The sequence below is a fragment of the Cellulomonas sp. Root485 genome, from assembly GCF_001426705.1.
In the GTDB taxonomy this organism is placed as follows: domain Bacteria; phylum Actinomycetota; class Actinomycetes; order Actinomycetales; family Cellulomonadaceae; genus Cellulomonas.
This window is the reverse complement of record NZ_LMFC01000001.1, coordinates 503,412-560,913: the sequence shown is the minus strand read 5'-3', so window position 1 is coordinate 560,913 and position 57,502 is coordinate 503,412. Positions and strand designations below refer to the sequence as shown.

The window sequence follows — 57,502 nt, the reverse complement described above, 5'->3', positions numbered from 1 at the left end:
GCCTGCCTTGCGCGACGCGTGCATCACGTGGTTGGCCAGCGACACCACCTGCGGGGTGGAGCGGTAGTCCCGGACGAGCTCGACCGTCGTCGCGCGCGGGTACGTCCTGGTGAACGTCGTGAGGTGGTGGGCCGACGCGCCGGCGAACGAGTAGATGGTCTGGCTCGGGTCACCGACGACGCACAGCTCCTGCCGGCCGCCCAGCCACTGGTCGAGCAGATACTGCTGGAGCGGGCTGACGTCCTGGTACTCGTCGACCACGAAGTGCTGGTACTGCTCCCGCACCGAGTCGGCGACGTCGCGCCGCTCGGCCAGCATGGCCGCGAGCAGGAGCAGCACGTCCTCGAAGTCGATGACGCCCTGCTGGTCCTTGGCGGACTCGTAGGCGGCCATCAGGCGGGCCACCGACTGCGGGTCGGTGCCGCCGGGCCCGGGGCGGTCCGTCGCGGCGGCGGCCTTCGCGTAGTCGTCCGGGGTGACCAGGCTGACCTTGGCCCACTCGATCTCGGAGGCCAGGTCCCGCACGCTCTCCCGGTCCGTCTCCAGACCGACGAGCTGCGCCGCGTGCGCGACGAGCTTCACCTTCTGCTCGAGGATCCGGGGCGGCGGACCACCCACGACCTTGGGCCAGAAGAACCCGAGCTGCCGCAGCGCGGCCGCGTGGAACGTGCGGGCCTGGACACCGGGCGCGCCCAGCAGCCGCAGACGGGTGCGCATCTCCCCGGCGGCGCGGGCGGTGAAGGTCACGGCCAGCACGTTGGCCGGGCGGTAGGCGCCGACCTGGATGCCGTACGCGATGCGGTGCGTGATCGCCCGCGTCTTGCCCGTCCCCGCACCGGCGAGCACGCGCACGGGTCCCCGGAGCGTGGTGGCGACGGCACGCTGCTCGGGGTCGAGGGCGTCCAGGAGGGCTTCGGCGGACATCGGGCACAGTCTCTCAGCACCGGCCGACACCCCCGTCGCCACCCTGTGCACATCGGGTACCGTCACCCGTCCGCGCGACGCGGGAAGAAGCCGAGGGGTGTGAACGTTGCTGCCCTGGGCGACGATCTCGCCCGACCGCTTCCGACCACCGAGGGACCGATGACCACGCAGACCCTGCCCGACGCCGGCACCATCACGATGTACTCCACGACGTGGTGCGGCTACTGCCGCCGGCTGAAGACGCAGCTCGACTCCGAGGGGATCGGCTACACCGAGGTCAATATCGAGGAGCACCCCGACGCGGCGTCCCTGGTCGAGTCCCTCAACGACGGGAACCAGACGGTGCCCACTGTCGTGTTCCCCGACGGGTCCGCGGCGACGAACCCGTCGCTCGCGCAGGTCCGCGCCCGGCTCAGCTGAGCGTTCCCCCGAACCACTCCTCGACCAGCGCCCGCGCGATCGACGCGCGTCCCGGCGGGATCACGTCGCCCGACCGCACAGCCTCGGCGAGCTCGTCGCGGGAGAACCAGCGCGCCTCCGTGAGCTCGACGCCGTCCACCGTCACGTCCGTGGAGAGCGCGTGGGCGCGGAAGCCGATCATGAGCGACGCCGGGAACGGCCACGGCTGGCTCCCCCGGTAGGAGACCTCACCCACGAGCACCCCGGTCTCCTCGGCCACCTCGCGGCGCACGGCGTGCTCGAGCGACTCCCCCGCCTCCACGAAGCCCGCGAGCGTCGACCACCGCCCGGCCGGCCAGTGCGCCGCGTGCCCGAGCAGGATCCGGTCGTCGGCGTCCACGACCGCCATGATCACGGCGGGGTCGGTGCGCGGGTAGTGCTCCGATCCGTCGTCGACGCACACCCGGGTCCAGCCGGACTGGGCGACCCGGGTCCGCGCACCGCAGCGCGGGCACCGCGGGTGCCGGGCGTGCCAGGCGTCGAGCGCGACGGCGGTGGTGGCCAGTCCCGCCTCGTGCGCGGTCAGGTCCGCACCGATGTCCCGCAGCGGCGTCCACGTCAGCCCGTCGGGAAGCCCCGAGGCGGTCGGGGGTCCGACCTCGGTCGGTACCGCGTGGACCAGGACGTCGGACGCCTCCCCCACCCGGGGCGCCGGCCGGCGGTCCGGGACCCGCAGGGCGAGGTACGTCTCGCCATCCTCACCACGACCGAGCAGGAGCCAGCCGTCGTCGTCCGACGCGGGCACCCGGACCTCGGACGGCGGCAGCAGCGCCACCCGCGAGCCCGTCGTGGTGACGACCGCGCCGTCGCACACGAGCAGCACGCGGGTCGCGTCGTCGGTCAGCGCGGCGGCGACGAACCCGTCGTCGGTCCGCGAGAGAGCAGCACGGTCGACACCGGCACGGGACAGCGGCAGGTCATCCGGAACGATCACGCCGGTCACCGTACGCGGCGGCGGCGGAGCCTGCGCACGGGACCGCAATCAGGCGCGACGGGAGCAACCGGACGAAGACACGCCGAGCGGCTCGCCCAGGACCGCTCCGTGGCCCACCTATCCTGGGCGGGTGGTTCGATCCCCTCTCGCCCTCGCCGCGCTGGCGACCGTCGCCGTGCCGGGACTCGACGCCTACGACGTCCGGCGGCCCGCACAGCCCGGGTCCGACTTCGACACGGCGGTCGTGATCGACGCCCACCGCAACCGCTGGGTGGTCCGCGCACCGCAGCACGCAGCGGCCGGCGCCGCGCTCGAGGCCGAGGTCGTGCTCCTCAGCATGCTCGCCGCCGAGACCGACCGCGGGAAGCTCCCCTTCGCCGTCCCCGCACCCGTCGGGTTCGCGCACCTGCCCGAGGGCGGTCGAGCGGCCGTGCACACCGAGATCCCCGGCGAGCCGCTCCGTCTGGACCGCCTCCGCCCCGGGCCGGGCCTCGCCGCCGACCTGGGTCGCGCGATCGCCGCGGTGCACGAGCTCCCCACCAGCCTCGTCGAGAACGCCGGCCTGCCCGCCTACGACGCCGGCGGGTACCGCGACCGCCGCCAGGCCGAGGTCGACGAGGCAGCGCGCACCGGAAAGGTGCCGCCCGCGCTGCTGCGGCGCTGGGAGGACCGGCTCGAGGACGTCGCCCTCTGGCGCTTCCGGCCGACCGTCACCCACGGCGACCTCACCAGCGAGCGGGTCCTGGTGCACGGCGAGAAGGTCACCGGCATCCTGCACTGGGGCGACGCCTGCGTGGCGGACCCCGCCGACGACCTCGCCTGGCTCCTGGTGGCGGCGGACCCGGACACCACCGACTCGATCATGGAGGCGTACCAGCTGCGCCGGACCGAGCTCACCGACCCGCACCTGGCCGAGCGCGCACTCCTCGCCGGAGAGCTCGCGCTGGCCCGGTGGCTGCTCTACGGCGTGCGCACGCAGGACCCCGAGATCATCGACGACGCCGTCGCGATGCTGGAGGACCTCGACGCCCACACGCGCGAGGACCAGGGCGCCGAGGCCGAGTCCCTGCTCGCGTGACCGACCGTTCCGTCACCTGGGGCGGGCTGCACAACGCGCGCGACCTCGGAGGTCTGCCCGCCGGCACGACCGTCACGCGCTCGGGGCGCATCTTCCGCACCCCGCGCCTGGACGGACTCGACGAGCAGGGCTGGTCGGAGCTGGTCGACGCGGGGGTGCGGACGATCGTCGACCTGCGCAACCCGCACGAGATCGCGCCCCTGCCGCTGCCGACCGGCGTCACGCGGCACCACCGCCCCGTCGAGGTGTGGGAGGACCGCGAGTTCATGGCGCGCTGGGGCGAGGTGCTCGACTCGCCGGAGTACTACCGTGCGAACCTCGACGCCTGGCCGGAACTCATCGTCGCGGCCGTCCGCGCCGTCGCGAACGCCCCTGAGGGCGCGGTCGTCATCCACTGCTCGGCAGGTCGGGACCGGACCGGTCTGGTGACCGCGCTCCTGCTGTCGCTGGCCGGGGTGCCGCAGGAGACGATCGTCGAGGACTACACGCTCGCCGTCGCCGCGATGAACGACTACGCGCTGGCCGGGCACGGGGACGAGACGGGGCGCTCCGACGACGAGCTCGCGGCACGGCTGGCCGAGGTGACCGGGCACCTGCGCGCCTTCCTGTCCGACCTCGACGTCGCCGGATACCTGACGGAGCACGGGCTGTCCGCCGACGAGCTCGCACGCGTGAGGGCTCGACTGCTCGACTGAGCCGTGTGGGGGGGCATCCGGGTGCCGAGCCCCGTGATGACGGGGGCGACGTGCGAGGGAGTCGCGGGGGCCCGTGCCGCGCGGCCCTGGCAGCGAACCTGCTCAGTCGGCGTCGAAGAGCGTGGGGGCGGCCGGTTGTGACGTCCGGCGCGGCGGACGGGCCTTCGCGCCCTCCCACCCCGGGCGGCGGCCGGTAGGCGCGTTCGTCCTCGATCCCCGCCGGTTGGGCCTCGGTTCGACCGCGCCGACGGCCTGCGCGTCCTGGGCCTGCGTCGCGGTGCGCAGCAGGGCGGTGATCTCGGCCTCGTCGAGCAGCCGCTCCGGGTACACGGTCGCGCCCGCACCGACGTAGCAGAACGCCGCGCGCACCCGGTCGAGCGGGGTGCCGGTCCAGCGCGACCACGCGAGCCGGTAGACGGCGAGCTGGAGCTCGCGGGACGCCCGCGCGGCGTCGTCCTTCGGCGGGGCGCCGGTCTTCCAGTCGACGACGACCACGGCAGGCTGCTCGGCGCCGTCCGCGTCGGGGTCGGGGAAGACCGCGTCGATGCGGGAGCGCAGCACGTAGCCGTCGACCGAGATCTCGATGTCCACCTCGACCGCCACGGGCGACCGGTCCGCCCACTCGGTCGCCAGGAACGCGTCCCGGAGCGCCTGCTCGTCGACGTCGAGGGTCGCCGAGTCGTCGTCCGCGCCCGGCAGCGCGTCCACGTCCACCAGGGAGGCGCTGCCGTACCAGCCCTCGACCCACGCGTGGAAGCGGGTGCCCCGGCGAGCCTGCGGGGACGGTTCGGCCGGCACCGGTCGGCGCAGGTGCTGCGCGAACTCCCCCGGGTCGCTCTCCAGCCTGACCAGCGCCGATGCCGACAGGTGCGCCGGGAGCTCGACGTCGCCGGAGGGTCTGCGCACCCGCTCGCGCTCGGCGAGCAGCCGGTCGGCGAGCACGTCCCACGGGTGCGCGTCGGTCGGCTCGGTCGGGGACGAACCGTCGACGACGGTCGACTCGTCGTACGCCGCCATCGCCTCGCGGACGCGCGCGGCGGCCTCCTCGACGTGCGTGCGGCGGCTCGGCCCGACCTCGGCACCGAAGGGGTCCGCGGGCCAGGTCGCGCTGAGCACGAGCGAGGCGCGTGGGTTGGTGCCGTTCTCGTCGGGCACCTCGTCCCAGCCGCCCGACTCGACGAGCCCGGCCTCGGCGAGCTCGGTGAGGAACACGGAGACCTTGCGCACGCGGGTGCCGTCACCCCACCACGCCGCGGTGAGGAGCAGGTCGGAGCGGGCGCGGGTCAGCGCGACGTAGACGAGACGACGTTCCTCGGCGACCTGGTGGTCGCCGGCGTCGAGGACGAACTGCTTGCGTCGCTCCTCCAGCTCCTTGGGGTCCTCCGCACCGGCGTACGCGAAGACCGGCAGGTCGTGGCGGTCGCCGCGCAGCGGGTACGGCAACGAGCCGAGGCCGGTCAGCCACGCCGAGTCCTTCGGGCCGTCCTTGCCCTGGGTCGCCGTCGCCGGCAGACCGCCGTCGACCAGGCCCGCGACCGCGACGACGTCCCACTCGAGGCCCTTGGCCGCGTGCACGGTGATGAGCTGGACGGCGTCGGGATCCGGCTCGGATACCGGCATGTCGAGGCCGTTCTCCCGGGTGTCGGCCGCCTCCAGCCAGGCGAGGAAGCCGCCGAGGTTCGGGTGGTCGGCGGACCGGGCGAACTCGACGGCGACGTCCCGGAACGCGTCCAGCTGCGCGCGCGCCCGGCCCGGCGAGGTCCGTGCGCGCGCGGCGACCTCGATGTCGAGCCCCAGCAGCCGCTCCGCCTCACCGACCAGCTCGGGCACCGACAGGTAGCTGTGCGCGCGCAACGCCCGCAGCGTCAGGGCGAGGTCCGCCAGCCGCGCCCGGCCGACCGCACTGAGGGTCCGCCCGCCGCGGCTGGTCCAGCCCTCGGCGGGGAGCTCCGTGATCGCGTCGAGCGCGTCCACGATGCTGCGCTCGTCGACCGCGTCGGCCTCGACGACCACGTCGGCGGACGCGTCGGCACTGGCGGCGGAGAGGTCAGCGCCGGCGGACACGTCGACCTCCGGCCGGCGACCGCGGGTCCGCGTGCTGCCACCGTGCCGCGCGGCCAGCTCGCCGGACCAGGCCGCGAGCGCGTGCAGGTCGGACGCGCCGAGCCGCGTGCGGGCGCCGGTGAGCAGGCGCATGAGCGCGTCGCCGCGCGACGGGTCGTGCGCGGTCTGCAGGAGGGCCACCAGGTCGACCACCTCGGGCGCGGACAGCAGCCCGCCGAGGCCGACGACCTCGACCGGCAGCCCTGCGTCGCGCAGGGCCCGACGCAGGGTCTCGAACTGCGACCGCTTCCGGCAGAGCACGGCGGCGGTGACCCGGTCGCGGCCCGGCCCGGCCGGCTGCCAGCGGTCGCGGACGAACCGCGCGACGGCACGCGCCTCGTCCTCGACGGTCTCGGCGACGTGGGCGTGCACACGGCCCTCGCCGGCGCCGGGACGGGCGGCGAGCACCGGCACCGCCACGCGGGTCGCCGACGCGCGCAGGGGGGTGGCGACGTGGTTGGCCGCCGCGAGGATCAGACGGTCGTTGCGCCAGGACGTGGACAGCTGGTGCACGTCGGCCGGCGCGCGCGAGCCGTCGGCATGGACCTGCGGGAAGGACGTCGGGAAGCCCTCCAGGCCGCCCGCGCTCGCTCCACGCCACCCGTAGATCGACTGGTTCGGGTCTCCCACCGCCGTCACCGGGTGCCCGCCGCCGAACAGTGCGCCGAGCAGGGTCAGCTGCGCGTAGGACGTGTCCTGGTACTCGTCGAGCAGCACCACCCGGAACCGCTGCCGCTCTCCGGCGCCGACCTCGGGCACGTCGAGCGCGAGCCGGGCCGCGAGCGCCACCTGGTCCCCGAAGTCGATCGCGTCGGCGGCGCGCTTGCGGGCGCGGTACTCGGCGACGAGCTCGAGGACGCGCACGCGCTCCCCCAGCGACCGCAGCAGCTTCTTGACCTCCGCGTACGGCTCGCGCGGCGGCGTGCCCGGCGGCGTCGCGGCGAGCGCCTCGAGGATCGACTCGATCCCGGACCGGGCCTGGGCCGCGTCGAGCAGGTGCTCGTCCAGCGCACCTGACAGGACGAGCACCGCCTCGATCACCGTGGAGGTCGCGGCGTCGGTGTCGAGGTCGTCGCTCCATGCCTCGACCACCTCGGAGGCCAGCTGCCACTGCGCGGCCTCGCCGAGCAGCCGCGCAGACGGGTCGAGGCCGAGCCGCAGCGCGTGGTCGGACACGAGGGAGGCCGCGTAGGAGTTGTACGTGGAGATCGTCGGCCGCGCGAGGCCCGCCAGCCCGTCGGTCCGTGCCGCGTCGACCGTGCCCCCGAGCGTCACTCCCTCGGCCGCCGCCGCCCGGGCGAGCGTGCGCAGACGCTTGCGCACACGCTCCGCGAGCTCGCCGGCGGCCTTGCGGGTGAACGTCAGGCCGAGCACCTGGTCGGGCTCGACGATGCCGTTGGCCAGCAGCCAGACGACCCGCGCGGCCATCGTCTCCGTCTTGCCCGACCCGGCACCCGCCACGACGAGCGACGGTCCGAACGGCGCCTCGATCACGACGCGCTGCTCGGGGGTGGGCGGCGGCTGCCCGACCAGGGCAGCGATCTGTGCCGCGGACAGCGTCATGCGACCACCTGTCCGCCCTCGCCACGGACCGGGCACGAGCGCCGGACCGGGCAGCGGTCGCACAGGTCGTTCGCGGTCGCCTGGAACGTGGACGCGGCCATCTTGTCGGCCACCTGGTCGACCATGGTCCGCGCCCAGCTGGGTCCGTCGACCTCGGGGCCGAGCGGCTCCTGGGACCGGGTCACCGCGGTGGCGCCCGTGCCGAGGAACACGAGCTGCGCGCCGCCGCTCGTCGTCCCGTCGGGGAGCCCGTCGAACGCGCCCGCGTCGACCGCGAGCTGGTAGGCACCCAGCTGCGGGTTCTCGGCGGCCTTGCTGACGCTGGGCGGGCTGGCGCCGGTCTTGAGGTCGACGACCCGCACGACCGGCCCCGTCCCGCTGCCATCGTCGAGCAGCTCGATGCGGTCGACCGACCCGCGCAGCGACGCCCGGTCGGTGTCGACGGCGAACGCACCCTCGACCAGGAGCGGCTCGCCGGCGGTGCGCAGGTACACGGCGAGCCGGTGCACCATCGTGTCGGCCTTGCGCCGCGTGGCCAGGGCCGGCCAGCCGGTGCCGAGACCGAGCTCCGCCCACCTGCGGTCGAGCGCCGCCGACAGCTCGGCCTCGGTGCCCTGCGGATGCTCCTGCGCGATCGCGTGCAGCAGCGTGCCGAGGTTCTGGCCGCCGCTGGCGGTCGACGTGCCACCGGCGGCCTCCAGCGCCCAACGCAACGCGCAGCGCTGCGCGGTCTCGACCTTGGACGGGGAGACGGGCACGCGGGTGCCCGCGTCCCACAGGGGCGCGTCGCTGGACGGTGCGGCGAGGCCGTACCACTGCGCCGGGTCCGCACCGGGCACGTCGGCCGTCGCCAGTCGCGCGAGCGTGCGCGCCGCCGCCGGGTCGGGCTCGCGGCCGTCGACCACGGCCTGCTCGAGGTGCGCCCGCAGCTGCGAGACGAGGCCGCGCAGGTCCAGCGGCGCGGGCACGCTCGTGCGCCGGGTCTCGCCCTCGTCGTCGGACGGGTCCACGAGCTCGAGGAACGGGGACGGCTGCTGGTCGACGTCGTCCACGGCCGTCACCAGCAGCGAGCGGCGGGCGCGCGAGCACGCGACGGCGAACGACCGGAGCTCGTCGGCCAGGACCGCGTCCCGCGCGGCCGCCGCTGTCTCGGCGTCGTCGGCCGTGCCAGGCACCGCGCGGCCGGCCACGACGTCGACCAGCGCCTGCGCACCCAGGAGCGAGTCCCGCAGCCGCAGGTCCGGCCACGCACCCTCCTGCACCCCCGCGACGACGACGAGGTCCCACTCGCGGCCGGCGGCCCCCGCGGGCGTCAGCACCTGCACGGACTCGCGACGAGCACGGGCCGCCAGGGAGTCCGACGGGAGGTCCTGCGCCTGGAGCCAGTCGACGAACGCGCCCGGTGCCGAGCGGGGCATGCGGTCCACGAACGTCTCGGCGGCACGGAACAGCGCCAGCACTGCGTCCAGGTCACGGTCGGCCCGCTCCCCCGCCGCACCCCCGGCGAGCGCGGACCTGCGCCACGGCTCGGCCTGCTCGGCCGCGCTCCACAGCGCCCACAGGACGGTCTGCGCGTCGGCGCCCGCCACGGCGGCAGCCCGCCGACCCGCCTCGAGGACCCGGGCCAGACGGGCCACCGGACGCGCGCCCGGGACCTCGGTGACCTCGCCGGACCAGAGCGCCTCGACGAGCAGTGCGTCGCTGGTCCGACCGCCCCCCTGCGCCAGCTCCTGGGCGCGCAACGCCCGACGGACCCGGCGCAGACCGACCGTGTCGAGGCCACCGAGCGGCGAGCACGCCAGCCGCGCCGCGGTGGCGGCGTCGAGAGGCTCGGCGCCGACGCACACACGCATGGCGTCCAGCAGCGGCCGCGCCGCCGGCTCCTCGCGCAACGGCACGTCGCTGCCCAGCACGCTCACCGGAACCGACGCCCCCGTCAGGGCGCGCCGCAGCGCGGTCACCTGGGCGCCGGACCGCGCCACGACGGCCATCTGCGACCACGCCACCCCGCGCTCGACGTGCGCGCTGCGCAGCGCGTGCGCCACGAACGCCGCCTCCTGCGCCGTGCTGGGCAGCACGGCCACCCGGACGTCCCCGTCGCCGGGCCGGGCCGGGACCGCCCTCCGGTGCTGCACGGCGCCGACCGCACCGACGCGCTCCGCGACCCGACCGACCACCGCCCGCAGCCCGGCGTCGTGCCGCCACGCGGTGCGCAGCACGATCGTGCGCGCACCGAGCTCGCCGGGTCCCGGCCCCCGCACCCCTGCCCGTCCGACCAGCGACGGCGTCGCGCCGCGGAACGTCTGCACGGCCGCGTCCGGGTCCGCCAGCAGCAGCACCCGCGCGCCGTCGTCGGCGAGCACCCGCAGCAGGCGGGCCGTGGCCGAGGTGCTCTCCTGGTAGTCGTCGACGACGACCAGCCGCCAGCGCGGGCGCACCGCCCCGGAGACCTCGTCCTCCCAGGTCAGCAGCGCCTGCGCGGCCTCGTCGACGACGACCGCCGGATCCAGCCTGGCCCCCAGGTCGGGGGTGCCGGCGCGCAGCTGCACGACGTCGAGGTACTCCTCGTACAGCCGCGCCGCACTGGCCCAGGCGGGCCGGCGGTGCGCGTCGGCGAGAGCAGCGAGGTCCACCGGGGTCAGGCCACGCTCGGCCGCGCGCATGAGCAGGTCGCGCAGCTCGTCGCGGAAGGGGCGCAGGCCGAGCACGTCGGGCCGGACCTCGGGCGGCCACGCGAGCGGCACCCCCTCACCGGCGGCGTGGCCGGCGAGCAGGTCACCGAGCAGCAGGTCCTGCTCGGCGCCCGAGACCAGCGTCGGGGCCGGGTCGCCCAGGAGGGACGCGCGCGCCCGGAGCACCGAGAACGCCGCCGCGGCCGCGGTCTGCACGAGCGGCCGGCCCGACGTCCGGCGCAGCCGCGCGGACACCCGGTCCCGCAGGTCCGCCGCCGCACGCCGGCCCGACGAGAGGACCAGCACGTCCTCCGGGGACAGTCCCCCCTCGACCGCGGCGACGACCGTCTCGAGCGCGACCGTGGTCTTGCCGGTCCCCGGCGCACCGAGCACGAGCACCGCGGGATCGTTCGCGGCGACCGCCGCAGCCTGCTCGGGATCCAGCTCCACGAGGGCGCCGGCACCGTGACCGGGGACGTCCGCGAAGGCCGGTCGCACGAGGCGCAGGGCGTGCGGGGAGCCGGTCACGCGACGATCCCATCACGAGCCACCGACACCCTGGCGCACGACCCGCGCGCACCGGTGGACGTGTTACGGGAACGGCCAGGAGCTCGGCGTGCAGGGGGCCGCCTTGTAGCTCTGCTGCTGCATCAGCGGTGCGGGCTGGCCGGCCCCGGGGCACCGCTCGTGCCGGTGCCCGAGGAGGTGCCCGACCTCGTGGTTGACCAGGTACTGCCGGTAGCCCGACTTGTCGGCGCCGTACTCCTGCGTCGCCTGCACCCACCGGCGCAGGTTCAGGACGGCACGACCGTTGGTGCCGCACGACACCTCGCCGCCCGTGTCCAGGGGTGCGCACAGGTCGTCGACCGTCGCCGGGGAGGCCAGGATCACGCGGAGCTCCGCGTCGCCGTCCGTCCGCGCGAACGACACCGAGCCGTCGGCGCCCCAGCCGCGTGCGTCGTTGAGGGTCGCCATGACCGTCGCGGCGAAGGCCGGCCCGTCCACGAGGAGCCCGTCCTCCACCTCGACCCGCACCGTGCGCACCGCGCCGGTACCCGGGCCGGGGTCGGTGCCGGGGACCGCGCTGAACGTGCCCGCCGCGGACTCGACGACCTCGGGCGAGAGCAGTCCAGCGGCGACGTCCTGGGCCGTCAGGCCAGGGGGCAGGGCGACGATGCCGGGCGGCGGGTCCGTCGGCAGCATCCCGACGGGCGCGTCCACCGGTTGCGGCACGAGCAGGTCACGCCTGCTGGACGACCGGCTCTGCGAACCGACCCGGTCGACGGTCTCGGCGGGAGCCGCCGACGGCCCGATCGCTGCGTCCACCAGCGCCGCCGTCTGCGGGGCGTCCGCGGCCCAGAGCGCGCTGCCGGCGCCGAGCGTGAGCCCGACGGCCGCCACGACGGCCGGGAGGACGAGTCCGGCTGACCTGCGCTGACGCGGGCGGGGTCGACGACGACGGACCGACTGCCGCAGGGACGCGCGCGTCGGTCCCTGGCCCGTTCGGAGGGGATCCGGGGTCGTCACCCGATCATCGTCGCATCCTTGACACATCCCGTGGCTACCATCGCGGGATGACGGACGGGACAGACGACTCGACCCCGCGGGCGCGCAGCCCGCGGATGGCTCGCGACGAACGCCGCGCCCAGGTGCTGCGCATCGCCCAGGAGCTCTTCTCCTCCGAGGGCTTCCACCACGTCTCCATGGACGACATCGCCGAGCGTGCCGAGGTCAGCAAGCCCGTCCTGTACCGCCACTTCCCCTCCAAGCTCGACCTCTACCTCGCCGTCGTGGACCAGAACGGAGCCGATCTGCTGGTCGCGGTCGACGCCGCGGTGTCGGGGATCGAGCAGGGGCCGGTGCGCCGGGGCGACGGGCGCGACGTCATCGCCGCGATCGTCGAGGCGTACATCATGTTCGTCGAGGGCGCAGGAGAGTCGTCCGCGCTCCTCTTCGAGTCCGACGTCACGCACGACGCCGACGTGCGCGCGCGGGTCGAGCACGCGTCGTCCGAGGCGGCCCGTCGCATCTCGGTCGTCCTGTCGCAGGTCACAGCCCTGCCGCTCGACGACGCGAGCATGCTCGCCGTCTCGTTGATCTCCATGGCGCAGGGCGCTGCGACGTACCGGCTGCGCCAGCCGTCGGACGCCGGACCCGAGCGCACCGTCGAGCTGGTCACCCAGCTGGCCTGGGGCGGGGTGTCCGCGCTGATCCGGCCCGACTTCGAGTACGAGGACGCCTAGGATCGGACGACGTGCCACCGCCCACCGGCAGTGGCAGCCGGGAACGGCCCCCGAAATACCACAGCGTGGAGTGAGGACGTGAAGGAGATGACGGTGGAGATCACCATCGGCGTGCAGAACCTGCCTCGGGAGATCAGCCTCGAGTCCGACCAGACGCCGGACGAGGTCGCTGCCGCCGTGGCCGCCGCCCTGAGCGGCCGGCCCGCCCTGGAGCTGGTGGACGTGCGCGGCCGTCGGGTCATCGTGCCGACCGCGAGCCTGGGCTACGTCGAGATCGGCTCCGAGAGCAAGGGCCGCGTCGGCTTCGGCAACATCTGACGGGTGCACCACAGAGCCCCGCACGGAGCGATCCGTGCGGGGCTCTCTCGTGCGGTCAGGCCGTCAGGCCGAGGCGGCTCATGCGACGCGTGTGCTGGGCGGTGAGCTCGCCGAAGAGCTTGGTCGGAGGGTTCGCGGGGGCGGCGTCGGAGCCGACGGAGACGAGCCGCACGAGGGCCGGCCGCTGCACCAGGAGCCGCTGGACGACGCCGAGCGCCTCACCCACGAGCCGCCGACCCCACAGGGCGAGCCGGGCGGTGAGCACGCCGTCCGCGGACCCCGCGGCGTCCAGCTCCGCGACGGCCAGCTCTGCGTGGGAGGCGTCGTCGAGCACCTCGAGGACCACCGCGCGCGACCCGGCGTCGAGGCCCTCGGCGGCGAGGCGGCAGAAGTCGTCGGCCACGCCGTACCCGACGTAGGCCTTGAGCAGACGCTCCCACCACGAGCCGGGCGGCGTGCGGGCGTCGAAGTCGTCGAGCACGTCGTCGTACTGGCGCACGGCCGCGACGGGGTCGCCGCCGATCTCGGTGATGCGGGCCAGGACCCGGTCGCGACGCTCGACGGCGGCCGACGCGAACCGGCTGAGCTCGAGGCGCTGCTCGATCGTGGGGGCCAGCGCGGAGTCGGCGGCGAGGCGCGCGAAGGCCACGTGCTCGAGCTGCGCGACGAGGCCGAGGAGCTCGATGGCGTCGGAGTGCTCGAGGGAGCCGGCCTCGGGAATGGCCTCAGCACGCGTCGTCGTCATCCGAGGATCGTAGCCCCGGCGGGGCGGCGACCGGCCTGCCGGGGGCGTCGGATAGACTGGGCAGGTAATTCGGTTGCCCGGTCGTCTAGGAATCCCCGCTTTTCGACGATCAGACCCATTCTCGCGCAGCCCCGGACCCGTCCGGACGACGCGCGCGAGTCGACTTGCACGATCGGCTGCCGGCCAACCCGCGTGGTGAACTCCGCTGTCGCCCGGGACGCTCCGACACCCGTCGGCCCCGGCAGCGCGCGGAACACCACCCTTCGCAGTGAAGAGTCCTCGTGACCACCACCGACGAGACGCCGGAGCAGGTCTCTGCTCTGGCCGAGCCCATGACCCGCCCCCTGAAGAACACCTGGTCCTCCGTGCAGGCCGTCGAGGCCTCCTTCGCGGACTTCGACGTCCGCCCGGAGATCGTCCAGGCGCTGGCCGACGCCGGCATCACGCACCCGTTCCCGATCCAGGCGATGACGCTGCCGGTCGCGCTGTCCGGCCACGACATCATCGGCCAGGCCAAGACCGGCACCGGCAAGACCCTCGGCTTCGGCGTCCCGCTGCTGCACCGCGTGGTCGCCCCCGGCGAGGAGGGCTACGAGCAGCTGCCCCACGCCGGCAAGCCGCAGGCGCTCGTCGTGGTCCCCACCCGTGAGCTCGCCGTCCAGGTGGCCGGCGACCTGGCCACCGCCAGCTCGCGCCGCAAGGTCCGCGTGCTCCAGGTGTACGGCGGCCGCGCGTACGAGCCGCAGATCGCCGCGCTGAACAGCGGCGTCGACGTGGTCGTCGGCACCCCCGGACGCATGATCGACCTGCTCAAGCAGAAGCACCTCGACCTGTCGCACGTGAAGGCGGTCGTGCTCGACGAGGCCGACGAGATGCTCGACCTGGGCTTCCTGCCCGACGTCGAGACCCTGCTCGCCGCCACGCCGGCCAGCCGCCACACGATGCTGTTCTCGGCCACGATGCCGGGAGCCGTCGTCGCGATGGCCCGCCGCTACATGACGCAGCCGACGCACATCCGCGCCGCCGACCCGGACGACGACGGCCAGACCGTCAAGAACATCAAGCAGGTCGTCTACCGCGCGCACGCGCTCGACAAGGTCGAGATGCTGGCCCGCATCCTGCAGGCCCGCGGCCGTGGCCTGACCATCGTGTTCGCCCGCACCAAGCGCACCGCTGCCAAGGTGGCCGACGACCTGGTCGAGCGCGGCTTCGCGGCCGGCGCGCTGCACGGCGACCTCGGTCAGGGTGCCCGTGAGCAGGCGCTGCGCGCGTTCCGCCACGGCAAGGTCGACGTCCTGGTCGCCACCGACGTGGCCGCCCGCGGCATCGACGTCGAGGCCGTCACGCACGTCATCAACTACCAGTGCCCCGAGGACGAGAAGACCTACCTGCACCGCACCGGCCGCACCGGCCGCGCGGGCGCCAAGGGCACCGCCGTCACGTTCGTCGACTGGGACGACATCCCGCGCTGGGGCCTGATCGACAAGGCGCTCGGCCTGGGCATCCCCGAGCCGATCGAGTCGTACTCCTCCTCGGCGCACGTCTACGAGGACCTCGACATCCCCGAGGGCACCAAGGGCCGCCTGCCGAAGTCGCAGCAGACCCGTGAGGGTCTGGGCGCGGAGGTCCTCGAGGACCTGGGCGAGACCGGCAAGCGCGGCGGCGGGCGTCCCGGCGGGTCTCACTCCGACCAGATCCGGGGCAACCGCGGCGGTGACTCGCGGCGCGGCAGCGACTCCCGCTCCGGCGACTCGCGTCCCACCTCGGCGCCGCGCAGCTCGGGCCCGCAGGCCGAGCGCCCCGCCGACGAGGCGGGCGAGGCCCGCGAGGGCGGCAGCCGCCGCCGTCGTGGCGGTCGAGGCCGGGGTCGCGGCGAGGGCGGCAGCGACAACAGCAACCCTGCCCCGGAGTCGTCGTCCAACGGCGCCCCGGCGGAGGACGGCGTCGAGGGCGGCGGCACGAGCCGTCGCAGCCGCAACCGCCGTCGCACGCGCAGCGGCCAGGCGGCCGAGGGCGGCGGCGCCCCGCAGGCGTCGGCCACCGAGGGCTGACCGACACAGGCACACGAGAGGGTGCGTGCTCCGCCAGGGAGCGCGCACCCTCTCGCTATGCGGCCTTGATGAAGGCTTCCACCGCATCGGCCACCAGCTGCACCGCGATCGCGGCGAGCAGGAGCCCCGCGATCCGGGTGACCAGGATGGTGCCGGAGTCGCCCAGGATGCGGTGGATGACGTTGGCGAACCGCATCGCCAGGTAGAGGCTCACGTGGACCGCGACGACGCCGAGCGCGATGGCCACCCAGTCGGCGACGGTCTTGTCGGACTGCTGAACGAACACCATGGTCGCGACGATGGCACCGGGGCCGGCCAGCAGGGGCGTGCCCAGCGGCACCAGGGCCACGTTGACCTTGCCGTTCCCCGACGGCTGCGGTTCCTCCATCTTGCCGGTCAGCAGCTCCATGGCGATGAGCAGCAGGAGCAGCCCGCCGGACGCCTGCAGCGCGGGCAGGGTGATGTGCATGTAGTTGAGCAGCGACTGCCCGAACAGCGCGAACGCCACGATCACGCCGAGCGCCACGAGGACGGCCTGCCGCGCGGCCCGGTTGCGCTGCTGGCGGGTCATCGCGCCCGTGAGGCCCAGGAAGATCGGGACCACCCCGGGCGGGTCCATGATCACGAACAGCGTGATGAAGACCGACGCGAACAGGTACGCGTCGAACACGTTGCTCATGACCGCACCACGTCCGTCGTCCCCTGCTCCTCGATCGCCGCGAGCACCGCGGGCGCGGTCAGATTCTCCCCCAGCCGGTTGGCCTTCCCGGCACCGTGGTAGTCGCTCGACCCGGTCACCAGCAGCCCGAGCCGGTCGGCGATCGCGGTGAGCCGCTCGCGCTGCGCCGGTGAGTGGTCGCGGTGGTCCACCTCGATCCCGCCCAGGCCGGCCGCGGCGAGGCGGTCGAACACCCGGTCCGGCACGATCCGCCCGCGGGCGTCGGCGCCGGGGTGGGCGAACACGGGAACGCCGCCGGCCGCCCGGATCGCCCGCACGGCGTCGGGCCCGTCGGGGGCGTAGTGCGGCACGTGGTACGGACCGGACGCGGAGAGCAGGTCCAGGAACGCGGTGTCCCGGTCGGGCACGATGCCCAGTGCCACCAGGGCGTCGGCGATGTGCGGGCGGCCGACGACGACCGCGTCGCGGGAGTGCTCCAGCACGTCGTCCCAGGTGATCGGCACGTCGACGGAGAGCAGCTCGACGATCGCTCGCGCACGGTTGAGCCGCGCGTCACGGGTCTTGTCCAGCTCGACGGTGAGCGCCGGGTGCGTCGGGTCCTGCAGGTACGACAGCAGGTGGATGCTGATCCCGTGCGCACGAGCCGACACCTCGGTCCCGCGCACCAGCGCGATGCCGTGCGCGCGCGCCGCTGCGGCCGCCTCCGGCCACCCCGCAGTCGTGTCGTGGTCGGTCAGCGCCACGACGTCGAGCCCGGCGGCCGCCGCGTCCGCCACCACCTGCGCGGGCGCATCGGTCCCGTCCGACGCCGACGAGTGGGTGTGGAGGTCGATGCGCACGGCCTCACGGTAGCCGTGACGCGGATGGGAGGATGACGCCATGAGCGAGGACCTGACTCCCGAGACCACCACCGAGCAGCCGCTGGCCGACCGCGGGAGCAACCGCTCCCAGCGCCCCAGCTCGCCGGAGTTCGTCCGGTTCATCACCTCCGGCTGGGGCGAGCGTCCGTCGTCGACCCTCCAGCGCAGCCCCGCCGCCGATCACACGTCCGCACGGCGTTCCGCGCTCTCGGCGCAGTTCCCCGGCGAGCGGCTCGTCATCCCCGCCGGCACGTTCAAGCCCCGCTCCAACGACACCGACTACCGCTTCCGGCCGCACTCCGCGTTCGCGCACCTCACGGGCCTGGGGTCCGAGCAGGAGCCGGATGCGGTGCTCGTTCTGCACCCCGTCGAGGACGGCACGGGCGACGACGGCAGCAGCCACCACGCCGTCCTGTACATCCGCCCGCTGGCGGGCCGGGACACCGAGGAGTTCTTCTCCGACGCCCGCTACGGCGAGTTCTGGGTGGGCGCCCGCCCGACCCTGGAGGACCTCGAGACGCTCACCGGGGTCCGCACCGCGCACGTGGACGACCTGCGCGACGGTCTGGCCAAGGACGTCGGCGCGGACGGCGTGCAGGTGCGCGTGGTCCCCGACGTGGACGAGGCGATCGAGGCGCTGGTCGAGGAGATCCGCGCGACCGAGGCGGCCGGCGAGCGGGACGAGCGGCTGGCCGAGGCGCTCTCCGAGCTCCGCCTGGTCAAGGACGCGCACGAGATCGAGCAGATGCGCCTCGCGGTGGACACCACGATCGACGGGTTCGAGAAGATCGTCCGTGCGCTCCCCGAGGCCGTGGCGCACCGCCGCGGCGAGCGGGTGATCGAGGGGACGTTCATCGGGCACGCCCGGGTCGAGGGCAACGCGGTCGGCTACGAGACGATCGCCGCGTCCGGCGAGCACGCCACGACGCTGCACTGGACCGACAACGACGGCCAGGTGCGCGCGGGCGAGCTGGTGCTCGTCGACGCCGGGGTCGAGATCGACTCCCTCTACACCGCCGACGTCACGCGCACGCTGCCCGTCGACGGCACGTTCACCGAGGTCCAGCGCCGCATCTACCAGGCGGTCCTCGACGCGGCCGACGCGGCGTTCGTCGCGGCCGTGCCGGGCGCCAGGTTCCGGGACGTCCACGCGGCCGCCATGAAGGTCATCGCCGAGCGCCTCGCGGAGTGGGGGCTGCTGCCCGTCACCGCGGACGAGGCCCTGCTGCCCGAGAACCAGCACCACCGGCGGTGGATGGTGCACGGCACCAGCCACCACCTCGGCCTGGACGTGCACGACTGCGCCCAGGCACGTGCGGAGCTCTACCTCGACGGGATCCTCGAGCCCGGCATGGTGTTCACCATCGAGCCGGGCCTGTACTTCAAGTCGGACGACCTGCTGGTTCCCGAGGAGTACCGCGGCATCGGCGTGCGGATCGAGGACGACGTGCTGGTCACCGCGGACGGCAACGAGAACCTGTCGGCCGCGCTGCCCCGCGACCCCGACGCCGTCGAGGCGTGGATGGCGGGACTGCTCGACGGCTGAGGTGTCGATCGGGGCGACCCATCGACGTCACCACCTGTGAAAGGGACATCCCGACACAGGAGGCAGACATGGACCCGAACCTCGCACTGCTGTTCTCGCGGACCGCGACGATCCGCCTGGTGCACGGTGGCATGGCCGACGGACCGCAGGTCGAACCGGCACCCACGTTCCGCGAGCGCCTCAGGGCGCGGTCGGCGGCCCGGGCGGAGGCGCGGACGGCAGCCCGGGCTGCCCGGGTTGATCGGATGGCGGTCCGGGCGGCGGAGCAGGTGGTCCGGGCGGCGCGACCGGCGGCACGGTCGGCGACCCCCACGGCTGGGAGCCCGCAGCCGGTGGGTACGCACCCGACGGATCCGACGGGCTGGTGGTGGTGATCGGCGTCGGCGGCCGGGCGGGCCAGCCGGACTGGACGCCGCCGATCTCGCGCAGGAGCTCGCGCGCCTTGTGCGCCTGCTCCTGCCGGCACAGCACCGCGTAGGACGACGCGACGATCTGGCTGGTCGACGTGAAGTCCCGCTTCCCCCGGGAGAACGAGTACGTGAGGATCGCGAACAGCAGGCCGAAGGCACCGCCGATGAAGATCGCGGGGATCAGCGGGCTCTGCGCGCCGGGGGTGGTGAACAGGCTGAGCAGGAGCCCGACGAAGAGGCCGAACCAGGCCCCGGACAGGAACCCGCCCAGCGCCACCCGCGGGTAGGAGAGGCGTCCGGTGACGCGCTCGACCATCTTCAGGTCGGCGCCGACGATCGTCACCAGCTGCACGGGGAACGCCTTGTCCGCGAGGTGGTCGACGGCCTTCTGCGCCTCGAGGTAGGTGGAGTAGGCCGCGACCGTCTCGCCCTGCGGCGGCGTGGGGGTGCGCGGGGCACGGGCGTTACCGGAGAACGACATGCGGCGATCCTCCCCCAGCGCCGAACGGATCGCCAGGCCCGGACCACCGGCGGGGCGGCGGCCCAGCGGCGAGCGCCGGTCTAGGCTGACCGACGTGAGCAGCGTCGGGACCAGGGTTTTCGTCGCGCGCCTTGCCGGGACCAACGTGTTCGACCCCCTCGGTGACCAGGTGGGACGAGTGCGTGACGTCGTCGTGCTGGTGCGCCCCAAAGGGCTGCCCCGGGCCGTCGGGCTCGTGGTCGAGGTTGCCGCGCGGCGCCGCGTGTTCCTGCCGCTCACCCGCGTCACCGCGATCGACTCCGGGCAGGTCATCTCGACCGGCCTGGTGAACATGCGCCGGTTCGAGCAGCGGGCCTTCGAGACCCTCGCGGTGGGCGAGCTGTTGGACCGCACCGTCGAGTTCGTCGACGGCTCCGGGCAGGCGACCATCGAGGACGTCGCCATCGAGCTGCAGCGCAACGGCGACTGGGTCATCTCCAAGGTCTTCGTCCGTCGCATCCCGGCGGGACGCTCGGGCATCCTGCGCCGGCGCGGCGAGACGCTGCTGGTGTCCGTCGACGAGGTCACGGGCCTGGGTCAGGCGAGTGCGGCCCAGGGCGCCGAGCTGCTGCTCGCGCAGTACGAGGACCTCAAGCCGGCCGACCTCGCCGACGTGCTGCACGACCTGGGCCTGACCCGTCGGCTCGAGGTGGCCAGCGCGCTGGACAACGAGCGGCTGGCCGACGTGCTCGAGGAGCTGCCCGAGGACGACCAGGTGGGCATCCTGCAGGGGCTCGCCCTGACGCGCGCTGCCGACGTGCTGGAGGCGATGCAGCCCGACGACGCCGCCGACCTGCTGGGCGAGCTGCCCGACGACCAGGCGGCGGAGCTCCTCGAGCTCATGGAGCCCGACGAGGCCAAGGACGTGCGGCGCCTGCTCGCGTACGAGGACAACACCGCGGGTGGCCTGATGACCACCGAGCCCGTGATCCTCGGCCCGGAGACACCCATCGCCGCCGCGCTGGCCCACGTGCGCCGCCAGGACCTCACACCTGCGCTGGCGTCGATGGTGTTCGTCGCCCGGCCGCCGCTGGAGACGCCGACCGGCCGGTTCATCGGCGTCGTGCACCTGCAGCGGCTGCTGCGCGAGCCGCCGCACGAGGCGATCGGGTCCATCGTCGACACCGACATCGAGTCCATCACCGTGGACGCCCCGCTGCTGGCGGTGACCCGGAACCTGGCCACGTACAACCTGCTCGCCCTGCCCGTCGTCGACGCCGAGAAGCGCCTGCTCGGCGTGGTCTCCGTCGACGACGTCCTCGACCACCTGCTGCCCGAGGACTGGCGCGAGACCGACGACGAGGGCAACTTCCCGGACACGAGCGTCCTCGGCATCACACGCCCGGGGGTGAGCCGTGGCTGACCGCCTGGACACCCCGCTGGAGACGCGCCGCCGGTTCATCCGCCGCCCGCAGCTCGACGAGGACGCGTCGGGGAAGATCTCGGAGAGCATCGCGCGGTTCCTGGGGACCCCGCGGTTCATCATCTACCTGAGCGTGTTCTGCCTGCTCTGGATCGCGTGGAACGCGAACTGGGGGCCGGACCGGCCGCGGTTCGACGACCCCGCGCAGGGGTTCACGGCCCTGACGCTCATGCTCTCGCTGCAGGCGTCGTACGCCGCTCCGCTGATCCTGCTCGCGCAGAACCGGCAGACCGACCGCGACCGCGTGCAGGCCGAGCAGGACCGGCAGCGCTCGGAGCGCAACCTCGCGGACACCGAGTTCCTGGCCCGCGAGATGGCTGCGCTGCGCATCGCGCTGTCCGAGGTGGCCACCCGCGACTTCGTCCGCTCGGAGCTGCGCAACCTGCTCGAGGACCTTGCCGCGGAGCAGCGGGACGGGGACAAGGAGCAGGACGGCGACCGCCCGGAGAAGAAGGGTGACCGCTCCCGTGGCGCCGACCGGCAGGCACGCGGCTGACCCGGCCCGACCTACGATGGGCCCATGCCGGACCCCACCGACCCCCTGCTCGATGCCATCCGCGAGGCCCTGAGCCACGTCCTGGACCCGGAGATCAAGCGGCCGATCACGGACCTCGGCATGGTTCGCTCCGTCGACGTCACCGGCTCCCGGGCGACCGTCGGCATCGACCTGACCACCCCCGGCTGCCCGTTGAAGGACACGCTGACCCGCGACGTCAGCGCCGCGGCGGCCACCGTGGACGGCATCGACGACGTCTCCGTCGTGTTCGGGGTCATGTCGGCCGAGCAGCGCGCGGCCCTGCGGACCCTGCTGCGCGGCACGGACTCCGAGCCCGTCATCCCGTTCGCGCAGCCCGGCTCGCTGACCAAGGTGTACGCGATCGCGTCGGGCAAGGGCGGCGTCGGCAAGTCGTCCGTCACCGCCAACCTGGCGGTCGCGATGGCCGCCGACGGGCTCAAGGTCGGCATCGTCGACGCGGACATCTACGGCTTCTCGATCCCCCGGATGCTCGGCGTCACGCGGCAGCCGACGCGGGTCGACGACATGCTGCTGCCGCCCGAGGCGTTCGGCGTCCTCGTCGTGTCGATCGGCATGTTCGTCCCGCCCGGGCAGCCGGTCGTCTGGCGGGGTCCGATGCTGCACCGCGCGCTGCAGCAGTTCCTCGCGGACGTGTTCTGGGGCGACCTCGACGTGCTCCTGCTCGACCTGCCGCCCGGCACCGGTGACATCGCCATCTCCGTCGCGCAGCTGTTGCCGAGCTCCGAGATCGTCGTGGTCACCACGCCGCAGCTCGCCGCCGCGGAGGTCGCGGAGCGGGCGGGGTCCGTCGCGGTCCAGACGCGGCAGCACGTCGTCGGTGTCGTGGAGAACATGGCGTGGCTCGAGCAGCCCGACGGATCACGGCTCGACCTGTTCGGTTCCGGTGGCGGCCAGACCGTCGCCGACAACCTCTCGCGGATCACCGGCGGCGACGTCCCGCTGCTCGGGCAGGTGCCGCTGGACGTGCGCCTGCGCGAGGCCGGGGACGCCGGCACGCCCGTGGTCCTCAGCGCACCGGACTCCCCCGCCGCCCAGGCCCTCCAGGGCGTCGCGCGCTCGCTGGCCGCCCGCCGCCGCGGCCTGGCAGGCCGCTCCCTGGGCCTGACCCCGGCCGGCCGCTGACGCCGACGTCCGCACGATCGAGCGTCCGGACGACCGAACCTGCGGACGTCCGCGCATCACCACCCGCAACGTCCGCACGATCGAGCGCCCCAGCAACCGGATCCGCGGACGTTGGCGTGTTGAAGTTTGTTTGATTGCGTGCGAGAGTGTTCGGGTGCTCGCCTCTCAGCGCCAGGACCGGATTCTGGCTGTCGTGCGTGCCGACGGGGCCGCGCGTGTCGCCGACCTCGTCGAGAGCCTCGACGTCTCCGACATGACCGTCCGGCGGGACATCGCGGAGCTCGCCCGAGCAGGGCTGGTCCGTCGCGTGCACGGCGGTGCCGTGGCCCCGGACGCCCTGGGCCGGCCCACCGACGAGCCGGGCTTCGACGCGAAGCGCTCCTGGGCCGGCCCCGAGAAGGCAGCGATCGCCCGTGCCGCGCTGGCGACCGTCGAGCCCGGGCAGGCCGTCGCACTGTCCGCCGGGACGACGACGTACCTGCTAGCGGAGCTGCTCGCCGGCGCCGGCATCCCGGACCTCACCGTGGTGACCAACGGCCTGCGCATCGCCGACGCCCTGCACGGCACCGCCGGTGTCGAGGTCATCCTCACGGGAGGGGTGCGCACGCCGTCCGACGCGCTCGTCGGCCCCGTCGCGGACGCCACGCTCGCGAGCCTGCGCGTCGACCGCACCTACCTCGGCGTGCACGGGCTCGACGCCAGCGGCCTGACCACCCCCAACCTCGCGGAGGCCGCCACCGACCGCGCCCTCATGGCGTGCGCCGCCGCGACCACCGTCCTCGCCGACCACACCAAGTGGGGGGTCGTGGGCCTGGCCCGGATCGCCCCGCTCGACGACATCGACACGCTGCTGACCGACGACGCCCTGCCGGCCGACGCACGACGACACCTGACCGGCGCTGCCCTGCGCCTCGTCACCACCCCGGGAGCCCACTCGTGACCACCGACGTCCGCATGACCTCGACCACCCTCGCCGACGGGCGGGAGCTGATCTACTTCGACGACTCCGAGCCGTACGTCTCGGGAGGCGCGACGCGCACCCTGACCGACGCGCGCCCCCTGCCGGACCGGTTCGCTCCCGTGCTCGACGCGGACGGGGTGCCGCAGCCGGTGACCGGCCCCGAGCTGCGCCGCGACCCGCTCACGGGCGAGTGGATCCCCATGGCCGCCCACCGGATGAACCGCACGTTCCTGCCGCCGGCCGACGCCAACCCTCTGGCCCCGGCCAAGCCCGGCGCGGTCTACCAGGACGGCGAGATCCCCGCCGAGGACTATGACGTCGTCGTCTTCGAGAACCGCTTCCCGTCGCTGCTGGCGATCCCGGGGATCCCGGACGCACCCGTGCAGCGCGGCGGCGAACCTCTCTGGACCGTCCGACCCGCCGCCGGGCGCTGCGAGGTCATCTGCTTCTCGGCGGACTCCACCGCGTCGCTGAGCACGGTGACGCCGCGCCGGATGCGCACGATCGTGGAGGCCTGGACGCAGCGGACGGCGGCCCTCAGCGCGCTGCCGGGCATCGAGCAGGTGTTCGTGTTCGAGAACCGGGGCAAGGAGATCGGCGTCACGCTCCACCACCCGCACGGCCAGATCTACGCGTTCCCGTACGTCACGCCGAAGACGACCTTGATGCTGGCGGAGGCCCGCGCACACCAGGAGCGGACCGGGCGCCTGCTCGGGCGCGACGTGCTGGACGCCGAGCTGGCGCACGGCGAGCGGATCGTCCTGGAGTCGGAGCACTGGGTGGCCTACGTGCCGTTCGCGGCGCGCTGGCCCGTCGAGGTGCACCTGGCCCCCCGGCGCGACGTGCCCGACCTGCCGGCGCTCACCGACGCCGAGCGCGACGACCTGTCGACCGTGTACCTGGCGCTGCTGCAGCGGCTGGACCGGTTCTTCGTGGGCCCCGACGGCGAGCCCATCGCGCTGCCGTACATCTCCGGCTGGCACCAGGCGCCCACCCGTGAGGGTCGCGACGTCTCGCGCCTGCACCTGCAGCTGTTCTCTGTGCTGCGCGCCCCGGGCAAGCTCAAGTACCTGGCGGGCGTCGAGTCCGGCATGGGCGCCTGGATCAGTGACACCACCCCCGAGCGCATCGCGACCCGACTGCAGGAGCTGGCATGACCGCCGACGTGACGTGGCTGGACCTCTGGACCCCGCAGGAGGGCACCGACCGCGTGCGCGCCCTGTTCGCGGGCCGCTTCGAGGCCGAGCCGGAGGGCACCTGGTCCGCACCCGGCCGCGTGAACCTCATCGGCGAGCACACCGACTACAACGGCGGCCTGTGCCTGCCCATCGCGCTCCCCCACCGCACCTACTCGGCCCTGCGGCGTCGCGACGACGACACCGTGCGGCTCGTCAGCGCGCAGGAGCCGGCCGGGCTGCGGACCGTCGACCTCGCCGACGTGGCGCCGGGCACGGTCGACGGCTGGGTGGGGTACGTCGTGGGCGTGGCCTGGGCGCTGCGGCAGGCGGGTCACGCCGTCTCCGGGTTCGACGTCGCCATCGACTCGTGCGTGCCGTACGGAGCAGGGCTGTCGTCGTCGGCCGCGCTGGAGGCGTCCGTCGCGATCGCGCTCGACGCGGTGTTCGGGCTCGGCCTGGCGGCCTCCGACGAGGGGCGCGCCACGCTGGCCGCGCTCTGCGTGCGCGCCGAGAACGAGATCGCGGGCGCTCCCACCGGCGGGATGGACCAGGCGGCGGCGCTGCGGTCCCAGGACGGCCACGCGCTCCTGCTCGACTGCCTCGACGGCTCCGTCCGGCACGTCCCGTTCGACCTCGCCGCGCACGACCTGGCGCTGCTGGTGGTCGACACCCGCGCCGAGCACGCGCTGGTCGACGGGCAGTACGCCGCTCGCCGGGCCTCCTGCGAGGCGGCGGCCGCGCGGCTGGGCGTCGGGACGCTGCGCGAGGTCTCGGACGACCCCCGCGGGCTGGAGTGGGCCCTGGACAAGCTCGACGACGAGGTCCAGGTGCGTCGCGTCCGGCACGTCGTGAACGAGATCGACCGCGTCACCTGGTTCGTCGCGCTGCTCGACGCCGGGGAGGTCGGCCTGGTCGGGACGCTGATGAACGCGTCGCACGCGTCGCTGCGCGACGACTACGAGGTGTCGTGCAGGGAGCTGGACCTGGTGGTCGACACCGCCCGCGCGGCCGGTGCCGTGGGGGCACGGATGACCGGTGGCGGGTTCGGTGGTTCGGCGATCGCGCTGGTCGCCGCCGACGAGGTGGACCGGGTGGCGCAGGCCGTCGCGGACGCGTTCGCGGAGCAGGGTCTGCGGGCGCCGGCGTTCCTGGTGGCGACGGCAGCCGGTCCGGCGGTCTGACCGGGCTCGCCGGCGCCCTCACGACGACGGCGAGCCACCCGCGCAGTCCGTGGAGGGCGAGATCGCGGTGTCGCCGCGAGATCCCGGTCGAGCGCGTGCTCGGGGGGATCCAGGGCAGGCCCCCGTCCCGTTCAGCACCGCCCTGGTCGGGACAGCCGAGGCCGTGGCGGTGGACGCCGTGGCCGGGCTGATCGACGCGACGTCCGCCGTCCGTGTCAAGGTCATCGACGCGATCCGGTACCGACGTATGACACCCCGAAAAGGTTGTGCACCCTGCGGTGGATGTCCGCCCGGTGCCGCCTGCCTAGCCTCGGTACCTGTGACGACGCCGGGCGCCCGCGGAGGGCGGGCGCCCGGCGTCCGCCCCGGCGGACCAGGGATCACCCCGAGGGATGATCTTTGTCCCGTTCTCGACCGATATGGTCCTGGGCGACGCCAGTGAGAGCGACTGTGACTCCCCCCGCCGAAAGGGCTTTCCCGATGAGAATCACGCCGACCACGACCGCGATCGCCCTGGGGGCCGTCGCCCTGGCACTCCTCACGGGGTGCAGCTCCGGCGGCGGACCGTCGGACGACGCGACGCTGACCTACGAGGACAGCCCGCTGTCCGCGTACTGGGAGAAGCTGGGCGGCTCGCAGGACGAGGCGGAGATGAACGCCCAGGCGGCCCGCTCCGAGGAGATCGTGGCCGCCTGCATGCAGGACGAGGGCTTCGAGTACACGCCGCAGGACACCTCGGGCATGAGCAAGAGCGTCGACGACGCCGACGACGGCATGCCCGAGTGGGACTCGATCGAGTTCGCGGAGCAGTACGGGTACGGCGCGACGACGTCGCAGGACATGCCGATGAACCAGGGCGACGGCGAGGAGTGGGTGGACCCCAACGCCGACTACGTCGCCACGATGAGCGAGACCGAGCAGCAGGCGTTCTACGAGGCCCTCTACGGTGCGCAGACGATGTCGGAGGAGCCCATCGACGAGGAGACCGCCGAGGAGGACATCCCGGAGTACGACTGGACGACCGCCGGCTGCCAGGGCAAGGCCCAGCACGAGGTCTACGAGGCGGGCCAGATCTGGGACGACCCGGAGTTCAAGGACCTCACCGACGCGATGAACGAGCTGTGGCAGGACGCGCAGACCGACGAGCGGACCACCCAGGCCTACGCGAAGTGGGCGGAGTGCATGGCTGACGAGGGCTACGACTTCGCCAACCCGCAGGAGGCCCAGGACAGCATCTACGACCTCACCAACGAGATCCCGTACGACGAGGAGACCGGCACGCAGGACGAGGCCGCGCTGGCCGAGATCCGCGAGCAGGAGATCTCGACCGCCGTCGCCGACCGCACCTGCCAGGAGAGCACGGGGGCCGGTCGTGCGGCGCTCGAGGCGCAGTTCGCCATCGAGCAGGACTTCATCGACGCACACAAGGACGAGCTCGACGCGATGGTCGAGAAGGCGGCACAGGCGTCCGAGTGAGCCGTGCGGGTGCCGTCGACGACGGCCCGCGCCCCCGGCACGTCTGAGGTCCCAGAAGGAGAGCAATGAGCACGCAGGTCACCGGAGGGCGGCGCACGATCGTCGTGATGGCGGTCGTCGCCGTCGTCTGCCTCGCCGCGGGGGTACTCCTGAGCCGGCTGATCGTGTCGCCGGGCAAGGCCGCCGCCGATGCGGCACCCCCCACGGCCGGTCCCATCACCGTCCCGGTGGAGAGCCGGGTGATCGCGAACGAGCTCGTCATCCGCGGGGACATCGGGTACGACGACCCGGTCGCCCTGCGGGTCGAGACGGGGGACCTGGGCGGTCCGGCGGTCGTCACCGGCCAGGTCCCGGTGGTCGGCGCCGAGATCGGCCCGGCGTCGGTGGCGCTCGAGATCGTCGGCCGGCCCGTGATCGTGCTGCCGGGCGACCTGCCCACCTACCGGTCGCTGCGGGCCGGCGTGTCCGGGCCGGACGTCCGTCAGCTCAAGGCCGCGCTCGGAGCACTCGGCATCGACGCGGGCAACCCGGACAGCGACGCCTACGACGCGGCGACCGCCGCAGGGGTGCGGGCGCTCTACCAGCGGGTCGGGTACGAGCCGCCGTCCGCGGGCGAGGAGCTCCAGGACGCGGTCGCCGCGGCACGCGACGGCGTCCGGGCCGCGCAGGATGCCCTCAGCGCCGCCCAGCGGGAGCTGTCGGGGGCGGCCGTCGGCCCGTTGCAGTCGGTGCTGATCGGCCTGGACACGGCGGTCACGGTCGCCCAGGCCACCCTCGACCAGGAGCAGGGTCGCTGCGCGGCCCCCACCGAGGACGCTCCGTGCAGCCCGATCGCGGTGGTGGAGGCGCAGGGCACGCTCGCCCAGGCGCAGGCGGCACGGGCCGAGGCGGGCAACCCCGCAGACACGGGCGCGGAGCGCGCGGCCGTCGCCTCCGCGCAGTCGCAGCTCGCGGCGGCCCGCGAGGACCAGACCGAGGCGCAGGCCGCGACCCTGACGCCGCTCCCGGCCAGCGAGATCGTGTACGTCCCCTCGCTCCCCCGTCGCGTCGACGTCGTCGAGGCGACGCGCGGCGGGACGATCACCGGGGAGTTCATGAGCGTGTCCGGTGCCACCATCCAGATCACCGGCAGCGCCACCCGTGCCGACGCCGAGCTGCTCACGGTCGGCACCGTCGGGTCGATCACGCTCGACGACCAGGAGCTGCCCGTCACGGTCGCCGCCGTGAAGGACGCGACCGCGACTCCCGCGGCACCCGACGCGCAGGACGAGGGCGAGGAGCCCGACGAGCCGAACGAGCCGACGGGTGACCGCCGGACGGTGATCTTCACGCTGGGCAGCCTCACCCCGGAGCAGGTCCTCGCGCTGCAGAACACCAACGTCCGCGTCCGGGTGCCGGTGAGCTCGACGCAGGGCGAGGTGCTCGCGGTGCCGCTCGCGGCGCTCACCGCCGGACCGGGCGGGGAGTCACGGGTCGAGCTGGCCGGCAGCGGCGGGGAGGCCAGCTCGCTGGTGACGGTCACCACCGGGCTCGCCGCCGACGGGTACGTCGAGATCGCGGGGTCCGAGTCGCCGCTCGTGGCGGGCGACCTCGTCGTCGTCGGCGTGGCCGGCACCGACGATAAGGCCGCCGACGCCGAGGCGGACGACGAGTGACCGTCCTCGACCTGCTCGACGCCCCCGAGAGCCTCGAGCCGCCCGCTCCCGTGCTCGAGCTGCGGGGGGCCGCCCGGCAGTTCCCGGGCGACCCGCCGGTCCACGCGCTGCACCCGGCGGACCTCGTGGTGGGGGCGGGCGACTACCTCTCGGTCGTCGGGCCGTCGGGCTCCGGCAAGTCGACGCTGCTGAACCTGCTGGGTCTCCTGGACAAGCCGACCGACGGCGAGTACCTCCTCGACGGCATCCCCACGGCCACCGCCGGGGAGCGGGAACGCGCGGCCCTGCGCGCGGGTCACATCGGGTTCGTGTTCCAGGCGTTCCACCTGATGCCGCACCGGACCGTGCTGGAGAACGTGCTCCTCGCCACGCTGTACAGCGGCGTTCCGCGTGCGGAGCGGCGTGAGCGCGCGCTGGCTGCGCTGGACCGGGTCGGGCTGAGCCACCGCATCGACTTCGTCCCCACCGTGCTCTCGGGCGGTGAGCGCCAGCGGGCGGCGGTCGCGCGCGCGGTCGTCGCGCAGCCTCGGGTGCTCCTGGCCGACGAGCCGACGGGGAACCTCGACTCGGAGAGCTCGGCGAGCGTGCTCGACCTGTTCGACGAGCTGCACGCCGGCGGGCTGACCCTGCTGGTGATCACCCATGACGACGAGGTCTCCGCGCGTGCGCAGCGCAGGGTCCGGATCGCCGACGGGTACCTGCGGGAGATCGCGTGACCGCGGTGACGCAGCGCGTGGCGCGGTCCGACCGGTTCGGGCTGCGCGACCTGCTCGCCGAGGCCGCGGCGGGGATCGGCGCGAGGCCGGGACGGCTGCTGCTCACCATCCTGGGCACCGTGCTCGGTATCGCCTCGGTGGTGGTGACCGTCGGGCTGGCGCAGACCGCGTCGGGGCAGATCAACAAGCAGTTCGACGCCGTCGCGGCCACCCAGGCCGTGGCCAGGCCCGAGACCAGCAACGGCTGGGACGGTTCCCAGCGCGCCCTCGGGTCGCTCCCGTGGGACGCGTCGGCGCGCGCCGAGCGGCTCGCGGGCGTCCAGGCCGCCGGGACCTTCTCGACCGTGGACGTCGGCGACGCGGAGATCACCGCGGTCCCCGTGCACGACCCGTCGGCCGCCCGGACGGTCGCGCCGGACGTCGTCGCTACCTCGCCGGGAGCGCTCGAGGCGGTCCGCGGGCGGATCGTGCAGGGCCGCTACTTCGACGCCGGTCACGACGCCCGCGCGGACCGCGTCGTGGTGCTCGGCGTCGACGCCGCGGAGCGCCTCGGGGTCGTCCGGGTCGATCGGCAGCCGTCGATCTTCATCGGCGACCGCGCGTACCAGGTCATCGGCATCGTCGACGACGTGCAGCGGCGGACGGACGTGCTGGCCTCGGTGCTGATGCCCGAGGGGACCGCCCGGGCGGACTTCGCGCTCGCGTCCCCGGACGAGCTGCACCTGCACCTGGCGGTCGGCGCCGGGCCGGTGGTCGGCAGCCAGCTGGCGATCGCACTGAGCCCCAACGCCCCCGAGACGGTCGACGTGCAGACCCCGCCCGCCACGTCCGCGGTCCGGCAGGGCGTGCAGGCGGACGTCAACACGATCTTCCTGGCGCTCGGCGGCGTGGCGCTGCTGATCGGCGGCGTCGGGATCGCGAACGTGACCCTGCTGTCCGTGCTGGAGCGTGTCGGCGAGATCGGCCTGCGGCGGGCGCTCGGCGCGACGCGGCGGGACATCGGTGCGCAGTTCATGGTCGAGTCGGTCGTGGTCGGGCTGCTCGGCGGCATGCTGGGCGCCGCGCTCGGGGTCGCGGTGGTCGTCGGGGTCAGCGCCGCCCAGGAGTGGACGCCCATCCTCGACCTGCGGATGGTCGGTGTGGCCGCCCTGGCGGGCGGTGTGATCGGTCTGCTCGCGGGGCTCTACCCGTCGCTCAAGGCGGCGTCCATCGAGCCCATCGCGGCGCTGCGCGGAGGCGTCTGACGCGTCACGTCCTCGTGCAGCGCGAAGAACACGGAGTAGGGGGTGCCGTCCGGGGTCGGGGACCGGGCCGCGAAGTCGTCGAGCACCGCCCCGATGCGCGATGCGAGCTCCTCGAACCCGGACGCGTCGAGCCGCACACCGAGGCGCGTGGTGATGACGTCCTGCGGGTCGACCAGCGCGACCTCCTCGAGGAACGCGTCGATGAGGATGCGGCTCATGCCAGGCCCGCCGGGGGTGCGCCAGGACTTGCCCGTGGCGCGGTACGGCACCTCGCGTGACCCGCGGGCACCCCGCCGGGTGGGCTCGGCCGCGAGGAAGCCGCGGTCGACGAGCGTGCGGACGTGGTGCAGGACGGTGGCGGGGTTGCGGTCGAGGCGCTCGGCGATCTCGCGGTTGGTGAGGGCCTCGTCGAGGCACAGCCGCAGGATCCGGATGCGGACGGTGCTCGCGAGGGCGCGCGCGTCGGCGTCGATGTCGGCCGTGTCACGGCGGGCAGGCTCCGTCATGGGTCGATCCTCGCACAGTGATTGACATTTCCCAATCAGTTGTCGATGCTGGGCCGCGTGAGCACCCCCGACACCACGACCAGCCGGTCGCTGATCCACCACCCGGACTTCCGCCGGCTCTGGACGGGTGATGCCCTCGGGCAGCTGGGCGCGCAGCTGACGGCCCTCGTGCTGCCGATCTTCGCGGTCCAGCAGCTCGCCGCGACCGAGTGGGAGATGGGTGTCCTCAACGCCGCCGAGTACGCCGCGTTCCTACTCATCGGCCTCCCCGCGGGCGCCTGGGTGGACCGCATGCGCAAGCGTCGCGTCCTCATCGTCGCGGACCTGGTCCGGGCTGCCGTGCTCGCCACCGTCGTCGTGACCGCCTCGACCGGACACGCCACGGTCCCCCTGCTGATCGTCGCCGCTCTCGTGATCAGCGTGGCCACGGTGTTCTTCGACGTGTCGCACCAGAGCTACATCCCGGGCCTCGTCGGTCTCGACCACCTGGTCGAGGGCAACTCCAAGCTGCAGGCGACCGCGTCCGTCGCGCAGGTCGTGGGACCCGCGCTCGGCGGCCTGCTGCTGCGGGTGATCGCGGCACCCGCGCTCATCGCGGTCACCGTCGTCACCTATCTGGTCTCCGCCTTCGCCGTCGGCCGGATCCAGCAGCAGGAGACGCCCCCGCACCCGGACACGCGGCGCCCGCTGCGCGTCGAGATCGCCGAGGGGCTGCGGTTCGTCGTCCACGAGCCGTACCTGCGACGGATCGTCGTGTGCACGTCGCTGGCCAACTTCGCGGGCGCCGTCTCCGGCGCCGTGCTGGTCATCTACGTGCTGCGGACCCTTGGCCTCGGCACCGCGGCCTACGGCGCGATCCTGTCCGCGTCGGCGGTCGGCGGGCTGGTCGGGGCCGTGGTCGCGGGCCGCCTCGCGCAGTGGATCGGCGAGGGCCGGATCATCCCGCTCGCCGCTCTCGTGTCCGCCCCCGCGGCCGCGCTGACGCCGCTCGCCGCCACCAGCGCGATCCCGGCGGCGCCCCTGCTCATCACCGGTGGCGCGGCGTTCGGCTTCGCCGTCATCGTCTACAACGTGGCCCAGGTGAGCTTTCGGCAGCGCGTCTGCCCTCCCCCGCTGCTCGGCCGCATGAACGCCTCCGTGCGGTTCATCGTGTGGGGTTCGATGCCGATCGGTGGGCTGCTCGGCGGCTGGCTGGGCACCCACCTCGGCGTCCTGCCGACCCTCTGGGTCTCCGTCGGCCTGATGGCGCTCGCCGCGGTCCCCGTCGTGCTCTCGCCCCTGATCCGGATGCGCGACCTGCCGGGCGCGCCCGTGGTCGACGCCTGACACGTGCGGGGTCGACGTCCTACGCGCGGCGACGGCCGAGCAGCACCAGGCACCCGCCGACGAGCAGGAGCCCGACCCCGAGCAGGAGCGCGGGGAGCGGGTCCGCACCCGTGACGGCCAGCGCACCACCGCCACCAGGCGTCGGGATCGGCGTCGGCGTCGGGCCCGGGTCCGGTGGCGGCACCGCGGTCACCGTGACGGTCACGGTGGTCGTCGCGCACAGATCAGGCTCGAGGGTCGCGCAGATCGTGTACTCGAACGTGTCCGTCCCGACGAAGCCGGCCTCCGGCGCGTACCTGGCTGTCCCACCGGCGACCGTGACCGCGCCGCGAGCGGGTGCGGTGGTGACCGTGGCGGGTCCCACCAGCCCTCGGTCGTTGCTCGCGATGTCGATGTCGACCGGCGTGCCGGCGATCGTCGTCGCCGTGTCGGGCGCCGCGACGGGCAGGACCTCGACGAGCACCCGCCCCGTCGCGCACAGCACCGGGATGCCGTCGTCGCAGACGATCACCCCGTAGCTGTCCCGGCCGGCGAACCCTGCCCGTGGGGCGTACGTCGTCGACCCCGACGGCTCGACCGCCGCCGAGCCGCTGCGCGGCGGGATGCCACGGAACGTCGTGAGCGTGTCCGAGGGGTTCGGGTCCGAGGTGACGAGCACACCGGTGACGGGCACGTCGGTCGACGTGGTCAGCAGGAGGGAGTCGACGGCGGGTGGCAGGTTGGGCGCGACGACCAGGACGGTGACCTGCGCCGTGTCGCACAGTGACGGGACTGTCGGCGAGCAGATCCGGTACTCGAACGTGTCGAGCCCGGTGAAGCCGGCCGCAGGCGTGTAGGTCGCGCGCCGGGTGGCTGGATCCAGCGTGACGGTGCCGTTCGCGGGCACGGTCACGGGGGTCGCGTCCAGGGGTGCTCCGGCGCTGTCGTTGGACAGGATCGGGATGCTGACCGGCGTGTCCGCGAACGTCACGGCGATGTCGTTCGTCGCCCACGGCCGCACGACGACGGTGATGGTGGCCGTGTCGCACCCCGGCGTCGGTGACGCGTTGTCGCAGACCTGGTACTCGAAGGTCTCGATCCCGGCGAAGTCGCGGTCGGACACGTAGACGAGACCGCCCGCGGCGCTGAGGTACGCGAACCCGTTGGCCGGCCCCGTGACCAGGGTGAACGTGAGCTCCTGCCCGACGTCCGGGTCGGTGGCCGACACGCGACCCACCACCAGCCGTCGCGTCACCGTCTCGCGCTCCAGGTCGTCGGCCGTCGGCGGCACGTTGATCGGAGGCGGCACCGCCACGACCTCCGTGGACACCTGGCTCGACCCGTCCGAGCCGTCGTTGTTGGACGGCGCCGGGTCCGGGACGCTCGACGTCGACCGGACGACGTTGAGCAGCAGCGAGCCCGCCGGAGCCGTGGCGGTCCCCGAGAACGTCAGCGTGACCTCCTGGTCGACCGCGACCGTTCCCAGCACCCACGTCAGCGTGCTCCCGGAGAGCGTGCCCGTCGTGGACGCGGGATCGAGCGCGAACCCCGCGGGGAGCGAGTCGCTGACGACGACGTCGGCCGCATCCGACGGCCCGGCGTTGCGCACGGTGACGACGTAGGAGACGGTCCCGCCCTCGAGCACGCTGGCCGGGCCGGTCTTCGTCGTCTGGACGTCGGCGGACGAGGGAGCCGGCGGGCCGGCGCACTCCGGCACCGCGGGCACCTCGACGGTCGTGCGGAGCACGTTGGCGATCGTGCCGGTCTCCACGTCGAAGATCTGACCCGCGGGAGCGACGGTCTGCACGCGGATCGGCTCCGTCGACGAGTCACCGACGAAGCTCCCCTGCACGGAGGTCGTCCCCGTGAACCGGTAGCCGCCGAACCCCGAGACCGACCCGTCCTCCGTGAGCCCGACGGCGCTGGTCACCGCGGCCTGCGTCTGCTGCCACACCCCGTTGTTCACGAGATCGCCCGTGACGACGACCACGCCGCCGTTGCTCGCGTCCGGGCTGTCGTTGATCAGGTTCCCCACCGTGTCGATCGCGCAGGTGTTCTGCAGCGCACCCGACCCGTTGATGATGAGCCCACCGGAGAACGTCGCCAGTCCCGAGTTGGCCAGCAGCCCGTTCACCGTCGCGCCGCCGGCCACCGTCAGGACACCGGCGTTCTCGAGCACGACCGCGGTGTTGAGGTTCATCCCACCCTCGACCCGGAACGTCCCCTCGTTGGTGAAGGTCCCGGCGGACGGGTTGACGTCACCGCTGACGACAAGCTCGCCGCTGGGGGCGACGTGCACGTCGGCGGCGCCGTTCACGTTGAGCCCCGCGAAGGTGGCGACGCCCTCGATCTCCAGGGAGAACCCCGCCGACACGGCCACCTGGGGCATGCCCAGGGTGCCCCCGGCAGCGACGACGAGCGCTCCCGCGGCGTTGTTCATGTAGGTCGCGGTCAGGCTCCCACCCGGCGCGACGCACAGCGTGCCGCCTGCGGGAAGTGCGTCCACGCCGCCCTGGAACCCGATGTCGACCAGCACGGTCTCGCCCGCAGCGACGGCGATCGACGCGTCGGTCGCGGCAACGGTCCGGTCAGGCGCGGCGCACTGCGACGCGAAGTCCGCACGAGCCGCGGACGAGGGGACGAGGACGAGCCCGGCCATCACGACGAGGGCAGACGCGAGCGCGGCGACAGCTCGCCCCGCCCGACCCCGCGTCACGCCCGCTCCGTCCCGCCGAACCCCTGTGCCGCCACGTTAAAGGATTCGGTCGACGTCGGCGCGGCGTCGTGCCACCAGCACCACGGGCACGGTCTCGAGCTCGGGGCGCGACCTCGGCGGCCCCGTCAGCCCTGAGGGCGGTCGGAGGCCAGCAGCACCTCGAGCCGTGACCGGTACTCGGTCTCGTCGATCTCGCCTCGTGCATACCGCTCCGCCAGGACGGCGCGAGCGCTGCCGCCGTCCCGGGGGCCGTCCCAGCTTCCCCAGTAGCGGCGGCGACGGCGGCTCCCGATCGCGAAGAACAGCGCGATGAGCCCGAACCAGAACAGCGGCACGAGCAGGAACCAGGGTCCGGGACCCCATCCCCAGCCGTAGCCGACGGGGTGGGACACGAGGGTGGTGAGCATGATGGTCCTTCGGTTCTCGAGCCGGTCGACGCTCGACCGGACCATCACCGTCGCCCCGAGCAGGTGCCCGCGTCGTCGTCCGTGCGGAGCGTCCGGCGTGCTCCGCGCGGAGTCAGCCGGCCCAGCCGGGTCGCACCACCCCGGACTCGTAGGCGACGACCACCATCTGCGCGCGGTCGCGTGCACCGAGCTTGGTCGCCGCGCGCAGCACGTGGGTCTTCACGGTCAGCGGGCTGAGGAAGAGGCGCTCGCCGATCTCGTCGTTCGACAGGCCCTCGGCGACGAGCACGAGCATCTCGCGCTCCCGCGGCGTGAGGTCCGCGAGCGCCGGCGCCTCGGTGACCTCCCGCGTCGCGCGGGCGACGGTGGCCAGCAGACGCCGGGTGACGGTCGGCGACAGCAGCGCGTCACCGGCCGCGACGACGCGCACGGCACGCAGGAGGTCCGCGGGCTCGGTGTCCTTGACCAGGAACCCCGACGCTCCCCCGCGGATGGCCTCCGTGACGTACTCGTCGAGCTCGAACGTGGTCACCACCACGACGCGCACACCGGCGGCCCGCGGTTCGGCGACGATCCGTCGGGTCGCGGCCAGACCGTCCGTGCCGGGCATCCGGATGTCCATCAGCACGACGTCCGGCAGCAGGTCGAGGGCCAGCCGCACGGCCTCGTCGCCCGTCGACGCCTCCCCGACGACCGTCAGGTCGGGCTCGGCGTCCAGCAGCGCACGGAAGCCGCCGCGCACCAGCGCCTGGTCGTCGGCGAGCAGGACGCGGATCATCGCTCCACCCTCGGGAGCTCGAGCCGGACCCGGAACCCCGTCGGTCCGGGACCGGCGACGAGCGTCCCGCCGACGGACTCGGCGCGCTCGCGCATGCCGCGCAGACCGTAGCCCTCGACGATCTCGTCGGCGCCGGGGCCGTCGTCGACGACCTCGAGCACGATCGAGTCGCCCACCACGAGCCTGACCTGCACGGATGCTCCCGGCGCGTGCCGTCGCACGTTCGTCAGGGCCTCCTGCAGGGTGCGGTGGACGACGCCGGCGAGACTCTCGGGCACTCGCGTCGCCGCCTCGTCGACGCCCTCGTCATCGACGGTGAGGCCGTCGGCGCGCGCTCGGACCAGAAGCTCGCCGACGCTGCGCGGGCCGTGACCGGCGGTGGGTTCTCGCGGTGCCTCGCCGTCCGCGCGCAGCACACCCAGCACCTCGCGCACCTCGTCGAGAGCGTCGCGGCTCGCCTCGCGGATCTCGGTCAGCGCGCGCCGGGCCGCCTCGGGCTCGCGGTCCATGAGGTGCAGTCCCACCCCCGCCTGCACCGTGATGCCGGACAGCGAGTGGGCGAGGACGTCGTGGAGCTCCCGGGCGATGCGCAGGCGCTCGGCGGCGACCGCCGACTCCTGGCGGGACACCCGCGCCGCGCGCAACGCCTGCATGCGCTCGGCCCGGCCGCGCGCACCCTCCCCCAGCAGCATCGCGACGGCGAGGCCCGCGACCGTGACGGTCGCGTACACGAGTGTCGGGCTGCCGGGACCGATCGAGAGGACCGCCACGGCGATCGCTCCTGCCGTCCCCGCGGCGAGGGACAGAACCCGCTGACGGGTGACGCCGAGCGCGACGACGACGAAGCCGAGCGGCACGAACGCCGGCCCCGGCTCGTACCCGAGCGCGACGAACGTGGTGGGCCCGAGGACCGCGAGCACCGACCCCACGAGGGCAGCGCGACCACCCCGCACGACCAGCACGATCGCGGCCGGCGCAAGCAGGAGCAGGACCACCGCGACCGCGTCGAACGCCCGCGCCTGCGGGTGCCACCAGGCGGCCCCGGCGGCACCGAGGACGGTGACGAGCGCGAGGAACGAGGCGGGCACGGCCACCCAGCCCCACCGACCGCGCCCCCACGGCGGCCCGCTCCACGGGGCGGGGGCCGGAGTCATCCGACCACCGTAACGAGGCGCGGGGTGGCTGCGCGTCGTCCCAACGGAGCGGGACGACCGCTCCCGTCAGAGGTCGTACTCGACCACCACCGGGGCATGGTCGGAGAACCGCTCCGCGTAGGTGGCCGCCCGGTCCACCGTGGCGCTCACAGCCGCGTCGGCGAGGTCCGGCGTCGCCAGCTGGTAGTCGATGCGCCAGCCGGCGTCGTTGTCGAACGCCTTCCCGCGCCACGACCACCACGTGAACGGTCCGGGTCCCTCGCCGCCGAGCTCGCGGCCGAGGTCGTGCCAACCCAGGTCGTCGAACCAGCGGTCGAGGTAGGCGCGCTCGCGCGGGAGGAACCCGGCCGACTTCAGGTTGCCCTTCCAGTTCCTGATGTCCGCCTCGCGGTGCGCGATGTTCACGTCCCCGGCGACGGCGGCGTAGCCACCCTGCTCCGCGATGTCGGCCAACCGGCCGGTGACGTGGTCGAGGAACGCGTACTTCTCGTCCATCGACGGCGTCCCGAGCGTCCCCGAGTGCAGGTACGTGGACACCACGGTGATGCTCCGCGTCGGAGCGCCCTCGCGCGCGGGGAGCTCCAGGTCGGCCTCCACCCAACGCCCGGAGTCACCGGTCACGCCCGTCTTCAGCCCGATCCGGACGGCCGTCATCGGCAACCTGCTCGCGATCGCGACACCCGCCCGCCCCTTGGTCTCGCTCGCCTCGTGCGCGAGGTGCCACTCGCCGGGCGGCAGGTGGTCCGCCAGGATCTCGTCCGTCGCTCGGACCTCCTGCAGCAGGATCACGTCCGGCTTCCGGGCGTCCAACCAGGTGCCCATCCCCCGCTTGTAGGCGGCCCGGATCCCGTTGACGTTCACGCTCGCGATGGTCAGCACCGGCCCATCCAACCCGATCCCGCCGACACTTCTGTCACCCGCCCCGGTACGCCGCCTCGAGGCCCGCGATGTCGAGCTTGCCCATCGTCAGCATCGCCGCCATGGCGCGCGCGACCCCGTCGGCGTCAGGGCGCGACATCACGTCGTCGAGCTGCACGGGGACCACCTGCCAGGAGACGCCGAACTTGTCGACGAGCCAGCCGCACTGGCTGGGTCGGCCGCCGTCGGCGGTCAGGGTCTCCCAGTAGTGGTCGACCTCCGCCTGGTCCTGGCAGTCGAGGACGAACGAGAACGCCTCGTCGAGCGTGAACACGGGGCCGGCGTTGAGGAACGTGACCCGCATGCCGTCGATCGTCAGCTCGACGATGAACTCGGCGCCCTCGGCGACGCCCGGCGTGCCCGGTGGCGCGGTCGTGATCGAGTGGATGACCGTGTTCGGGATGACGTCGGCGTAGAACCGCGCGGCGGACGCGGCCTGGTCGTCGAACCAGAGGTGCGGACGGACGATGCCCATGACGGGCTCCTCTCCGACGACCGGGGCCGGCCGTCACAAGGACAGCCTGGCCCCGATCGAGGAGGTTCTCAGCCCAGCAGGCGCTCGGCGGTGTCCACCACGTTGCTCAGCAGCATCGCGCGGGTCATCGGCCCGACGCCGCCCGGGTTGGGCGACACCCACGAGGCGACCTCGCGCACGCCGGGGTCGACGTCACCGACGACGCGGCTCTTACCGGTGTCCGGGTCGGTGGACCGCGAGACGCCGACGTCGATGACGACGGCACCCGGCTTGATGATGTCGGCCGTGATGATCCCCGGCACGCCCGCGGCCGCGATGACCACGTCGGCGTTGCGGGTGTGCTCCGCGAGGTCCTCGGTGCCCGTGTGCGTGAGCGTCACGGTCGCGTTGATCTCGCGGCGGGTGAGCAGCAGGCCGATCGAGCGCCCCACGGTGACCCCACGGCCGACGATCACGACATCCGCACCGCGCAGGTCGATGTCGTGCCGCAGCAGCAGGTCGATGATGCCCCGCGGCGTGCACGGCAGCGGGGACGTGACCGGCTCGTTGACCCGCAGGACCAGGCGCCCGAGGTTGGTCGGGTGCAGCCCGTCGGCGTCCTTGTCGGGGTCGACCAGCTCGAGCACCCGGTTGGCGTCGATGCCCTTCGGCAGCGGCAGCTGCACGATGAACCCCGTGCACTCCGGGTCCTCGTTCAGCCGCTGCACGGCAGCCTCGATCTCGTCCTGCGTGGCCGTGGCCGGCAGGTCCTCACGGATCGAGGCGATGCCCACCTCGGCGCAGTCCTTGTGCTTGCCGGCGACGTACCAGCGCGAGCCGGGGTCGTCGCCGACGAGCAGCGTGCCGAGCCCGGGCCGGACGCCCCGGGCTGCGAGCGCCACGACCCGTTCGGTCAGCTCGGCCTTGATCCGGGCCGCGGTGGCGGTCCCGTCGAGGAGCTGAGCCGTCATCAGTACTGCTGGAGGTCGGAGTACAGCGGGAAGCCGTCGGTGAGCTTGAGCACCCGGGCCTTGAGCGCCGCGACGTCGGTGGCAGCACCGTTGATCAGCGCGGTCGCGATGATGTCCGCCACCTCGGTGAACTCGACGTCACCGAAGCCACGCGTGGCCAGCGCAGGCGTGCCGATGCGCAGGCCGGAGGTGACGCGCGGGGGGCGCGGGTCGAACGGCACCGCGTTGCGGTTCACGGTGATGCCGGCCGAGTGCAGGAGGTCCTCGGCCTGCTGGCCGTCCAGGTCGGAGTGCCGCAGGTCCACCAGGACCAGGTGCACGTCGGTGCCGCCCGTCAGGACGGAGACACCGGCCGCCGCGACGTCCGGCGCGGAGAGGCGCTCGGCGATGAGACGGGCGCCGTCGAGCGTGCGCTGCTGGCGGTCCTTGAACTCCTGCGTGGCGGCCACCTTGAACGCGACGGCCTTGGCGGCGATCACGTGCATGAGCGGGCCGCCCTGCTGGCCCGGGAAGACGGCCGAGTCGATCTTCTTGGCGTACTCCTCGCGGCTCAGGATGAAGCCCGAGCGCGGGCCGCCGATCGTCTTGTGCACGGTGGAGGACACGACGTCCGAGTGCGGCACGGGGCTCGGGTGCAGACCCGCGGCCACCAGGCCGGCGAAGTGCGCCATGTCGACCCAGAGCTTGGCACCGACCTCGTCGGCGATGGACCGGAAGGCCGCGAAGTCGAGCTGGCGCGGGTAGGCGGACCAGCCGCCGATGATGACGTCGGGACGCTGCTCGAGCGCCTTCTCGCGGACGACGTCCATGTCCACCAGGAACGTCTGCGGGTCCACGCCGTAGGCGCCGACCTCGTAGAGCTTGCCCGAGAAGTTGATCTTCATGCCGTGCGTGAGGTGGCCGCCGTGGGCCAGCTCGAGGCCGAGGATCTTGTCGCCCGCATTGATCAGGGCGTGCAGCACGGCCGCGTTGGCCGTCGCGCCCGAGTGCGGCTGGACGTTGGCGTGCTCGGCGCCGAACAGCTCCTTGGCGCGGGTGATCGCGATGGTCTCCGCGATGTCGACCTGCTCGCAGCCGCCGTAGTAGCGGCGGCCCGGGTAGCCCTCGGCGTACTTGTTGGTGAGCACGGAGCCCTGCGCCTGCAGGACCGCGCGGGGGACGAAGTTCTCGCTCGCGATCATCTCGAGCGTGCCCTGCTGGCGGGCGAGCTCACCGTCGAGGACGGCGGCGATCTCGGGGTCCAGCTGGGAGATGTTCTGGTCCATCAGAGGGATCTGGTCGGCGCTCATGAAGCACTCCTGTCGGCAGTCAGCGTGTACGCGCGCGTCCGGCACCCGCACACTCGTGTGTGGTGACCGGGGGCCCAGGCGTCCGACCCGTTGGTCTGCTGCTGCGTCGCTCCCCGGTGGTGACCCACCCGCTGCGCCAGTCGCGACCGGCACAGAGTAGCAAGCCGAACGCCGTGCGGGCACCGGTGGACGGTCGACGTCGAGAGCTTCGACCGGCGGGACGGGCCTGTGCACAACCGCGACGGGAGGAGGCCCGATCTCCGTAGCGTCCGGCCGGCGGCACCCGGCCGCTCACCCTTCGAGGAGGACGCATGACCGACCCCGCCGCGACTGTCACGGACCATCCCGCGCCGACCCCCGTCCGAGGTCCGGACCGCGATGGTGGTGGCTCGGGACAGGGCTGGCCGCCGCGGCCGTGCTGACCGTCGTCGTCATCATGGTCGGCTCCGGCGGACCAGCACCCGCCGACGACCGCGCGATCTCGTGCGTGGCCGTCGACGGCCTCGACCCGGTCCAGCTCGACGGCGAGATCGTGACGACTCCGTGCTTCAGCTATCGCGTGCCGGAAGACCTCACGCTCGATCCACGATCGGCCGGTTGCGCGACCGTGGTCGGCTTCGGCGACGACTACCTCACCCAGATCATGGTCGGCGCGCAGACGAGCGCCGGCGACGACCTCGACGAGGTCGTCGCCGAGATGCGCCGGGCGATGAGCGGCGCGGGCGACGTCGAGGTCGACCCCCTGACGGTCCGTGGGCGGGAGGCGGTCCGGATCCGCAACGTCGACGGCTGGGGTCTTCGCCGCACGTCGTACGTCGTCTCCTTGCCCGCCGGCCGGTTCACCCAGGAGGGCAAGAACCTCACGAGCATCCTGCTGACTGGCCCGGCCAGCCCGGAGTTCGACGACTGGATGGCGACAATCCTCGACTCCGTCGACATCCCCGGCGACTGAACCGGGGCCATTGCCGTCAGTCGGTCGGCTCGCCGTCGCCGAGGATCTTGCGCAGGTACGCGTACGTCAGGTCGCCGGCCGTCTGGTCGTGCTGGTGCTCGTAGCCGTGCTTGGCGTAGAGGGCCAGGTTGTGGACCGAGTCGCGGCCGGTGAACACCCAGACCTCCTCGATGCCCTCGGGCAGGTGCGGCAGGATCGCCATGAGCAGCTGCGTGCCGAACCCCTGGCCCTGCAGGTCGGGGGCGACGGCGAACCGGCCGAGCGTGGCCTTCGGGCCTTCGATGAGCATCCGGATCGAGCCGACGAGACGGTGCCCGTACCAGCCGCCGAGCGTGATGACACCCTCGCGCTGCAGGTCGTCCTGGAGCTCCTCGAGCGTCTGCGTGAGCGGCGGGATGTGCGGGTCGCCGTACTGCTGCGCCTCGGTGACGAACGCGGCGCGGCGCAGCGTCAGCAGCTCACCGGCGTCGTCGAGGGTCACCGAGCGGATGTCGAGGTCGGGCTGCGTCATGCGGCCCATCGTGTCAGCCGATCCGCGCGACCACTACTCTCGGACCTCGTGTCCTCGGTCTCGCTCGATCCCACCCACCTCGTCCTGACGCTGTCCTGCCCGGACCGCCCGGGAATCGTGCACGCGGTCGCGGGGCTGCTCGCCGAGCACGGGGGGAACATCACCGAGTCGCAGCAGTTCGGGGACCCGCTGTCGGGCCTGTTCTTCATGCGCGTGCAGGTCACGGCCGCCACACCGCGCGCCGAGCTGGAGGCGTCGTTCGCCCCGGTGGCGCGGCAGTTCGAGATGGAGTGGTCGCTCGACGTGGTGGGCCGGCCGGTCCGGACGCTCGTCATGGGCTCCACCGCGGCGCACTGCCTGAACGACCTCGCGTTCCGGCAGCGGTCCGAGAACCTGCCGATCGAGCTGGTCGCCGTCGTGTCCAACCACACCGCGCTGCGTCCGCTCGCCGAGTTCTACGACATCCCGTTCCACCACGTCCCGGTGACGTCCGCGACCAAGGCGCAGGCAGAGGCGCGGCTGCTGGAGCTGGTCGAGGAGCTGGACGTGGAGCTCGTCGTGCTGGCGCGCTACATGCAGATCCTGTCCGACGACCTGTGCCGCACGCTGGCCGGCCGGGTCATCAACATCCACCACTCGTTCCTGCCGTCGTTCAAGGGCGCTCGCCCCTACGCGCAGGCGCACGAGCGCGGGGTCAAGCTCATCGGCGCGACCGCGCACTACGTCACGGGCGACCTCGACGAGGGGCCGATCATCGAGCAGGACGTCGAGCGCGTCGACCACTCCCGGCACGTCGAGGACCTGGTCGCGCTCGGGCAGGACGTCGAGCGGCGCGCCCTGGCGCGGGCGGTGCGCTGGCACGCGGAGCACCGGGTCCTGCTCGACGGGCACCGCACGATCGTCTTCCGCTGAAACGCTTCGCTGACTGACCTGCGCAGACGCCCTCGGGCACGCTCCGAGGATGACATCGTCCCTGCGCCGCGCCGTCGCGGCCGCCACGACCCTCGCCCTCGGCATCGTCGGGCTCGCCGCCGCCGCGCTGACCACCGCACCCGCCGCGCAGGCCGCCTCCCTGGTCAGCGTCTCCAGCTTCGGGAGCAACCCCGGCCAGCTCGGCATGAGCCTGTTCGTGCCCGACTCCCTGCCGGCCAAGCCGGCCGTGCTCGTCGCCGTGCACTACTGCACGGGAACCGCGCAGGCGATGTACGACGGCTCGCAGTTCGACGAGCTGGCCACCAGGTACGGGTACATCGTCATCTACCCGCAGGCCAACCGGAGCGGGAGCTGCTTCGACGTGAGCTCGTCGGAGGCGCTGCGGCACGGCGGCGCGAGCGACCCGACGAGCATCGTGTCGATGGTCCGGTACGTGCAGCAGAGGTACACCACCGACACCAGCCGGGTGTTCGTCACCGGGGTGTCGTCCGGCGCGATGATGACCCAGGTCCTGCTGGCCACCTACCCGGACGTGTTCGCCGCCGGCTCGGCGTTCGCGGGCGTCCCGGCCACGTGCTTCGCGACGTCCTCTCCCCCGCCGGGCACCGGCTCGCAGGCGCCGTGGAACAGCGACTGCTCCGGCGGTCGCCTGGTGCGCACCGGGCAGCAGTGGGGTGACCTCGCGCGCGCCGCGTACCCCGGCTACACCGGGGCCCGGCCGCGCGTGCAGCTGTGGCACGGGTCGCAGGACACGACGCTGAGCTATGTGAACCACGGCGAGGCGATCAAGCAGTGGACCAACGTGCTGGGCGTCAGCGCGACGCCGGCGTCGACCGACTATCCCGCGAGCAACCAGGTCCGGACGCGGTACGGCGCCACGGGCGACCGGGCGCCCGTCGAGGCGATCACCTTCCAGAACGTCGGCCACAACCTGCCCGTCGACGCGGCCGCGGCGATCCACTTCTTGGGGCTGGACTCGACGACGACCCCGCAGCCGACGACCCCGCAGCCGACGACCCCGGCACCGACCACACCGGCGCCCACCACACCGGCACCGACGTCGAGCCCGACGCCCGCGATCGCGTGCAGCGTGGCGTACTCCGTGAACCAGTGGAACACCGGGTTCACGGCGAACATCACCGTGAAGTCCAACGTGTCGCTCAACGGCTGGACGCTGACCTGGACGTGGCCGTCGGGTCAGGTCGTGACGCAGGCGTGGAGCTCGGTCACCACGCAGACCGGGTCGTTCGTCTCGGCGAAGAACGCGGCGTGGAACAGCTCGATCCCCGCGGGCGGGTCGTTCCAGTTCGGCCTCAACGGCTCACACACGGGCACCAACACCGCCCCGACGAACTTCGTGCTGAACGGGGCCCCCTGCTCACGCGGCTGACCCCGGCATGAGCGTGAAGACTTCGTCCTGCCCAGCGGGACGAAGTCTTCACGCTGTCGGGCGCGTCGTGCCCAGGAGGTCAGGCCTCGCGCGCCCGGCGCTGGAGGGCGTCGATGGTGACGGCGACCGCCAGGACCAGGCCGGTGACGACCAGGCGGGCGGACTGGTCGAGGTTGAGCAGGGTGAGCCCGGTCGAGATGGACTGGACGACGAGGATGCCCACCAGCGCGGACCACGCCGATCCCCGCCCGCCGAACAGGCTGGTCCCGCCGATCACCGCGGCAGCGATCGCGGTGAGGTTGGTGTCGCCGGCCCCGCTGCCCTGGTTCGCCGCCGCGAGCCGGCCCACGGCCAGCACCCCGCCGAGCGCGGCGAGCGTCGAGCACGCGACGAACGCGGACACGAACACCCGGCGCACGGGCACCCCGGCCTTGCGCGCCGCCTCGGCGTCGCCTCCGACGGCCCGGACGAAGCGACCCCAGCGCGTCCGGCGCAGCATCAGGTCCGTGAGCGCCACGAGCCCGACGAACAGCGCGAAGACCGCACCGACGCCCCGGTTGGTGCCGAGGTAGGCGACCACGAGCGACAGCCCGGCTGCGAGCGCCACGACCCGGGCCACGACCTGCCACAACGGCGCGACGGGCAGCTCGGCGCGCAGGCGGCGCACCCGGTCGGTCATCCGGCCGGCGGCGTACCCGGCCACGACGAGCGCGACGATCACCCACGACGTCGCGGGTGCCAGGAACGCGGTCTGGCAGAACCGCACCAGCCACCACTCGAACGGCAGGTTCACGGAGCCGGTGGGGCCGAGCACACGCATCTGCAGCCCGGTGATCACCAGCAGGCCGGCCAGGGTGAACACGAAGCTGGGGACCGCCAGCCGCGTGTGCAGGGCCGCGTAGATCGACCCGACGAGCACACCGACCGCGAGCGCGGCCAGGACCGCGAGCACGAGCGGCCAGCCCAGCTGGACGGAGCCGACGGCGACGACGGCGGCGGCCAGGCCGGAGACGGCCCCGACGGACAGGTCGATCTGCCCGACGTGCAGCGTGAGGACCACGCCGAGGGCGATCACCCCGGTCGCGGCGGACTGCTGCGTGAGGTTGACCAGGTTGTCCGCGGACAGGAAGTGCGGGTTGAGCACCTGGAACACGAGCCCGATGAGCACGAGGACCACGGCGACGGGCAGGACGCCGAGGTCACCCGTGCGCAGGCGCTGCCAGGTGGATGCGGCCAGGCCGAGGTCGCTCATCGCTGGATCCCCGTCACCGCGGCGAGCAGCTCTTCGTAGCTGGTCTTGGCGGCGTCGAACTCCCCGTTGGTGCGGCCGAGCCGCAGGACCACGATGCGGTCCGCGACGGCCTGCACGTCGGCCAGCGAGTGGCTGGTCAGCAGGACGCCGTGCCCGCGCTCGCGCAGCCGCTCGACCAGCGTGAGGAACTCGGCCGTCTGCCGCAGCCCGAGCGCGGCGGTCGGCTCGTCGAGGACGATCACCCGGGGCTCGCCCAGCAGGGAGCGCGCGATCGCGACGGCCTGCCGCTGCCCGCCGGACAGCGCCGCGACCGGCACCCGGACCGACGGCACCCGGGCGGCGAGCTGGTTGAGCAGCTCCCACGCGTGCTTCTCCATCGTGACCTCGTCGAGCAGCAGCCCACGCTGGGCCTCGTGCCCGAGGTAGAGGTTCTCGACGACGTCGAGGTTGGCGCACAGCGCGAGGTCCTGGAACACCGCAGCGATCCCGAGGCCGCGCGCGACCGACGGGTCCGACAGGGTGACAGGGCTCCCGTCGACGAGCACCTCGCCCTCGTCAGGGACGAGCGCACCGGTCAGCGCGCCGACGAGGGTGGACTTGCCGGCGCCGTTGTCACCGATCACGGCGACGACCTCGTGGGCGTGCACCTGCAGGTCCACGTCGACGAGCGCGCGTGCGGCGCCGTAGCTCTTGGACACCCCGCGCAGCGCGAGGACGGGTCCGTTCACGACAGTCATGGTGACTCCCCGTCGAGCAGGCCTGCGGCGGTGCAGGCGTCGGTGTAGGGCTCCACGCAGATCTCCTCGGTGGTGTAGACGCCGCCGTCGACGATGACGCGGCGCACGTTGTCCACGGTCACGGGCACGGGGCTGAGCAGCAGCGCCGGCACGCCCTGCACGCGGGAGCTGGTGACCGGCACCTCTCCGTGCACCACGCGCACGGCGAGCTCGGCGGCGGTGCGCGCCTGCTCGCTGATCGCCTTGTACACGGTCATCGACTGGTCGCCGGTGACGATCCGCTGGATCGCGGCGAGCTCGGCGTCCTGCCCGGTGACCGGCGGGACCGGATCGAGCCCGGCGGCCTTCATCGCGGAGATCGACCCGCCTGCGGTGCCGTCGTTCGCGGCGTACACGGCGTCCACCTGTCCGGCGTACTGCGTGAGCTGGCCGGTCACCCACTCCTGCGCCTTGTCGGGGCTCCAGTCGGGGGTGTCGTAGGCGGCGAGCACCTCGATCGGGGCACCCGCGAACGCGTCCGCGACCCCGGCCTCGAGCGCCGCGGAGTTCGGGTCGGTGGGCGACCCGTTGACCAGGAGCACGCCCTGCGGCGGGTCGGCGGGCCCGGTCCGCCCGACGGCCAGCTCGCGGACCAGCGCCTCGCCCTGGAGCCGGCCGATCCGCCGGCTGTCGAACGAGACGTAGTAGTCGAGGTCGGCGTCGGCGATAAACCGGTCGTAGGCGATGACGGGCACCCCGCGGCGGTGCGCCTGCCCGACGATGCTCACGGCCGCCGCGGCGTCGACCGCGTCGAGCACGAGGACGCCGGCGCCCTGGGTGAGCGCCGACTCCGCCTGCTGCTGCTGCGCGGCCGCGTCCTGGTTGGCGTTGGCGTAGATGACCGTGCAGTCCGGGCAGCGGTCGGCGACGACCTTCTCGAACTGCGGGCGGTCCACGGCCTCGTAGCGGGCGGTCTTCGACTCCGGGAGCAGCAGCGCGATCACCTGGTCGGAGGGGGCGGCACTCTGCGGGGCCGCTGCGCACCCCGCCAGCGCGAGCAGCAGGGCGACGACGGCGAGGAGCGCGCGGGTCACACGACCACCGCCCCGGCACCGGCGATCGTGACCGTGTCGAGCGCCACCGCGAGCGCCCCGCGCACCTCGGCCGCGGCGCCGAGCTCCGCGCCGACCACGGGCACGGGTCCGGCGGTGCTGGGGATGGTGCGCTGGGTGAGCGCCGCGCGCAGGGGCTCCAGGAGCATCTCCCCCGCGTCCGCGAGCTCGCCGCCGACCACGAGGAGCTCCGGGTCGAACAGGTTGCACACGCCTGCGGCGGCCACGCCGAGGTGGTGCCCGGCGTCGGCGATGACACGTCGGCACCCCGCGTCCCCCGCTGCTGCCTGCGCGATGACGTCACGGATCGTGAGGTTGCCGTGGCTGGGACGCAGCATGTCGAGCAGGACCGGGGCCCCGACGTACATCTCCAGGCAGCCGCGGTTCCCGCACCGGCAGATGGGGCCCTGGTCGTCGATCGTGGTGTGGCCGATCTCGCCGGCGGCACCGACGCGGCCGTGGAAGACCTCACCGCCGAGCACCAGGCCCCCGCCGACGCCGTGGGAGGCCCGGACGTAGACGACGTGCTGCTTGCCGCGGGCGGCACCGAGGCGGACCTCCGCGAGCGCGCCGAGGTTGGCGTCGTTGTCGATGTACACGGGCAGGCCCAGCCGGTCGCCGAGCAGCTGGGGCACCGCGGCGCCGTCCCACCCCCGGAGCATGCCGAGGGAGGACAGCTGCCCGGTGCGGACGTCGACGGGCGCCGGCACCCCGACGCCGACCGCCAGCACCTCGGACAGCACGGCGTCGACGGAGTCCACCATCTCGGTCAGGAGCAGCGCCGCGCGCTCGAGCCCTTGATCCGCCCGGTGGTCGGGCGGGAGCGGCATGCGCTGCTCCGCGACGATCCGGTGCGCCACGTCGGACAGCGCCACCCGCAGCGAGCGCGTGCCGAAGTGCATGCCCGCGACGAGCCCGAGGTTGCGGGCGAGCGTCACCTGCTGCGCGCGGCGGCCGCTGCGCGAGGTGGGTGCGGTGTGCAGGACGCCGGCGGTCGTCAGCTCTTTGACGATGTTGGACACGGTGGCCGGGGACAGGCCGGTGACACCGGCCAGCTCGACCTGCGTGAGCGACCCACGCTGCTGGACGGCGCTGACGATCCGCGCCCGGTTGGCTTCACGCAGTGAAGTCTGGGAGCCAGGTGTACCCCGGTCATTGCCCACGCGCGAAGGATACACACGCTCAATCTCGCCCCCGTGGGGACTGCTCGGGACGCGCGGTGGATGCCGTCGACCCGCGTCGACGAGGCGGACCGGACAGCGCGGCGACCTGCGCAGATGCTGCCGGAATGCGCCTGTCGCGGCTTCTGTCGGCATCCGGGCGATCCCTCCGTCTCCACAGGGTGAACCTCAGATCACGATTCGGCTTCGCATGCGTTCACTTCTTGACTTCAATGATTCGAGGCCGATGAGATGTGACCCGGATCGGGCGAGGCGCACTGACGAGCCTCCGCCCGATCGGCCGGTCGGCGCTCCTGCACCGCCGGACGAGCACCCTCGGGCCGGGAAACCCCACCCGGCCAGCAGCAGCACCCAGATTCATCCACGGCAAAGAAGGCGTAGGAGTCACATGCGTACAGCACGCAAGTTCACCGCCATGGCCGCAGGTCTCGCCGTCGCCAGCCTCGCGCTGGCAGCGTGCAGCTCCGGCGACACGGGCGACGACACGGGCAGCGGGAAGAGCGAAGAGGTCGAGGTCTTCACCTGGTGGGCCAGCGGCTCCGAGAAGCTCGGCCTCGACGCCCTCGTGGGCGTGTTCGAGGTCCAGAACCCGGACGTCGAGTTCGTCAACGGCGCCGTCGCCGGCGGTGCCGGCTCCGCGGCCAAGGACCTGCTCCAGTCGCGCCTGCAGGCCAACGACCCCCCGGACACGTTCCAGGCCCACGCGGGCGCCGAGCTGACCGACTACATCAACGCCGGCCAGGTCGAGGACGTCTCGGCCCTGTACGACGAGTTCGGTCTGCGCGACGCGTTCCCGGCCGACCTGGTCGAGCGCCTCACCGTCGACGGCAAGATCTACTCGATCCCGTCGAACATCCACCGCGCGAACGTCGTCTGGGCCAACACCCAGCTCCTCACGGACTCGGGTCTCGACCCCGCCGCGACGTACGCCACGCTCGACGACTGGTTCGTCGCGCTCGACACCGTCCGGGAGAAGACGGGCCGCACGCCGCTGTCGCTGGCGACCACGTGGACCCAGGTCAACCTGTTCGAGACCATCCTCCTGTCCGACCTGGGCGCCGACGGCTACAACGGCCTCTGGGACGGGTCGACCGACTGGTCCAGCCCCGAGGTCACCGACGCGCTCGCCGACTTCGAGAAGCTCATCAGCTACACCAACGAGGACCGTGACGGCCTCGACTGGCCCGACGCGACCCAGCAGGTCATCGACGGCAACGCCGCGTTCAACGTCATGGGCGACTGGGCCGTCGCGGCGTTCGAGGAGGCCGGCAAGAAGTCTCCGGCCGACTACGTCTACATGCCGGTCCCCGGCACCGACGGCGTCTTCGACTTCCTGGCCGACTCGTTCACGCTGGCCGTGGGTGCCCCGCACCCCGTCGGCGCCAAGGCGTGGCTGAAGACGATCGGGTCGCTCGACGGGCAGGTCGCGTTCAACAAGGCGAAGGGCTCGATCCCCGCCCGCAACGACGCCAAGCCCGAGGACTTCTCGGCCTACCAGCAGTCCGCCATGGCGTCGTTCGGTCAGGACACCATCGTGTCCTCGCTGGCGCACGGTGCCGCGGCGCCGACCGCCTGGGCGAACGCGATCTCGGACGCCACCAGCAAGTTCACCACCGGTGGCGGCGACCTCGCCGGCTTCCAGGCGGACCTCGTGGCCGCCGCCGCGGCCAACGCGAGCTGATCCGGCTCACCGCGTGACCGGTCCCGTCCCGGCCCTGGGTGACACCAGGGCCGGGACGGGTCCGCGTCCCGCACCGCAGCACCGCACGCCCCGGGTCGGTCGCTCCGACCGCCCGACCCGTCCGCTCGTTCGTCACGACTCAGGAGGCACTCGTGCCCCGACAGATCCGCACGTGGGGCCCACCCCTCCTGCTCATCTCGCCGACCTTGATCCTGCTCGGCGTCTTCGTCTACGGACTCCTCACCATCAACGCGACGACGTCGATGAAGGACATCCACAACGCCGCCCAGGCGAACGGTCGTGAGCCCGTCAGCTTCGTGTGGTTCCAGAACTACATCGACCTGTTCGGCTCCGAGGAGTTCCAGCACTCGCTGAAGAACCTCGTGATCTACACCGTCGTCTTCCTCGCGGGGACGATTATCTTCGGGTTCCTCTGGGCGTGGCTGCTGGACCGCCCGGTGCGGTTCGAGGGCCTCTTCCGGTCCATCTACCTGTTCCCGATGGCCGTCTCGTTCGTCGCGTCCGGCGTCGTGTGGCGCTGGCTGCTGAACTCCAACCAGGGTGAGAACGCGTCCGGCCTCAACCGGCTGTTCCAGATGATCGGCCTGCCGTTCCTGCAGAACAACTGGTGGAACAACGTGGACGTCGGCATCGCGGCCATCGCGATCCCGGCCATCTGGCAGCTGTCCGGCTACGTGATGGCCCTCTTCCTGGCCGGCTTCCGCGGCGTCCCCGAGGAGCTGCGCGAGGCCGCCCGCGTGGACGGCTCCTCCACCTGGCAGATGTACCGCTACGTGATCTTCCCGCAGCTGAGCCCCGTCGCCCTGTCCGCCGTGATCATCGTCGGCCACATGTCGCTCAAGGCGTTCGACCTGATCATGTCGATCTCGAAGCCGGCGAACTACCAGACCAAGGTGCCCGCGATCGACATGTACGTCTTCAAGTCGAGCTTCGACTACTCCAACGCCGCCGCCGTCGGCGCGATCCTGCTCGTGATCGTCGCGGTGCTGATCGTCCCGTACCTGGTGCACCTCAACCGGACGGAGACGCACAAGTGACCGTCGTGACCCCCGCCGAGCTCACCGCCCCCCTCGGCGCACCGCAGACCATCGAGCCGCCGAAGACGACCGGCCGCTTCTCCAAGGGCAGGACCGCCAAGTACGCCCTGCTCATCTTCTTCACGCTGCTCGTCCTGATCCCCGTGTACGTGCTCGTCGTCACCAGCTTCAAGGGCCAGGGCGACGCCTCCCCCGCACGTGCGTGGAACCTCCCGCAGGTGTGGGTGACCGAGAACTGGACCGGCGCGTGGCAGGCCCTGTCGCCGGCGCTGTGGCGCACGTTCCAGATGGTCGTCCCGGCCGCGATCATCTCGTCGTTCCTCGGCTCGATGAACGGCTTCGTGCTGGCACGCTGGCGCTTCCGGGGTGCCGACATCGTCTTCACCCTGATCCTGTTCGGGATGTTCATCCCGTACCAGGCCGTGATGATCCCGCTGCTGCAGCTCATGCTCGGCGCCGGCATCCCCTCGGGCGTCCCGTCGCTGATCATCCTGCACGTCATCTACGGCCTGCCGATCACGACGCTGATCTTCCGCAACTACTACATGTCGATCCCCGACGAGCTGGTCGAGGCCGCACGCGTGGACGGTGCAGGGATGCTGCGGACCTACTGGTCCGTCGTCCTGCCGATCTCGATCCCCAGCTTCGTGGTCGTGCTCATCTGGCAGTTCACCTCGGCGTGGAACGACTTCCTCTTCGCCGTGTTCTTCTCCTCCAGCCAGAACGGCCCGGTCACCCTGGCACTCAACAACCTGGCCAACGGTGCGCTGCTCACCAACTACGGCATCTCGATGGCGGGCGCCCTGCTCGCGTCGCTGCCCACGCTGCTGGTGTACGTCCTGCTCGGGAAGTACTTCATCGGCGGTCTGATGTCCGGGTCGGTCAAGGGCTGACGCCCCTGGCGCGACCACCCGCCGCGGTCTCCGCAACCCGGCACAGCCGAAGGGCCCCCGACGTCGCCTGTCGGGGGCCCTTCCGTGCGCGACACCTCGGGCGCAGGGATGGTGGAGCTACCGGCACCGCGGCAGAAGGAGATCCGAACTCGATGTAACCCGAGCGGGGAAACGTGGTCGCCGAGACGTTCATCGTCGCGTGACGTCGACATGGCGACGTCCCCCTCGACCCCCTGCCCTGGCTTCTGGTGGTTGCGCGGCACACCATCTCCAACCAGAACCGCGCCGCCGCTCGAAGGCCCGTCCTCGCCGACTGGCTGCCCCCGGAGCTGCACGCGACCGACGAGCCGGCCCGCGAGGTCGTCGAGAGACAGGCCTACCTCGCGGCGATGGCATCGCTCTCGTCGGACGACCGCGAGGCGCTCCTGCTGACGGCGTGGAACGGGCTGTCGCCGGCCGCTGCCGCCCAGGTCGCCGGTTGCTCCTCCACAGCGTTCCCCGCCCCTGCCCGTCGACGCTGCCGGGCTGGCGCAGGCACGCGCACGGGTGCAGCTGGCGCAGGACTCCCTACCGATCGCGGACGAGCCGACGTCATCGACACCGAGCCGCTCGATGCGCAGGTGGTGGGCCCTGGTCCCCGCCGTTGCAGCGGCGTCCGCGGTGGTCTTCGCCGTGTCGACGTCGACGGCAACCTCTGCACTCGCCACCTGGACCGCCGTCCCGACGAAGCCGTCATCGCAGGTCGCCGCCGCTGCCGCGAGCTCGTGCAAGGAATCCGCACCAGCGGAGGCGGCGCCCACCATCATCGAGCAGCGAGGCACCGTGGCCATGGTGCTCCTCGTCGACCAGAGCTGGACGGCGGCGTGCGTGTGGAGCGACGTCGACCAGTCGTCAGTGGCCGGATCGATCGAGGAGCTGGGACCGTCGCCTACCGGTGGCGACGTCACCATCACGACACAGCTCAGCACCTGGTCCGACGTGGACGGCGCATGGACCGCCATCCATGGGCGCGTGGGGCCGGACGTCGCCGAGGTCGTCGTGACGCGAGACTCTGGCGAGCCGGTCACTGCCACCGTGGATGGTGGGCGGTTCGCCGCCTGGTGGCCCGGGAATGCCGCCGCGGCGAGTGTCGCGCCGTACGGGGTGGACGGAACCGCGCTTCCAGTCGCCCTCGCCGGCCGGTGACGACAGCACCCCAGCATCCGCGACCGTGGGCGGTCCGCGTGGTGCGCAGCGCCGTCAGCGCAGCGCGGCCATCCGGCGGAGCATCTCGTTGTCCTGGGTGGTCGCGCCGGTGATCGCCGCGAGGATCGACTCGTAGCTGGCCGTGTCGGCGTCGAACGAGCCGTTGTTGCGGCCGTGGCGCAGGACCACGATGCGGTCGGAGACGGCGCGCACGTCGTTCATGTTGTGGCTGATGAGGATCACGCCGTGCCCCAGGTCGCGCAGCCGCTCGATGTACGTGAGGACCTCGGCCGTCTGGGCGACGGAGAGGGCCGCCGTGGGCTCGTCCAGCACCACGAGGCGCGGTGATCCGATGAGGGTGCGCGCGATCGCGACGGCCTGCCGCTGGCCCGCGGACAGCTCGGACAGCGGGGTGCGCACGGAGGGGATGCGCAGGGTGAGGTCCCGCAGGATCCCCCGCGCCATCTGCTCCATGCGGCCGTCGTCGAGAAGGGCACCGTCGGTGAGCTCGCGGCCGAGGAAGATGTTCGACGTCACGTCGAGGTTGCCGCACAGCGCGAGGTCCTGGAAGACGGTCGCGATGCCGAGGGTGTGTGCCGCGGACGGCGACGGGATCGTCTGCTCCTCGCCGTCGATCTCGATCAGGCCGGAGTCGGGCTGGAGGACCCCGGAGATCACCTTGGCGAGGGTCGACTTGCCTGCGCCGTTGTCGCCGACGAGCGCCACCACCTGGTGGGCGTAGACGTCCAGGTCGACGCCGACGAGGGCCTCGACCGCTCCGAACCGCAGGCTGATCTGCCGGAGGGACAGCAGCGGGACCCGTGGGTTCTCGCTCATGACCTCACCTGCTCCTCGTTGGGCACGTAAGTGCAGTGAAACCCCGCCCGGTGCGTGCGTCAATGCGCCATCTCCTGTTCACCCGCGCGCCTCGTCCCCCACGGAGCGCGCCTGCTCGTCGGACCTGACCACGAAGTCGGTGGAGCGCAGGACGAGCTCGAGCGCACCGACGACCTCCGCGCGCTGGCCGAGCTCGGCCGGGACGACCTCGAGCGGCGCGATCTGGTTGAGCAGCACGCGCTGGCGGATCGCCTCACGCAGGGGGCTCAGCAGGAGCTCCCCGGTCTCGGCGAGCTCTCCCCCGACGACGATGCACTGCGGGTTCACCGCGGTCGCGAGCCCGGAGACCACCTCGCCGATGATCGAGCCGGCGTCCGCGACCACGCGGGCACATCCCGGGTCACCCTCGATCGCCCGCTGGATCACGTCGCGCAGCGCGAGCGTGCCGTGGCTGGACCGGAGCGGCTCGAGCAGCGCGGGGCCGCCGACGACCGTGTCGAGGCACCCGCGGCTGCCGCACCGGCAGATGTCTCCCTGCGGGTCCACCTGGACGTGACCGATCTCGCCGGCCGTCCCGCCGAACCCCCGGTGCACCTGGCCGCCGATGACGATCCCGGCGCCGGTCCCGTGCGACGCCCGCACGTAGACCGAGTCGCGGTACGCCCGGGACGCGCCGTGCGTGCTCTCGGCGAGGGCGCCGAGGTTCGCGTCGTTGTCGACGAACACCGGGCAGCCCAGCCGCTTGGACAGGACGTGGCCGACGTGGATCTCGTCCCAGCCGCGCATGATGCCGCGCACGGAGACCATGCCGGTGGCGCTGTCGACGGGGGCCGGCAGACCGATGCCGATCCCGACGACCTCGTCGAGCGTCGATCCCACGCGCTCGAGCAGGTCCGCCACGAGCAGTGCCGCGCGGTCCAGGCTCGTGTCGAGGCGGTGCTCGTTCGGCAGCGGGAGGGTCTGCTCGGCGACGACCTCGTTCATGACGTCGCCGAGCGCGATCCGCATGTGCCGCGGCCCGATGTGGATGCCGACGGCGAGACCCACCCGGTGGGCGATCGTGACCATCTGGGCACGACGCCCGCTCCGGGTGGTGTTCCGGGTGTCGACCACCCCGGCGGCGAGCAGCTCCTTGACGATCGTGGAGACCGTGGCCGCCGACAGGCCCGTCGACCCGGCGAGCTCGACCTGCGTGAGCCCGCCGTGCCGGTGGACGGTCTCGACGATCAGCGCGCGGTTGGCCTCACGGAGCGAGGACTGCGAGCCTGACATCGCAACCCGCCCTCTCACGCCCGCGACTATAGCCGCGGGCCTCGTCCGTGCTGGTCAACGAGCCGATCAGCGAGCCGCGCCTGCGCGCCGCTTGTTGTAGATGTCGAACGCGACGGCGAGGAGCAGGACGAGCCCCTTGACCATCTGCTGCACCGACTGGTCGATGCCCATGAGCTGCATGCCGTTGCTCATGACGGCCATGATCAGACCACCGACCATGGCGCCGGTCACCCGACCGACACCGCCGGTGGTCGACGCGCCACCGATGAAGCAGGCGGCGATGGCGTCGAGCTCGAACATCTCGCCCGCGCTGGGCTGTGCACCGTTGGACCGCGACGAGTAGACCACGCCGGCCACGGCGGCGAGCATGCCCATGTTGACGAAGATCCAGAAGTTGACGTGCTTGACCTTCACGCCGGACAGCTGCGCGGCGGACAGGTTGCCGCCGATCGCGTAGACGTGGCGGCCGAACACGGTCTTCGTGGTGACGATCTGGTACGCGATGACCAGGATGCCGAGGATGATCAGGACGATCGGCAGGCCACGGCTGCGGGCCAGCTGGTAGGTGAAGGCCATGCCGACGAGGCCGACCAGGACGAGCTTCGTGATGAAGATCGGCATCGACTCGACGACCTGCTGGTACTTGATCCGGCCGAGCCGGGCCCGGTACTGGCTGAACGCGTAGCCGAGCACCGCGATCGCACCGATGACCAGCGTGAACACGTCGATGCCCTGGC

At 73.1% G+C, this 57,502-nt stretch carries 51 protein-coding genes and 1 riboswitch (2 of these 52 only partly in view); of the genes, 25 read left to right on the top strand and 26 right to left on the bottom strand.

Annotated elements, in window-relative coordinates:
* Positions 1-924, bottom strand: partial view of an ATP-dependent helicase gene (locus ASD16_RS02765; RefSeq protein ID WP_055912506.1) — the 5' portion only. It extends 1,077 nt beyond the left edge of the window; the window shows 924 of its 2,001 coding nt (coding positions 1-924); its start codon is at positions 922-924; the stop codon falls past the left edge of the window.
* A 159-nt stretch (positions 925-1,083) separates the two neighbouring features.
* Here ASD16_RS02765 and ASD16_RS02760 point away from each other — a divergent pair, with 159 nt between their 5' ends.
* Entirely contained in the window at positions 1,084-1,344 is a 261-nt protein-coding gene (locus tag ASD16_RS02760; protein WP_055912503.1) for a mycoredoxin, read from the top strand.
* Here ASD16_RS02760 and nudC read toward each other — a convergent pair.
* Positions 1,337-2,317, bottom strand: coding sequence for an NAD(+) diphosphatase (gene nudC / locus ASD16_RS02755; RefSeq protein ID WP_369817896.1), 981 nt, complete (start codon positions 2,315-2,317; stop codon positions 1,337-1,339). The two genes, ASD16_RS02760 and nudC, sit on opposite strands and share 8 nt — an antisense overlap.
* Positions 2,318-2,447: 130 nt before the next feature.
* Here nudC and ASD16_RS02750 point away from each other — a divergent pair, with 130 nt between their 5' ends.
* Both ASD16_RS02750 and ASD16_RS02745 read left to right on the top strand, forming a co-directional pair.
* Positions 2,448-3,395 carry a phosphotransferase gene (locus ASD16_RS02750; RefSeq protein WP_055912502.1) on the top strand — a complete coding sequence of 316 codons (948 nt, stop codon included), beginning with the start codon at positions 2,448-2,450 and terminating at the stop codon, positions 3,393-3,395.
* A complete protein-coding gene (locus ASD16_RS02745) occupies positions 3,392-4,090 on the top strand; it encodes a tyrosine-protein phosphatase (protein ID WP_055912500.1) in 699 nt (232 codons plus the stop codon). Before ASD16_RS02750 ends, ASD16_RS02745 begins: the two co-directional genes overlap by 4 nt.
* 102 nt (positions 4,091-4,192) lie before the next feature.
* Here the strand turns inward: ASD16_RS02745 and ASD16_RS02740 are convergent, their stop codons facing one another.
* The 3 genes from ASD16_RS02740 to ASD16_RS02730 form a co-directional block, all read right to left on the bottom strand.
* Positions 4,193-7,756 carry an ATP-dependent DNA helicase gene (locus ASD16_RS02740; protein WP_082570677.1) on the bottom strand — a complete coding sequence of 1,188 codons (3,564 nt, stop codon included), beginning with the start codon at positions 7,754-7,756 and terminating at the stop codon, positions 4,193-4,195.
* Positions 7,753-10,956, bottom strand: a complete 3,204-nt coding sequence (locus tag ASD16_RS02735; RefSeq protein ID WP_082570560.1) for an ATP-dependent DNA helicase — start codon at positions 10,954-10,956, stop codon at positions 7,753-7,755. Before ASD16_RS02735 ends, ASD16_RS02740 begins: the two co-directional genes overlap by 4 nt.
* Before the next feature lie 63 nt (positions 10,957-11,019).
* Positions 11,020-11,829, bottom strand: coding sequence for a DUF3152 domain-containing protein (locus ASD16_RS02730; RefSeq protein ID WP_235523080.1), 810 nt, complete (start codon positions 11,827-11,829; stop codon positions 11,020-11,022).
* 173 nt (positions 11,830-12,002) lie between these two features.
* On the opposite strand from ASD16_RS02730, the gene ASD16_RS02725 reads away from it, so the two are divergent.
* Together ASD16_RS02725 and ASD16_RS02720 are read left to right on the top strand one after the other, a co-directional pair.
* Entirely contained in the window at positions 12,003-12,671 is a 669-nt protein-coding gene (locus ASD16_RS02725) for a TetR/AcrR family transcriptional regulator (RefSeq protein ID WP_055912498.1), read from the top strand.
* A 93-nt stretch (positions 12,672-12,764) separates the two neighbouring features.
* Positions 12,765-12,989 (top strand): DUF3107 domain-containing protein, encoded by a 225-nt coding sequence (locus tag ASD16_RS02720; protein WP_055915598.1) that lies wholly within the window; start codon positions 12,765-12,767, stop codon positions 12,987-12,989.
* 55 nt (positions 12,990-13,044) lie between these two features.
* Here the strand turns inward: ASD16_RS02720 and ASD16_RS02715 are convergent, their stop codons facing one another.
* A complete protein-coding gene (locus ASD16_RS02715) occupies positions 13,045-13,734 on the bottom strand; it encodes a ferritin-like fold-containing protein (RefSeq protein ID WP_055912496.1) in 690 nt (229 codons plus the stop codon).
* A gap of 332 nt (positions 13,735-14,066) precedes the next feature.
* Between ASD16_RS02715 and ASD16_RS02710 the strand changes: the two genes are divergently transcribed.
* Complete coding sequence (locus tag ASD16_RS02710; RefSeq protein ID WP_082570676.1) at positions 14,067-15,785, top strand: DEAD/DEAH box helicase; 1,719 nt, start codon at positions 14,067-14,069, stop codon at positions 15,783-15,785.
* 55 nt (positions 15,786-15,840) lie between these two features.
* Here the strand turns inward: ASD16_RS02710 and ASD16_RS02705 are convergent, their stop codons facing one another.
* Both ASD16_RS02705 and ASD16_RS02700 read right to left on the bottom strand, forming a co-directional pair.
* Positions 15,841-16,464: a MarC family protein gene (locus tag ASD16_RS02705; RefSeq protein WP_055912492.1), complete on the bottom strand. Its 624-nt coding sequence runs from the start codon at positions 16,462-16,464 to the stop codon at positions 15,841-15,843.
* Positions 16,461-17,303: a PHP domain-containing protein gene (locus ASD16_RS02700; protein WP_055912489.1), complete on the bottom strand. Its 843-nt coding sequence runs from the start codon at positions 17,301-17,303 to the stop codon at positions 16,461-16,463. Before ASD16_RS02700 ends, ASD16_RS02705 begins: the two co-directional genes overlap by 4 nt.
* Positions 17,304-17,343: 40 nt before the next feature.
* On the opposite strand from ASD16_RS02700, the gene ASD16_RS02695 reads away from it, so the two are divergent.
* The gene (locus ASD16_RS02695) at positions 17,344-18,870 is read left to right on the top strand and encodes an aminopeptidase P family protein (protein WP_055912487.1); all 1,527 of its coding nucleotides are present in this window, start codon (positions 17,344-17,346) and stop codon (positions 18,868-18,870) included.
* Between the two features lie 180 nt (positions 18,871-19,050).
* Here the strand turns inward: ASD16_RS02695 and ASD16_RS02690 are convergent, their stop codons facing one another.
* Positions 19,051-19,761, bottom strand: a complete 711-nt coding sequence (locus ASD16_RS02690; protein WP_055912485.1) for a general stress protein — start codon at positions 19,759-19,761, stop codon at positions 19,051-19,053.
* Between the two features lie 94 nt (positions 19,762-19,855).
* Here ASD16_RS02690 and ASD16_RS02685 point away from each other — a divergent pair, with 94 nt between their 5' ends.
* The 10 genes from ASD16_RS02685 to ASD16_RS02640 all read left to right on the top strand — a co-directional run bounded on the left by ASD16_RS02685 (position 19,856) and on the right by ASD16_RS02640 (position 31,294).
* A complete protein-coding gene (locus ASD16_RS02685; RefSeq protein ID WP_055912484.1) occupies positions 19,856-21,163 on the top strand; it encodes a magnesium transporter MgtE N-terminal domain-containing protein in 1,308 nt (435 codons plus the stop codon).
* Positions 21,156-21,719, top strand: a complete 564-nt coding sequence (locus ASD16_RS02680; RefSeq protein ID WP_055912482.1) for a DUF1003 domain-containing protein — start codon at positions 21,156-21,158, stop codon at positions 21,717-21,719. Before ASD16_RS02685 ends, ASD16_RS02680 begins: the two co-directional genes overlap by 8 nt.
* A gap of 24 nt (positions 21,720-21,743) precedes the next feature.
* Positions 21,744-22,883: an Mrp/NBP35 family ATP-binding protein gene (locus ASD16_RS02675; protein ID WP_055912480.1), complete on the top strand. Its 1,140-nt coding sequence runs from the start codon at positions 21,744-21,746 to the stop codon at positions 22,881-22,883.
* A 154-nt stretch (positions 22,884-23,037) separates the two neighbouring features.
* The gene (locus tag ASD16_RS02670; protein WP_055912478.1) at positions 23,038-23,823 is read left to right on the top strand and encodes a DeoR/GlpR family DNA-binding transcription regulator; all 786 of its coding nucleotides are present in this window, start codon (positions 23,038-23,040) and stop codon (positions 23,821-23,823) included.
* Positions 23,824-23,837: 14 nt separating this feature from the next.
* The gene (galT, locus tag ASD16_RS02665; RefSeq protein ID WP_055915595.1) at positions 23,838-25,001 is read left to right on the top strand and encodes a galactose-1-phosphate uridylyltransferase; all 1,164 of its coding nucleotides are present in this window, start codon (positions 23,838-23,840) and stop codon (positions 24,999-25,001) included.
* The gene (galK, locus tag ASD16_RS02660) at positions 24,998-26,203 is read left to right on the top strand and encodes a galactokinase (protein WP_055912476.1); all 1,206 of its coding nucleotides are present in this window, start codon (positions 24,998-25,000) and stop codon (positions 26,201-26,203) included. Before galT ends, galK begins: the two co-directional genes overlap by 4 nt.
* Before the next feature lie 480 nt (positions 26,204-26,683).
* Positions 26,684-27,679, top strand: a complete 996-nt coding sequence (locus ASD16_RS02655; protein WP_055912474.1) for a hypothetical protein — start codon at positions 26,684-26,686, stop codon at positions 27,677-27,679.
* 65 nt (positions 27,680-27,744) lie between these two features.
* Positions 27,745-29,334 carry a hypothetical protein gene (locus tag ASD16_RS02650; RefSeq protein ID WP_055912472.1) on the top strand — a complete coding sequence of 530 codons (1,590 nt, stop codon included), beginning with the start codon at positions 27,745-27,747 and terminating at the stop codon, positions 29,332-29,334.
* Positions 29,331-30,050, top strand: a complete 720-nt coding sequence (locus tag ASD16_RS02645) for an ABC transporter ATP-binding protein (RefSeq protein WP_055912471.1) — start codon at positions 29,331-29,333, stop codon at positions 30,048-30,050. Before ASD16_RS02650 ends, ASD16_RS02645 begins: the two co-directional genes overlap by 4 nt.
* Entirely contained in the window at positions 30,047-31,294 is a 1,248-nt protein-coding gene (locus tag ASD16_RS02640; protein ID WP_055912469.1) for an ABC transporter permease, read from the top strand. The genes ASD16_RS02645 and ASD16_RS02640 overlap by 4 nt, the downstream gene beginning before the upstream one ends.
* Here ASD16_RS02640 and ASD16_RS02635 read toward each other — a convergent pair.
* Complete coding sequence (locus tag ASD16_RS02635; RefSeq protein WP_055912467.1) at positions 31,234-31,800, bottom strand: transcriptional regulator; 567 nt, start codon at positions 31,798-31,800, stop codon at positions 31,234-31,236. The genes ASD16_RS02640 and ASD16_RS02635 overlap by 61 nt on opposite strands.
* Positions 31,801-31,857: 57 nt before the next feature.
* Between ASD16_RS02635 and ASD16_RS02630 the strand changes: the two genes are divergently transcribed.
* Positions 31,858-33,126, top strand: coding sequence for an MFS transporter (locus ASD16_RS02630; protein ID WP_235523078.1), 1,269 nt, complete (start codon positions 31,858-31,860; stop codon positions 33,124-33,126).
* A 19-nt stretch (positions 33,127-33,145) separates the two neighbouring features.
* Here the strand turns inward: ASD16_RS02630 and ASD16_RS02625 are convergent, their stop codons facing one another.
* From ASD16_RS02625 to glyA, 8 genes are all read right to left on the bottom strand, one after another.
* Positions 33,146-35,821 (bottom strand): Ig-like domain-containing protein, encoded by a 2,676-nt coding sequence (locus tag ASD16_RS02625; RefSeq protein ID WP_157453766.1) that lies wholly within the window; start codon positions 35,819-35,821, stop codon positions 33,146-33,148.
* A gap of 125 nt (positions 35,822-35,946) precedes the next feature.
* Positions 35,947-36,228, bottom strand: coding sequence for an SHOCT domain-containing protein (locus ASD16_RS02620; protein ID WP_055915593.1), 282 nt, complete (start codon positions 36,226-36,228; stop codon positions 35,947-35,949).
* Between the two features lie 112 nt (positions 36,229-36,340).
* Positions 36,341-37,006 (bottom strand): response regulator transcription factor, encoded by a 666-nt coding sequence (locus ASD16_RS02615; protein ID WP_055912461.1) that lies wholly within the window; start codon positions 37,004-37,006, stop codon positions 36,341-36,343.
* Complete coding sequence (locus ASD16_RS02610) at positions 37,003-38,160, bottom strand: sensor histidine kinase (RefSeq protein ID WP_082570557.1); 1,158 nt, start codon at positions 38,158-38,160, stop codon at positions 37,003-37,005. The genes ASD16_RS02615 and ASD16_RS02610 overlap by 4 nt, the downstream gene beginning before the upstream one ends.
* Before the next feature lie 66 nt (positions 38,161-38,226).
* Positions 38,227-39,039, bottom strand: coding sequence for an exodeoxyribonuclease III (locus tag ASD16_RS02605; protein WP_055912457.1), 813 nt, complete (start codon positions 39,037-39,039; stop codon positions 38,227-38,229).
* Between the two features lie 34 nt (positions 39,040-39,073).
* Positions 39,074-39,553, bottom strand: coding sequence for a VOC family protein (locus tag ASD16_RS02600; protein ID WP_055912455.1), 480 nt, complete (start codon positions 39,551-39,553; stop codon positions 39,074-39,076).
* Positions 39,554-39,621: 68 nt separating this feature from the next.
* The gene (locus tag ASD16_RS02595) at positions 39,622-40,503 is read right to left on the bottom strand and encodes a bifunctional methylenetetrahydrofolate dehydrogenase/methenyltetrahydrofolate cyclohydrolase (RefSeq protein ID WP_055912453.1); all 882 of its coding nucleotides are present in this window, start codon (positions 40,501-40,503) and stop codon (positions 39,622-39,624) included.
* Positions 40,503-41,792, bottom strand: a complete 1,290-nt coding sequence (glyA, locus tag ASD16_RS02590; RefSeq protein WP_055912451.1) for a serine hydroxymethyltransferase — start codon at positions 41,790-41,792, stop codon at positions 40,503-40,505. Before glyA ends, ASD16_RS02595 begins: the two co-directional genes overlap by 1 nt.
* A gap of 65 nt (positions 41,793-41,857) precedes the next feature.
* Positions 41,858-41,946, bottom strand: a riboswitch (ZMP/ZTP riboswitch).
* A 261-nt stretch (positions 41,947-42,207) separates the two neighbouring features.
* Between glyA and ASD16_RS02585 the strand changes: the two genes are divergently transcribed.
* On the top strand, positions 42,208-42,744 hold the full coding sequence (locus tag ASD16_RS02585) for a hypothetical protein (RefSeq protein WP_055912449.1): 537 nt from the start codon (positions 42,208-42,210) through the stop codon (positions 42,742-42,744).
* Positions 42,745-42,760: 16 nt separating this feature from the next.
* On the opposite strand, the gene ASD16_RS02580 is transcribed toward ASD16_RS02585, so the two are convergent.
* Entirely contained in the window at positions 42,761-43,255 is a 495-nt protein-coding gene (locus ASD16_RS02580) for a GNAT family N-acetyltransferase (protein ID WP_055912447.1), read from the bottom strand.
* Positions 43,256-43,303: 48 nt separating this feature from the next.
* Here ASD16_RS02580 and purU point away from each other — a divergent pair, with 48 nt between their 5' ends.
* Both purU and ASD16_RS02570 read left to right on the top strand, forming a co-directional pair.
* A complete protein-coding gene (gene purU / locus ASD16_RS02575; RefSeq protein ID WP_055912446.1) occupies positions 43,304-44,167 on the top strand; it encodes a formyltetrahydrofolate deformylase in 864 nt (287 codons plus the stop codon).
* Positions 44,168-44,216: 49 nt separating this feature from the next.
* Positions 44,217-45,578 (top strand): PHB depolymerase family esterase, encoded by a 1,362-nt coding sequence (locus tag ASD16_RS02570; protein WP_055912444.1) that lies wholly within the window; start codon positions 44,217-44,219, stop codon positions 45,576-45,578.
* A 79-nt stretch (positions 45,579-45,657) separates the two neighbouring features.
* Here ASD16_RS02570 and ASD16_RS02565 read toward each other — a convergent pair whose 3' ends face one another.
* From ASD16_RS02565 to ASD16_RS02550, 4 genes are read right to left on the bottom strand one after another with little or no spacing between them, the layout of a single operon-like run.
* Positions 45,658-46,830, bottom strand: coding sequence for a sugar ABC transporter permease (locus tag ASD16_RS02565; RefSeq protein ID WP_055912442.1), 1,173 nt, complete (start codon positions 46,828-46,830; stop codon positions 45,658-45,660).
* Positions 46,827-47,567: an ATP-binding cassette domain-containing protein gene (locus ASD16_RS02560; protein WP_055912440.1), complete on the bottom strand. Its 741-nt coding sequence runs from the start codon at positions 47,565-47,567 to the stop codon at positions 46,827-46,829. Before ASD16_RS02560 ends, ASD16_RS02565 begins: the two co-directional genes overlap by 4 nt.
* Complete coding sequence (locus ASD16_RS02555) at positions 47,564-48,640, bottom strand: substrate-binding domain-containing protein (RefSeq protein WP_055912438.1); 1,077 nt, start codon at positions 48,638-48,640, stop codon at positions 47,564-47,566. Before ASD16_RS02555 ends, ASD16_RS02560 begins: the two co-directional genes overlap by 4 nt.
* On the bottom strand, positions 48,637-49,821 hold the full coding sequence (locus ASD16_RS02550) for an ROK family transcriptional regulator (RefSeq protein WP_055912436.1): 1,185 nt from the start codon (positions 49,819-49,821) through the stop codon (positions 48,637-48,639). Before ASD16_RS02550 ends, ASD16_RS02555 begins: the two co-directional genes overlap by 4 nt.
* Positions 49,822-50,227: 406 nt before the next feature.
* On the opposite strand from ASD16_RS02550, the gene ASD16_RS02545 reads away from it, so the two are divergent.
* From ASD16_RS02545 to ASD16_RS22150, 4 genes are all read left to right on the top strand, one after another.
* Positions 50,228-51,520: an ABC transporter substrate-binding protein gene (locus ASD16_RS02545; RefSeq protein WP_055912434.1), complete on the top strand. Its 1,293-nt coding sequence runs from the start codon at positions 50,228-50,230 to the stop codon at positions 51,518-51,520.
* A gap of 152 nt (positions 51,521-51,672) precedes the next feature.
* Positions 51,673-52,578: a carbohydrate ABC transporter permease gene (locus ASD16_RS02540; RefSeq protein ID WP_055912432.1), complete on the top strand. Its 906-nt coding sequence runs from the start codon at positions 51,673-51,675 to the stop codon at positions 52,576-52,578.
* Entirely contained in the window at positions 52,575-53,471 is an 897-nt protein-coding gene (locus ASD16_RS02535; RefSeq protein ID WP_200942811.1) for a carbohydrate ABC transporter permease, read from the top strand. Before ASD16_RS02540 ends, ASD16_RS02535 begins: the two co-directional genes overlap by 4 nt.
* Before the next feature lie 828 nt (positions 53,472-54,299).
* Positions 54,300-54,656: a hypothetical protein gene (locus ASD16_RS22150; protein WP_235523077.1), complete on the top strand. Its 357-nt coding sequence runs from the start codon at positions 54,300-54,302 to the stop codon at positions 54,654-54,656.
* Between the two features lie 54 nt (positions 54,657-54,710).
* Here ASD16_RS22150 and ASD16_RS02525 read toward each other — a convergent pair whose 3' ends face one another.
* From ASD16_RS02525 to mmsB, 3 genes are all read right to left on the bottom strand, one after another.
* Positions 54,711-55,493, bottom strand: a complete 783-nt coding sequence (locus ASD16_RS02525; RefSeq protein WP_055912429.1) for an ATP-binding cassette domain-containing protein — start codon at positions 55,491-55,493, stop codon at positions 54,711-54,713.
* A gap of 78 nt (positions 55,494-55,571) precedes the next feature.
* A complete protein-coding gene (locus ASD16_RS02520) occupies positions 55,572-56,765 on the bottom strand; it encodes an ROK family transcriptional regulator (protein ID WP_055912427.1) in 1,194 nt (397 codons plus the stop codon).
* A gap of 66 nt (positions 56,766-56,831) precedes the next feature.
* Positions 56,832-57,502: the 3' portion of a multiple monosaccharide ABC transporter permease gene (gene mmsB / locus ASD16_RS02515; protein WP_055912426.1), read on the bottom strand. The gene runs 511 nt beyond the window's last position; the window shows 671 of its 1,182 coding nt (coding positions 512-1,182); the start codon falls outside the window, past its right edge — the gene reads right to left on this strand; the stop codon is at positions 56,832-56,834.

Coding starts and splice junctions, on each gene's coding strand:
- ASD16_RS02760 (WP_055912503.1), top strand. CDS start 1,084: ATGACCACGCAGACCCTGCCCGACGCCGGCACCATCACGATGTACTCC.
- ASD16_RS02740 (WP_082570677.1), bottom strand. CDS start 7,756: ATGACGCTGTCCGCGGCACAGATCGCTGCCCTGGTCGGGCAGCCGCCG.
- ASD16_RS02725 (WP_055912498.1), top strand. CDS start 12,003: ATGACGGACGGGACAGACGACTCGACCCCGCGGGCGCGCAGCCCGCGG.
- ASD16_RS02715 (WP_055912496.1), bottom strand. CDS start 13,734: ATGACGACGACGCGTGCTGAGGCCATTCCCGAGGCCGGCTCCCTCGAG.
- ASD16_RS02710 (WP_082570676.1), top strand. CDS start 14,067: ATGACCCGCCCCCTGAAGAACACCTGGTCCTCCGTGCAGGCCGTCGAG.
- ASD16_RS02705 (WP_055912492.1), bottom strand. CDS start 16,464: ATGAGCAACGTGTTCGACGCGTACCTGTTCGCGTCGGTCTTCATCACG.
- ASD16_RS02695 (WP_055912487.1), top strand. CDS start 17,344: ATGAGCGAGGACCTGACTCCCGAGACCACCACCGAGCAGCCGCTGGCC.
- ASD16_RS02690 (WP_055912485.1), bottom strand. CDS start 19,761: ATGTCGTTCTCCGGTAACGCCCGTGCCCCGCGCACCCCCACGCCGCCG.
- ASD16_RS02675 (WP_055912480.1), top strand. CDS start 21,744: ATGCCGGACCCCACCGACCCCCTGCTCGATGCCATCCGCGAGGCCCTG.
- galT (WP_055915595.1), top strand. CDS start 23,838: ATGACCTCGACCACCCTCGCCGACGGGCGGGAGCTGATCTACTTCGAC.
- galK (WP_055912476.1), top strand. CDS start 24,998: ATGACCGCCGACGTGACGTGGCTGGACCTCTGGACCCCGCAGGAGGGC.
- ASD16_RS02655 (WP_055912474.1), top strand. CDS start 26,684: ATGAGAATCACGCCGACCACGACCGCGATCGCCCTGGGGGCCGTCGCC.
- ASD16_RS02650 (WP_055912472.1), top strand. CDS start 27,745: ATGAGCACGCAGGTCACCGGAGGGCGGCGCACGATCGTCGTGATGGCG.
- ASD16_RS02635 (WP_055912467.1), bottom strand. CDS start 31,800: ATGACGGAGCCTGCCCGCCGTGACACGGCCGACATCGACGCCGACGCG.
- ASD16_RS02620 (WP_055915593.1), bottom strand. CDS start 36,228: ATGCTCACCACCCTCGTGTCCCACCCCGTCGGCTACGGCTGGGGATGG.
- ASD16_RS02615 (WP_055912461.1), bottom strand. CDS start 37,006: ATGATCCGCGTCCTGCTCGCCGACGACCAGGCGCTGGTGCGCGGCGGC.
- ASD16_RS02610 (WP_082570557.1), bottom strand. CDS start 38,160: ATGACTCCGGCCCCCGCCCCGTGGAGCGGGCCGCCGTGGGGGCGCGGT.
- ASD16_RS02600 (WP_055912455.1), bottom strand. CDS start 39,553: ATGGGCATCGTCCGTCCGCACCTCTGGTTCGACGACCAGGCCGCGTCC.
- ASD16_RS02595 (WP_055912453.1), bottom strand. CDS start 40,503: ATGACGGCTCAGCTCCTCGACGGGACCGCCACCGCGGCCCGGATCAAG.
- glyA (WP_055912451.1), bottom strand. CDS start 41,792: ATGAGCGCCGACCAGATCCCTCTGATGGACCAGAACATCTCCCAGCTG.
- ASD16_RS02580 (WP_055912447.1), bottom strand. CDS start 43,255: ATGACGCAGCCCGACCTCGACATCCGCTCGGTGACCCTCGACGACGCC.
- ASD16_RS02570 (WP_055912444.1), top strand. CDS start 44,217: ATGACATCGTCCCTGCGCCGCGCCGTCGCGGCCGCCACGACCCTCGCC.
- ASD16_RS02565 (WP_055912442.1), bottom strand. CDS start 46,830: ATGAGCGACCTCGGCCTGGCCGCATCCACCTGGCAGCGCCTGCGCACG.
- ASD16_RS02560 (WP_055912440.1), bottom strand. CDS start 47,567: ATGACTGTCGTGAACGGACCCGTCCTCGCGCTGCGCGGGGTGTCCAAG.
- ASD16_RS02545 (WP_055912434.1), top strand. CDS start 50,228: ATGCGTACAGCACGCAAGTTCACCGCCATGGCCGCAGGTCTCGCCGTC.
- ASD16_RS22150 (WP_235523077.1), top strand. CDS start 54,300: ATGGTGCTCCTCGTCGACCAGAGCTGGACGGCGGCGTGCGTGTGGAGC.
- ASD16_RS02525 (WP_055912429.1), bottom strand. CDS start 55,493: ATGAGCGAGAACCCACGGGTCCCGCTGCTGTCCCTCCGGCAGATCAGC.
- ASD16_RS02520 (WP_055912427.1), bottom strand. CDS start 56,765: ATGTCAGGCTCGCAGTCCTCGCTCCGTGAGGCCAACCGCGCGCTGATC.